Origin of the sequence: Nostoc sp. (genome assembly GCF_036917355.1) — a bacterium.
Taxonomy (GTDB): Bacteria; Cyanobacteriota; Cyanobacteriia; order Cyanobacteriales; family Nostocaceae; genus Nostoc.
Genome location: NZ_JBALDP010000034.1, coordinates 1 through 57,671 on the forward strand (window position 1 = coordinate 1; position 57,671 = coordinate 57,671).

At 41.4% G+C, this 57,671-nt stretch carries 50 protein-coding genes, 5 tRNA genes and 1 pseudogene (1 of these 56 running past the window's edge); 35 read left to right on the forward strand and 21 right to left on the reverse strand.

What is annotated here, in order from left to right:
- The 5 genes from V7K53_RS09565 to V7K53_RS09585 all read left to right on the forward strand — a co-directional run.
- The coding region (locus V7K53_RS09565) for a WD40 repeat domain-containing protein (protein ID WP_335197290.1) at positions 1-1,797 on the forward strand (1,797 nt) is incomplete at its 5' end.
- Positions 1,798-1,948: 151 nt separating this feature from the next.
- Entirely contained in the window at positions 1,949-2,563 is a 615-nt protein-coding gene (locus V7K53_RS09570) for a hypothetical protein (protein ID WP_335197291.1), read from the forward strand.
- 104 nt (positions 2,564-2,667) lie between these two features.
- A complete protein-coding gene (locus tag V7K53_RS09575; protein WP_335197292.1) occupies positions 2,668-3,411 on the forward strand; it encodes an alpha/beta fold hydrolase in 744 nt (247 codons plus the stop codon).
- A 159-nt stretch (positions 3,412-3,570) separates the two neighbouring features.
- Positions 3,571-3,816, forward strand: coding sequence for a DUF433 domain-containing protein (locus V7K53_RS09580; RefSeq protein WP_196509598.1), 246 nt, complete (start codon positions 3,571-3,573; stop codon positions 3,814-3,816).
- Positions 3,816-4,136 carry a DUF5615 family PIN-like protein gene (locus V7K53_RS09585; RefSeq protein WP_335197293.1) on the forward strand — a complete coding sequence of 107 codons (321 nt, stop codon included), beginning with the start codon at positions 3,816-3,818 and terminating at the stop codon, positions 4,134-4,136. Before V7K53_RS09580 ends, V7K53_RS09585 begins: the two co-directional genes overlap by 1 nt.
- A gap of 110 nt (positions 4,137-4,246) precedes the next feature.
- Here the strand turns inward: V7K53_RS09585 and V7K53_RS09590 are convergent.
- Positions 4,247-4,319: transfer RNA gene (locus V7K53_RS09590), tRNA-Val, on the reverse strand.
- A 143-nt stretch (positions 4,320-4,462) separates the two neighbouring features.
- On the opposite strand from V7K53_RS09590, the gene V7K53_RS09595 reads away from it, so the two are divergent.
- Complete coding sequence (locus V7K53_RS09595) at positions 4,463-5,050, forward strand: metal-binding protein (RefSeq protein ID WP_335197294.1); 588 nt, start codon at positions 4,463-4,465, stop codon at positions 5,048-5,050.
- 37 nt (positions 5,051-5,087) lie between these two features.
- On the forward strand, positions 5,088-5,912 hold the full coding sequence (gene mazG / locus V7K53_RS09600; protein ID WP_335197295.1) for a nucleoside triphosphate pyrophosphohydrolase: 825 nt from the start codon (positions 5,088-5,090) through the stop codon (positions 5,910-5,912).
- 83 nt (positions 5,913-5,995) lie between these two features.
- Here mazG and V7K53_RS09605 read toward each other — a convergent pair whose 3' ends face one another.
- A complete protein-coding gene (locus tag V7K53_RS09605; protein WP_335197296.1) occupies positions 5,996-7,186 on the reverse strand; it encodes a transporter substrate-binding domain-containing protein in 1,191 nt (396 codons plus the stop codon).
- Positions 7,187-7,222: 36 nt separating this feature from the next.
- A complete protein-coding gene (locus V7K53_RS09610; protein WP_335197297.1) occupies positions 7,223-7,438 on the reverse strand; it encodes a hypothetical protein in 216 nt (71 codons plus the stop codon).
- 224 nt (positions 7,439-7,662) lie between these two features.
- On the opposite strand from V7K53_RS09610, the gene V7K53_RS09615 reads away from it, so the two are divergent.
- Positions 7,663-9,957: a PAS domain-containing hybrid sensor histidine kinase/response regulator gene (locus V7K53_RS09615; protein ID WP_335197298.1), complete on the forward strand. Its 2,295-nt coding sequence runs from the start codon at positions 7,663-7,665 to the stop codon at positions 9,955-9,957.
- A gap of 25 nt (positions 9,958-9,982) precedes the next feature.
- Positions 9,983-10,168 carry a hypothetical protein gene (locus V7K53_RS09620; RefSeq protein WP_335197299.1) on the forward strand — a complete coding sequence of 62 codons (186 nt, stop codon included), beginning with the start codon at positions 9,983-9,985 and terminating at the stop codon, positions 10,166-10,168.
- Between the two features lie 55 nt (positions 10,169-10,223).
- Here V7K53_RS09620 and V7K53_RS09625 read toward each other — a convergent pair whose 3' ends face one another.
- Positions 10,224-12,212 carry a zinc metalloprotease HtpX gene (locus V7K53_RS09625; RefSeq protein ID WP_335197301.1) on the reverse strand — a complete coding sequence of 663 codons (1,989 nt, stop codon included), beginning with the start codon at positions 12,210-12,212 and terminating at the stop codon, positions 10,224-10,226.
- A gap of 408 nt (positions 12,213-12,620) precedes the next feature.
- On the opposite strand from V7K53_RS09625, the gene V7K53_RS09630 reads away from it, so the two are divergent.
- Positions 12,621-13,928 carry a glutamate-5-semialdehyde dehydrogenase gene (locus V7K53_RS09630; RefSeq protein WP_335197302.1) on the forward strand — a complete coding sequence of 436 codons (1,308 nt, stop codon included), beginning with the start codon at positions 12,621-12,623 and terminating at the stop codon, positions 13,926-13,928.
- Positions 13,929-13,991: 63 nt separating this feature from the next.
- On the opposite strand, the gene V7K53_RS09635 is transcribed toward V7K53_RS09630, so the two are convergent.
- The gene (locus V7K53_RS09635) at positions 13,992-14,501 is read right to left on the reverse strand and encodes a GNAT family N-acetyltransferase (RefSeq protein WP_335197303.1); all 510 of its coding nucleotides are present in this window, start codon (positions 14,499-14,501) and stop codon (positions 13,992-13,994) included.
- 384 nt (positions 14,502-14,885) lie between these two features.
- On the opposite strand from V7K53_RS09635, the gene V7K53_RS09640 reads away from it, so the two are divergent.
- On the forward strand, positions 14,886-15,836 hold the full coding sequence (locus tag V7K53_RS09640) for an L-lactate dehydrogenase (protein ID WP_335197304.1): 951 nt from the start codon (positions 14,886-14,888) through the stop codon (positions 15,834-15,836).
- A 43-nt stretch (positions 15,837-15,879) separates the two neighbouring features.
- On the opposite strand, the gene V7K53_RS09645 is transcribed toward V7K53_RS09640, so the two are convergent.
- Entirely contained in the window at positions 15,880-17,295 is a 1,416-nt protein-coding gene (locus tag V7K53_RS09645) for an isochorismate synthase (RefSeq protein WP_335197305.1), read from the reverse strand.
- Positions 17,296-17,605: 310 nt separating this feature from the next.
- Here V7K53_RS09645 and menA point away from each other — a divergent pair, with 310 nt between their 5' ends.
- The 3 genes from menA to V7K53_RS09660 are packed head-to-tail and all read left to right on the forward strand — an operon-like array spanning position 17,606 to position 20,869.
- Entirely contained in the window at positions 17,606-18,502 is an 897-nt protein-coding gene (gene menA, locus V7K53_RS09650; RefSeq protein ID WP_335197306.1) for a 2-carboxy-1,4-naphthoquinone phytyltransferase, read from the forward strand.
- Between the two features lie 13 nt (positions 18,503-18,515).
- Complete coding sequence (locus V7K53_RS09655; protein WP_335197307.1) at positions 18,516-19,499, forward strand: o-succinylbenzoate synthase; 984 nt, start codon at positions 18,516-18,518, stop codon at positions 19,497-19,499.
- Positions 19,484-20,869: a 2-succinylbenzoate--CoA ligase gene (locus V7K53_RS09660; RefSeq protein ID WP_335197308.1), complete on the forward strand. Its 1,386-nt coding sequence runs from the start codon at positions 19,484-19,486 to the stop codon at positions 20,867-20,869. The genes V7K53_RS09655 and V7K53_RS09660 overlap by 16 nt, the downstream gene beginning before the upstream one ends.
- On the opposite strand, the gene V7K53_RS09665 is transcribed toward V7K53_RS09660, so the two are convergent.
- From V7K53_RS09665 to V7K53_RS09675, 3 genes are all read right to left on the reverse strand, one after another.
- Positions 20,862-21,308, reverse strand: a complete 447-nt coding sequence (locus V7K53_RS09665) for an acyl-CoA thioesterase (RefSeq protein ID WP_335197309.1) — start codon at positions 21,306-21,308, stop codon at positions 20,862-20,864. The two genes, V7K53_RS09660 and V7K53_RS09665, sit on opposite strands and share 8 nt — an antisense overlap.
- A gap of 181 nt (positions 21,309-21,489) precedes the next feature.
- Positions 21,490-21,948 (reverse strand): type II toxin-antitoxin system VapC family toxin, encoded by a 459-nt coding sequence (locus V7K53_RS09670; protein ID WP_335197310.1) that lies wholly within the window; start codon positions 21,946-21,948, stop codon positions 21,490-21,492.
- Entirely contained in the window at positions 21,945-22,214 is a 270-nt protein-coding gene (locus tag V7K53_RS09675) for a hypothetical protein (RefSeq protein ID WP_181927931.1), read from the reverse strand. The genes V7K53_RS09670 and V7K53_RS09675 overlap by 4 nt, the downstream gene beginning before the upstream one ends.
- A 41-nt stretch (positions 22,215-22,255) precedes the next feature.
- On the opposite strand from V7K53_RS09675, the gene V7K53_RS09680 reads away from it, so the two are divergent.
- The 3 genes from V7K53_RS09680 to V7K53_RS09690 all read left to right on the forward strand — a co-directional run bounded on the left by V7K53_RS09680 (position 22,256) and on the right by V7K53_RS09690 (position 25,461).
- Complete coding sequence (locus V7K53_RS09680) at positions 22,256-22,444, forward strand: hypothetical protein (protein ID WP_335197311.1); 189 nt, start codon at positions 22,256-22,258, stop codon at positions 22,442-22,444.
- 632 nt (positions 22,445-23,076) lie between these two features.
- On the forward strand, positions 23,077-25,026 hold the full coding sequence (locus tag V7K53_RS09685) for an NACHT domain-containing protein (protein WP_335197312.1): 1,950 nt from the start codon (positions 23,077-23,079) through the stop codon (positions 25,024-25,026).
- 75 nt (positions 25,027-25,101) lie between these two features.
- Positions 25,102-25,461 carry a four helix bundle protein gene (locus V7K53_RS09690; RefSeq protein WP_335197313.1) on the forward strand — a complete coding sequence of 120 codons (360 nt, stop codon included), beginning with the start codon at positions 25,102-25,104 and terminating at the stop codon, positions 25,459-25,461.
- Between the two features lie 51 nt (positions 25,462-25,512).
- Here V7K53_RS09690 and V7K53_RS09695 read toward each other — a convergent pair.
- Positions 25,513-25,597: transfer RNA gene (locus V7K53_RS09695), tRNA-Ser, on the reverse strand.
- A 131-nt stretch (positions 25,598-25,728) separates the two neighbouring features.
- Positions 25,729-26,649 carry a TIGR04168 family protein gene (locus V7K53_RS09700; RefSeq protein WP_335197314.1) on the reverse strand — a complete coding sequence of 307 codons (921 nt, stop codon included), beginning with the start codon at positions 26,647-26,649 and terminating at the stop codon, positions 25,729-25,731.
- Here V7K53_RS09700 and V7K53_RS09705 point away from each other — a divergent pair.
- The 4 genes from V7K53_RS09705 (at position 26,629) to V7K53_RS09720 (ending at position 28,142) form a co-directional block, all read left to right on the forward strand.
- Entirely contained in the window at positions 26,629-26,784 is a 156-nt protein-coding gene (locus V7K53_RS09705; RefSeq protein ID WP_163937771.1) for a hypothetical protein, read from the forward strand. The genes V7K53_RS09700 and V7K53_RS09705 overlap by 21 nt on opposite strands.
- Positions 26,785-26,798: 14 nt before the next feature.
- On the forward strand, positions 26,799-27,773 hold the full coding sequence (nadA, locus tag V7K53_RS09710; protein WP_335197316.1) for a quinolinate synthase NadA: 975 nt from the start codon (positions 26,799-26,801) through the stop codon (positions 27,771-27,773).
- A gap of 124 nt (positions 27,774-27,897) precedes the next feature.
- Positions 27,898-27,983, forward strand: a tRNA-Tyr gene (locus tag V7K53_RS09715).
- Positions 27,984-28,070: 87 nt separating this feature from the next.
- Positions 28,071-28,142 (forward strand) — tRNA-Thr (locus V7K53_RS09720).
- Between the two features lie 329 nt (positions 28,143-28,471).
- Here V7K53_RS09720 and V7K53_RS09725 read toward each other — a convergent pair.
- Both V7K53_RS09725 and V7K53_RS09730 read right to left on the reverse strand, forming a co-directional pair.
- Entirely contained in the window at positions 28,472-29,176 is a 705-nt protein-coding gene (locus tag V7K53_RS09725) for a group I intron-associated PD-(D/E)XK endonuclease (protein WP_335197317.1), read from the reverse strand.
- A 72-nt stretch (positions 29,177-29,248) separates the two neighbouring features.
- Positions 29,249-29,321, reverse strand: a tRNA-Arg gene (locus V7K53_RS09730).
- Positions 29,322-29,678: 357 nt separating this feature from the next.
- Here V7K53_RS09730 and V7K53_RS09735 point away from each other — a divergent pair.
- The 4 genes and pseudogenes from V7K53_RS09735 (at position 29,679) to cutA (ending at position 32,693) form a co-directional block, all read left to right on the forward strand.
- Positions 29,679-30,338, forward strand: a complete 660-nt coding sequence (locus V7K53_RS09735; RefSeq protein WP_335197318.1) for an Npun_F0813 family protein — start codon at positions 29,679-29,681, stop codon at positions 30,336-30,338.
- A 139-nt stretch (positions 30,339-30,477) separates the two neighbouring features.
- Positions 30,478-31,329 carry a hypothetical protein gene (locus tag V7K53_RS09740; RefSeq protein ID WP_335197319.1) on the forward strand — a complete coding sequence of 284 codons (852 nt, stop codon included), beginning with the start codon at positions 30,478-30,480 and terminating at the stop codon, positions 31,327-31,329.
- Positions 31,330-31,350: 21 nt separating this feature from the next.
- The gene (locus V7K53_RS09745) at positions 31,351-32,358 is read left to right on the forward strand and encodes a transposase (RefSeq protein ID WP_335197320.1); all 1,008 of its coding nucleotides are present in this window, start codon (positions 31,351-31,353) and stop codon (positions 32,356-32,358) included.
- A 5-nt stretch (positions 32,359-32,363) separates the two neighbouring features.
- Positions 32,364-32,693: pseudogene (cutA, locus tag V7K53_RS09750) on the forward strand (divalent-cation tolerance protein CutA).
- A 45-nt stretch (positions 32,694-32,738) separates the two neighbouring features.
- On the opposite strand, the gene V7K53_RS09755 reads toward cutA, so the two are convergent.
- A complete protein-coding gene (locus V7K53_RS09755) occupies positions 32,739-33,680 on the reverse strand; it encodes an ADP-ribosylglycohydrolase family protein (RefSeq protein WP_335197321.1) in 942 nt (313 codons plus the stop codon).
- Positions 33,681-34,073: 393 nt separating this feature from the next.
- Here V7K53_RS09755 and V7K53_RS09760 point away from each other — a divergent pair, with 393 nt between their 5' ends.
- From V7K53_RS09760 to V7K53_RS09780, 5 genes are all read left to right on the forward strand, one after another.
- Positions 34,074-34,613 (forward strand): hypothetical protein, encoded by a 540-nt coding sequence (locus V7K53_RS09760; RefSeq protein ID WP_335197322.1) that lies wholly within the window; start codon positions 34,074-34,076, stop codon positions 34,611-34,613.
- A gap of 239 nt (positions 34,614-34,852) precedes the next feature.
- Positions 34,853-36,769 carry a sulfite reductase, ferredoxin dependent gene (sir, locus tag V7K53_RS09765; protein WP_335197323.1) on the forward strand — a complete coding sequence of 639 codons (1,917 nt, stop codon included), beginning with the start codon at positions 34,853-34,855 and terminating at the stop codon, positions 36,767-36,769.
- 87 nt (positions 36,770-36,856) lie between these two features.
- A complete protein-coding gene (locus tag V7K53_RS09770) occupies positions 36,857-37,564 on the forward strand; it encodes a 16S rRNA (uracil(1498)-N(3))-methyltransferase (RefSeq protein WP_335197324.1) in 708 nt (235 codons plus the stop codon).
- Between the two features lie 68 nt (positions 37,565-37,632).
- Positions 37,633-38,697, forward strand: coding sequence for a tetratricopeptide repeat protein (locus tag V7K53_RS09775; protein ID WP_335197325.1), 1,065 nt, complete (start codon positions 37,633-37,635; stop codon positions 38,695-38,697).
- Between the two features lie 72 nt (positions 38,698-38,769).
- On the forward strand, positions 38,770-41,067 hold the full coding sequence (locus V7K53_RS09780; protein ID WP_335197326.1) for a VIT domain-containing protein: 2,298 nt from the start codon (positions 38,770-38,772) through the stop codon (positions 41,065-41,067).
- 34 nt (positions 41,068-41,101) lie between these two features.
- On the opposite strand, the gene V7K53_RS09785 is transcribed toward V7K53_RS09780, so the two are convergent.
- Positions 41,102-41,674, reverse strand: a complete 573-nt coding sequence (locus tag V7K53_RS09785) for a hypothetical protein (RefSeq protein ID WP_335197327.1) — start codon at positions 41,672-41,674, stop codon at positions 41,102-41,104.
- Positions 41,675-42,197: 523 nt separating this feature from the next.
- Between V7K53_RS09785 and V7K53_RS09790 the strand changes: the two genes are divergently transcribed.
- The gene (locus tag V7K53_RS09790; RefSeq protein WP_335197328.1) at positions 42,198-42,830 is read left to right on the forward strand and encodes an esterase/lipase family protein; all 633 of its coding nucleotides are present in this window, start codon (positions 42,198-42,200) and stop codon (positions 42,828-42,830) included.
- Between the two features lie 52 nt (positions 42,831-42,882).
- Here V7K53_RS09790 and V7K53_RS09795 read toward each other — a convergent pair whose 3' ends face one another.
- Positions 42,883-43,314, reverse strand: coding sequence for a VOC family protein (locus tag V7K53_RS09795; RefSeq protein ID WP_335197329.1), 432 nt, complete (start codon positions 43,312-43,314; stop codon positions 42,883-42,885).
- 402 nt (positions 43,315-43,716) lie between these two features.
- On the opposite strand from V7K53_RS09795, the gene V7K53_RS09800 reads away from it, so the two are divergent.
- The 4 genes from V7K53_RS09800 to V7K53_RS09815 all read left to right on the forward strand — a co-directional run bounded on the left by V7K53_RS09800 (position 43,717) and on the right by V7K53_RS09815 (position 50,807).
- Complete coding sequence (locus V7K53_RS09800; RefSeq protein ID WP_335197330.1) at positions 43,717-44,538, forward strand: TIGR00297 family protein; 822 nt, start codon at positions 43,717-43,719, stop codon at positions 44,536-44,538.
- A 345-nt stretch (positions 44,539-44,883) separates the two neighbouring features.
- Positions 44,884-45,666, forward strand: coding sequence for a peptidylprolyl isomerase (locus V7K53_RS09805; RefSeq protein ID WP_099102542.1), 783 nt, complete (start codon positions 44,884-44,886; stop codon positions 45,664-45,666).
- On the forward strand, positions 45,615-48,317 hold the full coding sequence (locus tag V7K53_RS09810; RefSeq protein WP_335197331.1) for a type I secretion system permease/ATPase: 2,703 nt from the start codon (positions 45,615-45,617) through the stop codon (positions 48,315-48,317). Before V7K53_RS09805 ends, V7K53_RS09810 begins: the two co-directional genes overlap by 52 nt.
- A gap of 729 nt (positions 48,318-49,046) precedes the next feature.
- Positions 49,047-50,807, forward strand: coding sequence for a S8 family peptidase (locus V7K53_RS09815; protein ID WP_335197333.1), 1,761 nt, complete (start codon positions 49,047-49,049; stop codon positions 50,805-50,807).
- A 107-nt stretch (positions 50,808-50,914) separates the two neighbouring features.
- Here V7K53_RS09815 and V7K53_RS09820 read toward each other — a convergent pair whose 3' ends face one another.
- The 5 genes from V7K53_RS09820 to V7K53_RS09840 form a co-directional block, all read right to left on the reverse strand.
- Complete coding sequence (locus V7K53_RS09820; protein ID WP_335197334.1) at positions 50,915-52,423, reverse strand: HlyD family efflux transporter periplasmic adaptor subunit; 1,509 nt, start codon at positions 52,421-52,423, stop codon at positions 50,915-50,917.
- A 108-nt stretch (positions 52,424-52,531) separates the two neighbouring features.
- Positions 52,532-53,407 carry an SDR family oxidoreductase gene (locus V7K53_RS09825; RefSeq protein ID WP_335197335.1) on the reverse strand — a complete coding sequence of 292 codons (876 nt, stop codon included), beginning with the start codon at positions 53,405-53,407 and terminating at the stop codon, positions 52,532-52,534.
- A 958-nt stretch (positions 53,408-54,365) separates the two neighbouring features.
- Entirely contained in the window at positions 54,366-55,538 is a 1,173-nt protein-coding gene (locus tag V7K53_RS09830; RefSeq protein WP_335197336.1) for a fatty acid desaturase family protein, read from the reverse strand.
- 698 nt (positions 55,539-56,236) lie between these two features.
- Positions 56,237-57,139, reverse strand: coding sequence for a S1 RNA-binding domain-containing protein (locus V7K53_RS09835; RefSeq protein ID WP_335197337.1), 903 nt, complete (start codon positions 57,137-57,139; stop codon positions 56,237-56,239).
- Between the two features lie 127 nt (positions 57,140-57,266).
- On the reverse strand, positions 57,267-57,671 hold the 3' portion of the coding sequence (locus tag V7K53_RS09840; RefSeq protein WP_335197338.1) for a dienelactone hydrolase family protein. Its footprint extends 336 nt past the window's final position; the window shows 405 of its 741 coding nt (coding positions 337-741); its start codon lies beyond the right edge, outside the window; it ends in the stop codon at positions 57,267-57,269.

Genomic DNA, 57,671 nt, shown 5'->3' on the forward strand with positions numbered 1-57,671 from the left:
CAACTCCTCAAAACCCTAACTGGTCATAGTAGTCCAGTCAATAGCGTCGTCTACAGCCCCAATGGACAACAGTTAGCTTCTGCGAGTGCTGACAACACCATCAAAATCTGGGATGTCAGCAGCGGTCAACTCCTCAAAACCCTAACTGGTCATAGTAGTCCAGTCAATAGCGTCGTCTACAGCCCCAATGGACAACAGTTAGCTTCTGCGAGTGCTGACAAAACCATCAAAATCTGGAATGTCAACAGCGGTCAGCTTCTCAAAACCCTGACTGGTCATAGTAGTCCAGTTAATAGCGTCGCCTACAGCCCCAACGGAAAACAGTTAGCTTCTGTGAGTGCTGGCAACACCATCAAAATCTGGGATGTTAGCAGCGGTCAACTTTTCAAAACCCTACCTGGTCATAGTAGTCCAGTTAATAGCGTCGTCTACAGCCCCAATGGAAAACAGTTAGCTTCTGCGAGTGATAACAGAACCATTAGAATCTGGGATGTCAGCAGCGGTCAACTCCTCAAAACCCTGATTGGTCATAGCGGTGAGGTCTATAGCGTCACCTACAGCCCCAATGGACAACAGTTAGCTTCTGCGAGTGCTGAAAATACCATCAAAATCTGGGATGTTAGCAGCGGTCAAGCCCTCAAAACCTTGATTGGTCATAGCCGTTTGGTCAGTAGCGTCGCCTACAGCCCCAATGGAAAAGACTTAGCTTCTGCGAGTGCTGACAAAACCATCAAAATCTGGGATGTCAGCAGCGGTCAACTCCTCAACACCCTAACTGGTCATAGTAGTCCAGTCAATAGCGTCGCCTACAACCCCAATGGAAAAGACTTAGCTTCTGCAAGTGCTGACAACACCATCAAAATCTGGGATGTCAGCAGCGGTCAACTTCTCAAAACCCTAACTGGTCATAGTAGTCCAGTCAATAGAGTCGCCTACAGCCCCAACGGACAACAGTTAGCTTCTGCAAGTGCTGACAAAACCATCAAAATCTGGGATGTCAGCAGCGGTCAACTCCTCAACACCCTGACTGGTCATAGTAGTCCGGTTAATAGCGTCACCTACAGCCCCAATGGACAACAGTTAGCTTCTGCGAGTGCTGGCAAAACCATCAAAATCTGGGATGTCAGCAGCGGTCAACTCCTCAACACCCTTACTGGTCATAGTAGTCCAGTCAATAGCGTCACCTACAGCCCTAATGGACAACAGTTAGCTTCTGCAAGTGCTGACAACACCATCAAAATCTGGGATGTCAGCAGCGGTCAACTTCTCAAAACCCTTACTGGTCATAGTAGTCCAGTCAATAGCGTCACCTACAGCCCCAATGGACAACAGTTAGCTTCTGCTAGTTTTGACGACACCATCAAAATCTGGGATGTCAGCAGCGGTCAACTCCTCAAGACCCTTACCGGTCATAACACTTGGGTATATAGCGTCGCCTTTAGCCCCAATGGACAACAGTTAGCTTCTGCGAGTGCTGACAAAACAATAATTTTATGGGATTTAGATTTCGACAATTTATTACTTAGTGGTTGCAAGTTACTAAATAATTACCTCATTGCCCATCCTGAAGTGTTAGAAGAGTTGCAATCATGCCAAACGCGATCGCGTTTGGTTCAAGCTGCTACAGTATTAGTTATCCAAGGTGAGAAGTTAGCGCGAAATGATGATATTAATGGCGCTGTTGAAAAGTTTGGCAAAGCACAACAGTGGGATAATAATTTAAAGTTTGATTCCCAGACGAGAGCGAAAGAGTTGGCAAATCAAGATAAAGTTGAATCGCAGTCGAAGTCACGTTAAGAGATTTTCAAGAAATAAATTATGCAATCTTGTGGGGTGGGCGTCTCGCCCGCCCGTAACCAGAGGCGGACAATATATCCACCCCACAAGAAAAGTTGGATATTTTTTTATTTGGAAGTCTCTTAAAAATAAATAATCACAAGGTGGAAGGATGGCATACAGCGATTTTAGTCTCGCCAAGGTGAAAAAGAGTTTTAATTTAACACTCGATGAAACTCGGAATTTATTTGTTGATACAAAACCTGTTACACCATCAGAAACTCTCAGCACTATTTTAATAGATTACATTCCTTTAGCAACTGCGATTTCAACCGAAAAAGCAAGGTCAGAGTTTTTAATTGCACCAATCCTCGCAGAGGTCAGACGATTATTAAATAATAAAATTTCGCTGTTCTCTGGAAATGAATTTAATGTTGATGCGACTCAAGGCTTACAAGGTTTTTGCGATTATATAATCAGTAATTCCCAAGAGCAATTATTTATTTCTGCTCCGGTAATGTTTATTTTTGAAGCGAAAAAAGAAGATATTATCGGCGGTCTTGGTCAATGTGTAGCGGCAATGATTGCAGCGCAATTGTTCAATCAAAATCAAGGCAATGAAGTTGGGCGGATCTATGGCTCGGTTACTAGCGGAACTAACTGGAAGTTCTTATTTTTAGAAGCGACAACTGTTTATATAGATTCGACTGAATACTATATTAAAGAAGTTGATAAAATTTTGGGTATTTTATTGCAACCTTTTCAGCCTGTTTTAACTGCTGTTTGAATATATAGCAGGTGTTGATGTAACTTACCTGGTCAAGTTTTAAAACTTGCTAAAAAATAAGAAAAGTTAAAAAACTCGTCTACCATTACCACTATTCAATTGATATGAGTCTATATTGTCTAGTTCACGGTGCTTTCCAAGCCACTTGGTGTTGGGATTTGCTAATTCCCCACTTAGAATCACAGGGTCACAAAACCGTAGCAATGGATTTGCCAATTGAAAATGCATCTACTACTTTGTCCCAATTTGCAGATGTAGTAATTCAAGCGTTGCCAAAAACTGATGATGATATTGTCCTAGTCGGTCACTCAATGGCTGGTACTATAATTCCCTTGGTTGCAGAAGCGGTAAAAGTGCGTCAACTAGTGTTTGTGGCGGCGCTACTTCCATATCCTGGAGTTAGTACACTCGACCAATTTTCTCATCGTCTTGATTCTGATACGCTCAAATCATTCAATTACCAGCCAAAAGACCCAACTAAACTCGAACAGTTCTACGATGAGCCTGATATGTTTGAACCAGCTTCCGTAGGCAAAGATTATTCTGACGAAGCAGTATTAAGGGATTTTTTCTATCATGATTGTCAACCGGATGTAGCACAGTGGGCAATCTCGAAAAGTCGTTCGCAACAATCTATGGCATATATACTTGAAACGAATCCTTTAAAAGCTTTGCCGCATGTTGAGCGTAAATATATTGTTTGTGCCAATGACCGAATAATATCTCCTACATGGTCGCGTTACGCTGCACGCAAGCGCTTAGGAGTCGATGCCATTGAGCTAGTTTCTGGACATTGCCCACATCTGTCTCATCCTGACCTTCTTACCTCAATATTAACTAGTGATTAATTATTGGAGTTTGAGTCAATTGTTGCCATAGCAAACTTACTTTCCAACTACTGCATTTTTGACGAATCTGATAAAAATGCGGAATATCTTGTGGTGCGTTGGCGCAGCCCACCATAGGCATCGCTCATAATAAATGAAGCCCGATAAAGGTAAACTGGTATGGATTGGAGAACTTATATTCATTCAGACCCGAAAATTCTCCTTGGAAAGCCTGTCGTCAAAGGAACGCGGCTATCTGTGGAATTCATATTGGGGTTGTTTGCCGAAGGTTGGACAGAACAGCAAGTTACAGAAAGCTATCCAACTCTCAGTGCTCCTGCAATCCAAGCTGTGTTCGCGTTTGCCGCGGAGTGTCTCAAAGAGGATGTATTCTACACACCATTGCTGTCTACTGAGGCCAAGTAATGCGGTTTCTGGCGAATGAGAACTTTCCATTGCCCAGTGTGCGGCTGCTACGGCAAGCGGGCTATGATGTTGCTTCGGTGATAGAGAATTCTCCAGGTATTGAAGATACAGAGGTTTTGACTTGTGCCGCTAATGAGCAACGGGTGATTTTAACGTTTGATCGCGACTACGGCGAACTCATCTATCGCTTAAGATTACCATCACCAAGGGGTGTGATTTATTTGCGGTTTCGCCCCCATATTCCAGAGGAGCCAGCCATACTATTGTTAAATTTACTAGAGATAGAAGGATTGCAATTTGAGGAGGGGTTCACGGTATGAGAGCGCGATCAGATTCGCCAGCGTCCTCTGCCATAATTAAGGAATACCACAAATCAATCCAAAAAGGCTAGAAACTCTATCTAAGGTGTCTCTAGCCTTTATTTACTGAATGGGCAGTACCAGACTCGAACTGATGACATCCTGCTTGTAAGGCAGGCGCTCTACCAACTGAGCTAACCGCCCGTTTGACTAATCCTTAACTAATATAGCAAAAGATTTCGCATTGCGCTAGTAGTTTCAAGAAAATCTTTTTTTCTCTTATACTGACTCAGTATTCAGTTACTCAGCACTGGCTCAACGTCCCGCTATCACTAACAGGATTTAGGATGCCCTCTGGTCGGACGCACGATCGCATTACTATGTATGCTCTGCCATTGGTGGCGGGCGTTACTTTTTGGCAAACTCGCAGTAGCAGTGCGACTTTGTTGGTTGCAGGCGGGTTTCTCTTTGGTGGGCTGATGTTTGGCCCCGATTTGGATATTTACTCTGTGCAATTCCAACGCTGGGGTTTCTTGCGCTGGATTTGGCTACCTTATCAAAAAAGTCTCCGGCATCGTTCTTTTTTATCCCACGGGCCGATTATTGGTACGATTTTACGGGTGATTTATCTGGGGTGTTTGCTTGCTATTTTGGCAATGGTCGTTTTGGCGATCGCTCAAAGGTTATGGAATCTAAGTTTTAGTTGGCAGGATTTGGGACAAACTGTGGGGCGATCGCTCGTGCAATACGATACTGAATATATCGCTTTGTTTTTGGGGTTGGAACTCGGTGCGATGAGTCATTCTCTCAGCGATTGGGGGGGTTCGGCTTATAAGCGCGTGCGAAAACAGGGGGTTCGGGGGTTGCTTCCTAGTGGCAAAATTAAGAGGCGGAAAGTGAGGGGTGGTAGTCGTCGTCCGAGAGTGAAGAAATAATTTAAACGCAAAGGAACGCTAAGGGAAGCGCAGAGGTATGGAAAAGCAAGAAGAGATTTTGGGGGCGTTGCAGGAGTTGATTGAGGTGGTGGCGAAGTTGCGTGAGCCTGATGGTGGTTGTCCTTGGGATTTGGCTCAAACTGCGGAAACTTTGACGCCTTTTGTGATTGAGGAAGCTTATGAGGTGGTGGATGCAATTAAGAGTGGGGATAAGGGTGCGATCGCAGAGGAGTTAGGCGATTTATTATTACAGGTGGTATTACAAGCCCAAATCGCTAGCGAATCTGGGCAGTTTTCTCTTAAGGAAATAACTCAGGGGATTTCCCAAAAGTTGATTCGCCGTCATCCTCATGTGTTTGGTGATGTGTCGGTTGCCAGTGTGGATGAGGTGCGGCAAAATTGGGAACAAATCAAAGCTGCGGAAAAGGGCGAAGTATCTCCAGACGCCCAAAAATTTAGTGCTAAACTCGCTCGTTATGGACGTACTCTTCCCCCACTGACGGCGGCGATGAAGATTTCTCAAAAGGCTGCGGCGATCGGGTTTGAATGGGAAAATATTCAGGGCGTCTGGGATAAGTTTCATGAGGAGTTGGGAGAGTTCCAACAGGCTTTAGCTGAGGAAACACCCGAACGACAAGAAGCAGAATTAGGCGATTTACTATTTGCAGTTATTCAGCTAGCACGTTGGCATAATCTTGACCCTAGCACCGCTTTGCAAAGCACTAATCAGCGCTTTGTCCAGCGATTAGAAAAAATGGAGGCGGTTGTTGACCGTCCCCTTTCTGATTACAGTTTGAATGAGTTAGAAACTCTCTGGCAACAGGCAAAAGCTCAACTGGCGAAAGAAGGGAGTGGGGAGTAGGGAGTGGGGCATTGGGTATTGGGCGGAAGAGGCAGAGGGGCAGAGGGGAAAGACTTACTGCAACTTCTCCCCTGCTCCTTTCTTCAAGATTTTTCAGCATCAAACCACTTATCATATAGCGATTGATAAGTGCCATTTTCTTTGAGACTCAGCAAAGCCTGATTAATTGGTTTGCGGTAGGGACTGTTATTGGGCAGAATGATACCGTAGCTTTCTTCACGCAAAATACTGCCAACAATTTGTACCTTTCCTTTGCCTTCGTTGGCAGCATAGAAGAGGAGTACAGGCGCATCAAACACTACGGCATCAGCTTTTTTTATTTGCAGAGCATTGTAAGCTTGCTCAATCTTGGTAACTTCTAAAACTGAAATCTTATGTTCTCGCAGGTATGTGGCCGCTGTACTACCCGCAGTTGTGGCTACTACCTTGCCGGGTAAATCGTCTATACTCCTGATATCGCCCTGAAGCTGTTGCACTGTCAATGAGGTAGTCGCGCTGGCTGTAAAGTAGGCGGCAAAAAGTACTCCGATGAACATCCAGATAATACCTACTAGGCGTCCCATTACTCCCTTGGGCATTTCGTCAGCTTGGGTTGCTAAGGTGGCAGCTGCCCACCAACAGGCTTTGAAAATGCCAGGAAAGTATGATTTGGGAATCATGCCATCTTTGTGATGACGCTCAGATAACCAAATAATATGGGCTGCTACAACAATTAGCACTAGGGCAACGCCTATTACTTGCAAGAGGCTAGTAGAGAAAAACAATTGCAAAATATTTGGGAACGCACTGCTGTTGCTCTCTGCGTTTCTTACCATAATTTGCAGCCCCCCAGAAAAAATAGGTAATGAAAAATCAAAATTCTGCTCGCGTTCGGCTGTAATCGAGATGGCTGAAATCCCTAAGTTGGCTTTGCTGTCCTTAATAGCCGAAAGCAGTTGCGGCACTGTGGAATACTCTATAAATTTAGACTCTACACCTATTTGGTTAGCAATTTTGCGCCAGAGGTCGATACTGAATCCTGATAGCTCGCCTTTGTTTGATAGTACAAAAGGCGGTATAACTCGTGTAGCTACTAATAAAGGTTGTTGGGGTTGTGGTTTTTGGGCTATTCCTGGGGAGGCCATTAACAACAATGCCAGAATTCCACCTATTAATCCTATGCAGGTATACAGTACTAAAGAACGCTTGGTTTTGTTTTTCGGGTCATATCTGCCAATTAGGCTGTTTTTTTCAGCCATAAGTTGACGAAATCTAGTAGTGAGCGCATTGATCATCAGAATTCTCTTAGGGTTGTGTGCATAATCTATTTATCATGCCCACCCCATATCAAATATCACATTCATCATCCTCCTAAAATCGATTTTTTTCAGATTTAAGGGGATGAATAAACAGACAAGGGGACAAAGCGAGAAAATCCTCCCTTGGTCATAGCAATTTACCCACACAGTACCAGCCCAAAGATTGTTGGCGATCGCATGACCTTTATCGCATGAGCTTTCAGAAGGAAAACCAGCTTCAATAATCAACTCACCTAGTGATTTCTTTATGAATTCTTTATTTTAGGATCGGAATTAGAGGTTGAGACACAATATTAGGTGTCTAATTCACTTTGTATAAATTGTGTTGTCAAGACAAACTCTATCTTTTGAGCAATAGTTTTGAGATCGGCTTTTAGTGTAAGTTTAGATTTATGATTATTACCAAATATTTTATCTAACTTACGCTTCTTAGTCTTTGCAAAGTGAGCAATATGGATGTAGACGATTTCAGTCAACAAATAGAGACATTGCGCTCACGGGTAACGGGATTAGTGCAAAAGACTATAAGTGAGCCGTATTCACAGCAAGAGCTAACAGCAGAAGCTTTTGAAGAACTTCAAGTTACTTTAGAAGAACTAAAAATTGCCTCCGAGGAACTACAAACAACACGAATCGTAGTAGAGAAGGAGCGTCAGCGCTACCAAGAATTATTTGATTTTGCACCTGATGCTTACTTGGTAACTGATACATTTGGCACTATATTGGAAGCTAACCGCGCTGCTACCATACACCTCAATGTTTTACAGCGATTTTTGATTGGCAAACCGCTGCTTACTTTCATCGCCCAATCAGATCATCAGGCTTTTTTTAATTACCTAACTCAATTACAGCAGCTCGACCGGGGCGGGGAATGGGAGGTGTGTTTACAACCACGAGAAAAAATCTGTTTTGATGTTGCTTTGACAGTAGTTACCGTTCGTAATGAGTTAGGTAAACCAGTTGCTCTGCGCTGGCTAATGCGTGACATTAGTCACCGTCGGCGTTTAGAGTTGCAGCGCCAGCAGTTATTCTCCAATGAGCAAGCCGCCCGAATTGCAGCCCAAGCGGCAGAAAAACGCTCTAATTTTTTGGCTGAAGCAAGTAGTGTATTGGCATCTTCTTTGGATTATCGCACTACTCTAACCAGCGTCGCGCAATTAGCAGTGCCTACCCTTGCCGATTGGTGTATTGTGGATGTCATCGAAAATAATTTGCCCGTCTTCACTAACCCAGTCATCGTTGCATCTGAACCAGCGAAGGACACGCTGATCCGAGAACTCCAACAACGCTATCCAATTTCTGTTGATGCTGATTATGGCCCAGCGAAAGTTTTACAAACTGGTAAGCCAGAACTGGTTACAAACATTCTTGAGTCTTCATTACAGAAAAAGTCCTCGAACGAGGAACACTTTAGTCTGCTGCGTCAACTCCAAGTTAAGTCTCAGATGGTAGTGCCACTGTTAGTACGCGAACGCAAGCTGGGGACAATTCTATTTGCGTCTGCACAACCAGGACGCCATTACACGACTGTAGACCTAGAAATGGCTGAAGAACTTGCTCAACGGGCAGCATTCGCCATTGAAAATGCCCAACTTTATCAGCAAGCCCAAGAAGCTAACCGCATCAAGGAAGAGTTTTTAGCGATCGTTTCCCACGAACTTCGTACACCTCTCAATTCTATGCTGGGTTGGGTTCAAGTAATACGTATTCGCAAATGGGATCAAGCAATAACCTCTAAGGCATTGGAGACAATCGAGCGGAATGCCAAACTTCAAAGAAAACTGATTGAAGATATCTTGGATATCTCACGCATTGTACAAGGAAAAATTCGCCTAAATATTTGTAAAGTTGACCTTGTGCCGATAATTCAGGCGGCAATTGAAATTGTACATCCCACATCTGAAATTAAGGATATTCAAGTTGAATTTAATCTTGACTCTTCAGTTGGTCAAATTATGGGTGATGCCGAACGCCTGCAACAAGTTGTCTGGAATTTGCTCTCTAATGCCGTCAAGTTCACACCTAGCGGAGGGCGAGTTGAAGTACATCTCGAACAGGTAAACTCAAATGTCCAGATAACTGTCTCTGACACAGGTAAGGGAATTAGTACTGACTTTCTACCTTATATCTTTGAGCGCTTCCGTCAAGCTGATAGCACAACTACTAGAGTAGACAATGGTTTAGGGCTGGGGCTAGCAATTGTACACCATTTAGTAGAAATGCACTCAGGCACAGTCTACGCAGTTAGCGAAGGGGAAGGAAAGGGAGCAAAATTTACAGTGTTGTTGCCTCTTGTAGAACCGCAACCAGAGCAGTTAATTAAAAAGAGTAAAGTAAAAGTAGATAACCTCTCAATACTCAACGGTTTGCAAATACTTGTTGTAGATGACAATGCCGATACGCGGGAGTTAATTGCCTTCATTCTTGAACAGTCTGGAGGGCAGGTGAGGGCAGTTAGCTCAGTAGGTGAAGCTCTAGAAGCACTAGAACGATTAAAACCAGATGTGCTAGTCAGTGATATTGGAATGCCAGATGAGGATGGTTATTCTCTGATTCGGAAAGTGCGGGCGCAGGAAGCAGAACAAGAGGAGAAGATTCTAGCTGTAGCACTAACGGCATTTGCTAGAGATGAAGAACGCAGGCTCGCTCTGCAAGCTGGATTCCAAGTTCATGTATCCAAGCCAATCGAGCCAGAAGAGTTGGTGACAGTGGTGGCGAACCTGGTAAAAGGCAGCAAACAAGTTTAACGCATAAGTAAGCTTTTAGTAACAAATGCGAACGCCGAATCAACAAATGCGAACGCCAAATCAACAAATGCGAACTCCAAATCAACAAATGCGAATGCCAAATCAACAAATGCGATCGCCGTATTGCCCTGCCTCCTGTTTGGTTGTTGAGCGTAGTCGAAACACTGCCCCCTTCCATAAAAAACGGAGGCAGTTACTAACCACCTCCTGACAAATTAAAGCTTGGATGGACTGAGAAATGCTTCGACAGCAGCCTAGAAACTTTGCTAGCTGCGGCTCAAAAACATAATCAAGACCACTCCCAGGATAATCGATCCACCGCCCAGGATGAATGACCAGAAGCGATGATAACTGTTGACAATAGTGCCATTTTTACTTTGGAGTTGAATCAAATCCATCCAAGGCGCAACACCTCGACGGAACCAACCCACAGCCCCAACTTGTTCGCCAATCAAGCTTTGGACTCGCTTCATCCCAAACAGAAAATTGCCGATGGGGCCAAAGCGTGAGGCATAATGCAAATAAAGCATCCCGCTACGATCTTGAATTTTTAAATCGGAACCAAATTTATAACCAGCGTCGCCACGACCAATAAGTTGACCTTCAAGTTTTGCGGGTTGTCCACGCAACGGACTGGCATAAGGGTCTGACATCAAAGTGAGAATATCGGTTTCCGATGCTTGCTTGTAGTCGGGGAACATCACCAAGGCTTTGATGAGAATTCCAATCCCTAGGCCAATTAGTGGCGCACCCAATACTAAACCTGTGTTTTGCGAACTTGACAACAAAATCACACCTATTACCAAGCCAGCGAAGAAACCAATAGTTTCAGCGCCGTAGAGTACAACATCTAAAAAGAAGTTGCCGTAAAGCCTACTTTTATTAAGAGTTTTTCCTTCTCCAATAACTCGCCCCATATCAAACTCAGTCGGTAAACCCAATTGTTCAGCATAGTTGCTTAATGCACGAACTCGCTTACCTGTCAATGGGTGAGTGGAATTTAACTCCATCCACCAGCCCCAAGGGTTAAACATATCCCACAGAAAGACGCGACCGATTTTTTGGGTATCGGATGCAATGCGGTAGGCAGTTCCTGTGGAAGCGGCGGCTTTATGGTCATAGATACCCAAGGCGCGAGTTCCTTCAATTAAACGGCTGGGTTCTTGTGCCCGCGAACCTTCTTCTAAAATTCCGTAGGCAATCTTCACTAAAGCGCGGGACAATCCATTGGGATTACCCGTACTTTCGGCTGCAAAGTGGTCAGCAAAATATTCCCGTGTGCGAGAGAGGTAAAGCACTAGATAAGTACCGACGACATAAAACACGTAGGCAACTAAGGCAGCAGTTTGCATCGCATCTTTGATTTTGCTATCACCACCACCACGCCCAAATCTTCTGGCTGTGCTGTAAATCAGGTAACAAATTTGCACTAAGGTAGAAGCTACTGTCATCACTGCAAAGTCCCAGTGGACGATATGCCCCAATTCGTGGGCGTAGACGGTAGCAATTTCGTCGTCATCGAGGTATGTGAAAAGTCCCTGACTGACGACTAAACGGGCGCTGTTCGGTAATGAGCCATAAGTAAAAGCCGTGGGGTTTTGGTCGTCAATAATTCCCAAACGCGGCGTTTTCAGCTTTTTCTGCTCGCAGACTTGGCGAATAACTTTAGCTGTCTCTGGACTGAGGGTTTCAACTTCTGCCAACTCTACCCAGCGAGTTTGGTAAAGCCAGCCTTGGGTTAAGTCCATGATGAATGGAGATATGAAAAAGGCGGCGATATTAAAAACTAGGGTAATACCAATAGCGATCGCTAATCCTTGGAGTGGATTATCGTTACCCAAAATAAATACTATGCTCAAACCTAAAGCCAAAACCATGCCAAACAGCAAGGTCATGGTGACACCAGAAGCTAACGCCAAACTACCACCCACTCCCCCCATTGCTAATTTCATCCCAGTGGTAACGGCACGACCAGCTTTTTGGCTAGCTTTAGGTGGCGTTTGGCGAAAGGATTGACTGGCTTGTTCTGCCCAACTGCGAGCCTGGGGATTTTCACTCATGATTAACTTTTGACACAAGGCCTTGGCTTTTTCGGTTTCGCCTGTGGCTTGATAGGCTTTCATCAACCACATCTGTGCTGAAAGATAATCTGAGGAATTGTGTTCAGCGCAATCGCGGCAGAATTGTTCGAGTAATTCAACCGCTTCTTGATAACGTTTTTGGTTTAATGCATCTAATGCAGATTGCAATGACATAGGATCTCCCTACTAAAAGAGTGGTATTTGATCTATCAATACTCAATAGATCCAGCGATCGTCACTGCAATTTCGTAAAAATTTAATTAATGACAGTATAAAATATCTACTTAAGTAAAAGACTAGAGAAACATATATTACTATGTCTCTCTAGCCTGGGGAACGCATAAATCATATTTAAGACTTTCAAATAAGAACTGTAATAATACTTAGAATATTCTTGCTACAGTAAACTTAGTACCTCTTTGTCCGTGTTTGATATTTAGAGAATAAATGTTTTCAACCCAGTCTTGCTTCACCCGATTAGAGTAATTATTGATTACCCAAATGGTTCACCCGATTGGAGGAAGACGAATGATGAACATAACCTGAGATTGATAAGATGAGGAAAAAGTAAAGATTTGTACTATGACTATTTTTGATATAGCTTCTCCCCTAATTGCGATCGCTGGACAAACCCGCCAAGCTGCAAGTAAGCTAGCGATTCTCTCCACTGAGGCAAAAAATCAGGCGATTGAAGCGATCGCTCAAGCTTTAGAATCAGCTAGAGATGAAATTTTACAAGCAAATGTTGCTGATTGTAAAGCTGCTACCGCCGAAGGAATACCTCAACCACTTTATAAACGCTTGCAGCTGGATGAACATAAATTAAGAGATGCGATCGTTGGGGTACGAGATGTTGGTAAGCTAGCCGATCCAATTGGTAAAGTCCAGATTCACCGCGAACTTGACACTGGTTTAATTCTCAAACGAATTACTTGTCCTTTAGGCGTTTTGGGAATTATTTTTGAAGCCCGTCCAGAAGCGGCGATTCAAATTGTTTCTTTAGCAATCAAATCGGGAAATGGTGTAATCCTCAAATGTGGAAAGGAAGCTGTACGTTCTTGCGAAGCGATAGTTAAGGCAATTAAACAAGGATTATCGCAAACTGCTGTTAATCCAGACGCGGTACAGTTGCTCACAACTAGAGAAGAAACTCTAGAACTTTTGAAGTTAGATAAGTATGTAGATTTAATTATTCCTAGAGGTTCTAATTCCTTTGTCAGATTTGTGCAGGAAAATACTCGTATTCCGGTACTAGGTCACGCTGACGGAATTTGTCATCTTTATATAGATAAAGCCGCCGATATTTCTAAAGCAGTTCCGATTACTGTCGATGCAAAAGCGCAATATCCTGCTGTTTGTAATGCAATTGAAACTTTGCTAGTTCACTCTTCTATTGCTACAGAATTTTTACCAAAAGTTGCTGAGGCTTTGCAAGAACGCCATGTGGAATTAAGAGGCGATCGACGCACCTTGAAAATTTTACCTAACATTGTACCTGCAACAGAGATAGACTGGGAAACAGAATATAGCGATTTTATTTTGTCCATAAAGATTGTAGACTCTATAGAAGATGCGATCGCTCATATTAACGAATATGGTTCTCGTCATACTGACGCGATTATCTCTGAAGATTCAGCATCTGTTGAAACTTTCTTTGGACTAGTAAATTCAGCTAATATATTCCACAATTGTTCTACCCGATTTGCTGATGGTTTCCGTTATGGTTTCGGCGCAGAAGTAGGAATTAGTACGCAACAAATGCCTCCTCGCGGTCCCGTTGGTTTGGAAGGATTAGTTACATACAAATATCAAATGACTGGCGACGGACATATTGTAGCTACTTACACCGGGGCGAATGCTAAAGCTTTTACTCATCAGGATTTAGCCTAAAACATCATTAAAAGTATATGCTCTAGTAACGCTAGAAATACACCGATTTATCCGGTGTATTTTTTATGTTAATAGTTTATTTGAGTTATCAAAAGTTTTAATTGGGCCATGCCATCGATGATCATTTAAGAAAACATCGTTAAAAGCTCCATTAGTGTATTGACTAATTACCTTGCTCCAAAAAGCTTGTGCGCCTAAGTTTAAAGCAGTCTGCCGTACTTCCCAACTGCCAGGAAACTGGTTGAAAATGTGAGTAGCTACCTGTTCACCAATACCTTGATTTCGATACTTCTTGAGAATAAAGAACTCGGCAATAGACATAGCATGGTTATCTTGATGAAGGTAGGTGTGCTGATTAACAAGTACAAATCCTGCCAGTTTTTCATCAACTTTAATCAGAAATGGGTGTCGCTCAGGTTCTGTCCAATAGTAATCAAGATATCGATAACCAAACAAGCCGCAGGTATCTACATCTTTAGCTTCTATTTCACTCAGGTCATACTGGTATAATTCCATTAAATTACACAGTACTGACTTCTGTTGTTGAGTAGCTTTTACCACTTCGATTTTCATAAAGCATCTACGATACTGAAACTAAAACATAATGAGCACCAACGATTTAAACAATATCTCACATCCTAATTGGGAAACATTGGAATCGATGTCAGATAACGACGTTGATTATTCTAAATATTCCATTATTAAACGATGAGTTTTTCGAGAAGACAATGTTGAGATTGCCAGGAACTCAACCACAGAAATTAATTCAGCTTGATCCAGAATCATAGCTTGGTTTCAATTCCAGGGTGTTGAACACGAAACACTCATTAATTCTCTCTTGTGTCAACATATTAAATCTTTGAAATGAAGCGATCACTTCAAGAATCTTGACTCGAAAGGGTTAATTTTGGAGTTAACATTAACCTATTGGGCTAGTTACAAAAAAGTAGATTTCACATGAGTAGCAAAATATCCAAGGTCGGTATTATTGGTGCGGGTAATGTGGGTGCAGACGTAGCAAATGCTTTAGTGCTACTCGGTAAATGTGTAACAGTCGTCCTTTTTGACCGAACTTTATCAAAAGCTGAGGGGCAAGCATGGGATATTGAAGATACCATTCCCCTGCTTAAAGACATGGAGATTGTACCATCAAATCAGTATGAAGATTTAGCGGATTCTGATATTATTGTCGTGACTGTTGGGGTGCAGCAAAAAGAAGGACAAAGCCGATTAGATACGTTGAGCGACAATGCACAGATCGTGCGTTCAACAATAAAAGAATTGGATCGAGTTGCACCGAATTCAATCATACTTATCGTTAGCAATCCAGTGGATGTACTAACACGGATTGCGATCGCTAGTTCCACTAGACCAGAAAAGCTAATTTTCGGCTCAGGAACCGTTCTTGATACTGCTAGACTGAGATATCAACTTGGTAAGCGACTGAACGTTAGTAAAAAAGACGTTCATGTTTATGTGATTGGAGAGCATGGAGACAGTGAATTTGTCGTTTGGTCTAATGCATTTATTGGGGGAATTCCGTTAACTAAATTTTCCATACCACAAGGAGCAACTCTGGAAGAAATTCAGGAAGAGTACGCAGAGTTAACCCGTAAGCGAGGCTATAACATTTTTGAACGTAAAGGAAATACTAGCTATGGCATATCAATAGTAGTTTGTCAGTTAGTTGATAGCATTCTGCGAGATGACAAGCAGATATTTCCAGTATCGGCCAGAGCAGATTCTAACTATGGAGTTGGCAGTGAAGTTGTTCTTGGACTTCCATGTATCATTAGCTCCCAAGGTATTGAGCGCCAACTGGTGTTACCAAGAAATCCTCATGAACAACGCTTATTAGAAGAGTCAGCCACCAAACTGAATGAAGCCTACAATTCTTTGGATAATTAAAATTAACTCAAATAGTCTGTTTAAAAACGTCCTTTTTTGAATTTTAAACTAACGCTTTCAGTAAAGCTTGAAGTTTCAGCTGTACCTCAGCAAATTCCCTATCAGGATCGGAGCCAGCAACGATCCCAGCACCAGCATACAATCTCGCGCGATCGCCATCAATCAATGCTGAACGAATTCCCACAATAAACTCGCAGTTACCCTGAGAATCTATCCAACCTAGAGGCGCAGCATATAAACCCCTCTCAAAGCTTTCATAACGACGAATTTCGGCACAAGCAACATCTCGTGCTGCACCCGCAACGGCTGGCGTAGGATGCAATTGTCCGACAATTTTTAATGGATGGATGTTAGTAGGAACTATCGCACTTATAGGTGTCCATAAATGCTGGATATTCGATAATTGTCGTAGGCGGGGTGCTAATATTTGAGGTGATAAACCTAGCTGAGATAGACGTTGAGTTATAAAATTAAGTACTAAGGAATGTTCATGCTTTTCTTTTTCACTATTTAGTAAGCGATTGGCATTAGCTGCATCTTCAGCAGGGGTTTTACCTCGTGGCGCAGAACCAGCTAAAGCATCAGTAATTAATTGTTGATTATTAATACTAATTAATCTTTCTGGACTTGCACCAATAAAATTTTGTCCTTTGCCATTACTTGTAGAAAAAATATAACAATTAGGATGATTGTGTCTAAGATTATTTAAGGATTTAACTAAGCTAAAGCGGTTGCTTGATTTTACATCTAAAATATCTGCTAAGACAATCTTACTTAAATGAGTAGACTGAATTTTTTCCAAAACAGATACTACTGAACGTTTAAATTGGGCAGAGTTTGTGACAGATTTTTTATATAAGTTTGTAGGAAAATAATCAATATTAGTAGAGTAATTTTCTAAAGTTTGGATAAATTCAATTTTATTTTGGATTTTCTCCAACAATCTTTCAATATTTACATTTGGATTGATAATTATATTTGTTACTAATATGCAACGCTGATTTTTTACGGCTACTTGCCAACGTGGAAGAAAAATGGTAGCAGATGGAAATGGATAATCTACTTGGGCGTTTTTATCAAAAAAGCTGAAATAACAAAAAAAGTGAGGCCCAGAAAAAGGTTGGTTTCCGTTACCAAAATTAATTATATTCTTTAGACAAGATTTGATAAAATATTCTGCTTGATTAAAACGGTCAGAGCCATCAATCTGTAATTTTGCTACAGCATCAATTGCCGCGATCGCTTCTCCTTTACCTCTGTCCTCAAAGTAAAAATTTATTTCATTTGCTTGTGTAAGTTTATCTAATACAAGTAAAGGGTCAACTAAATCAATTTCTTGGGAGACACTGACAATTTGTCTGCAATTATTTTTGACGCACTTTTCTTGCACTGCTACCAGAAATTGATATAAATCTTTGTGCTTTACAAAGAAGTTGCTACGACATGGTGAAACTGTCATGGATTTAACGATAGTAAATTTTTTTTAAGTTAACTTCCTAAAGTGTAATTAATCGTGGTCGTATTTTTACAGGTAACATATTAAGTTGCTATTTCACCAGCGTAGGGTTTGCCTTATTTATGGTGTTCTCAGACTATGATAAGACAGTTTCAGCCTGAGACTGCAACGTGAGGGTGAGTGTTAACAACACAAGGTTAAGAAGCCATAGTAAAAGTGACAGTTGTTTATATATCACCCATCTCTAACGTCTCTTGAAATCATAAAATCTCAAGTGTGAGTAATATTCCGGTAATTTAATTAATCACAACTGATGACTACCAAGCAAATTTTATATCCCAACACTAAGTTATGGATGGCAGCGATTAAACCGCCAATGTATAGCGTTGCCATTATGCCCATTTGGGTGGGAACAGCAGTAGCATTTGCCGAAACTAAAATTTTCAATGGTGTAGTATTTTCTACTTTTGTAGCTGCGGCAATCTTAATTCTTGCCTGGGAAAATATCAGTAATGATGTGTTTGATTCTGAAACAGGTATCGATCAAAATAAGCACCATTCTCTGGTGAACTTAACAGGCAATAAGCCATTAATATTTTGGATAGGAAATTTGTGTTTAGGTTTGGGATTGCTGGGCATACTAGCGATCGCCTTTTGGCAACATGACCTAACTGTTATCGGCATCATTCTACTATGCTGCGGTTTAGGTTATACGTACCAAGGGCCTCCCTTTCGCTTAGGATATCAGGGTTTAGGTGAGATTATTTGCTTTTTTGCCTTTGGCCCCTTAGCAGTGGAGGCAGCATATTACAGCCAAACGCGAACTTGGTCAATGACAAGTTTAGCAGCCTCAGTCATTGTTGGGATTGCCACAACCTTAATTTTGTTTTGCTCGCACTTTCACCAAGTCAAGGATGACATAGCCGCAGGCAAGCGATCGCCTATCGTCCGTTTAGGAACAGCAAAAGGTGCTCAACTTCTAGTTTGGTTCACTGCTAGCATTTATCCCCTCACCTTGCTGTTTGTGCTATTGGGAATTTCTACAGCTTGGACATTACTGAGTTGGGTGAGTTTACCCTTTGCTGTCAAATTATGCCGCCACGTCCAAGAAAATCACAACCAGCCGGACAAAGTTAGTAACTGTAAATTCATCGCCGTAGCCGTGCATTTCTGGGCTTGCTTGCTGTTCGGGCTGGGATTTATGCTTTAGCAATTACTAATTGATGCGTTATCAATTTAAATTTCGTCCATATCAGCGAAGATTTTTGCGATCGCTTACCACCAATCATGGTAAGTGGGATATTCGTGAAGGTATTATTCTTCGCCTTACCAATGAATCAGGTAAACTCGGCTGGGGAGAAATCGCCCCCATTAGCTGGTTTGGTTCCGAAACCCTAGAACAAGCCTTAGATTTTTGTCGCCAACTCCCAGTGGAAATCACAGACGAGATAATTTTCTCCATCCCAGATGAGTTACCCGCTTGTCAATTCGGCTTTGAGTCAGCGTGTGGGAGTGAATTCTTTTCAATGCCCAATGCCCCATACCCAATGCCCCATGCCCAATCTTTCAGTGGTTTATTACCATCTGGGAAAGCGGCTTTAAATCAATGGAAAACTCTATGGCAGAAGGGATATCGCACGTTTAAGTGGAAAATTGGTGTGAATGCGATCGCTGATGAACTAGAAATTTTTGAATCATTGATACACACCTTACCAGCCTCTACCAAACTGCGATTAGATGCCAACGGTGGACTCACTTATGAAGAAGCTAACTTATGGCTGCGGACTTGCGACAATCTCAAGGCAAATCCAGAACTACCTCTAGAAATTGAATTTATCGAACAACCGCTACCCGTTGAGCAATTTCAGCAGATGTTGGAATTGAGTACGAGTTATGAAACTGCGATCGCTTTAGATGAATCTGTCGCCACACTTGGGCAACTCGCCGCCTGTTATCAACAAGGTTGGCGAGGGATTTTTGTCATCAAGCCTGGGATCGTTGGATCGCCATCTCGTTTGAGAAAGTTTTGCCACCAGTATCAAATTGATACTGTATTTTCGTCAGTATTTGAAACTGCGATCGCAAGACAAGCAGCACTCCAGCTAGCAGCCGAATTATCCCAAAACAACAGGGCAGTTGGTTTTGGCATCGACCATTTTTTTGAACAAGAAGAAACGTGGTTTCAAAGTTTATGGAACGACCTTTAGACTGTCTTAATAACCTGGCTCAAAATGATTGGTTTATCGGTTATAACAGCCGTGAATTTAATCAAATAGCTCAAGAATTATATTTAGAACTAACACAATTATCAGCGTGTGGAACACTACCAAAAATAATCTTAGCTGAACGCGAACCAGTACGATTTTTAGCAAGTTTTATTGCTGCTTGTGCAGCGAATTGTCCAGTTTTTCTTTGTAACCCCGATTGGGGAACACAAGAATGGCAACAAGTCTTTGATTTAGTACAGCCAGATATTATTTGGGGAATAGGGAATAGGGAATGGAGAATAGGGAATGGGCATCATAATAGCCAATGCCCTATTCCCAATAGCATTATGATTCCCACAGGTGGTTCATCAGGAAAAATTAAATTTGCCATTCACACTTGGGAAACTCTCATCTCATCGGTACAAGGATTTACAGAATACTTTCAAATCAAACAAGTTAATTCATTTTGCATGTTACCGCTATATCACGTTAGCGGTTTAATGCAATTTATGCGCTCTTTTACCACCGCAGGTAAACTAGCTATTCAACCATTTAAAGCCGTAGAAACCAGTCAAATATTAAATATTAAACAATCAAAATTTTTCATATCTTTAGTACCAACACAGTTACAACGCCTCCTGCAAAATCCCGAATTAACTCAATGGTTATCTCAATTTAATACAGTACTTTTGGGAGGTGCGCCAGCATGGAACGAACTACTAGAAAAAGCCAGATTTCACCACATCCGGTTAGCACCTACCTATGGCATGACAGAAACCGCCTCTCAAATTGCTACCCTCAAACCAGATGATTTTCTCGGCGGTAAAATTAGCAGTGGTCAAATTCTTGCCCATGCAAAAGTAACTATTCGCAATCAGCAAGGCGAAATTTTAAATTTCAATCAAATCGGAAATATCACTATTCATGCTCAATCTTTAGCCCTTGGTTACTATCCGATAACCAGAGAAAAACAAACTGATTTCCAAGTAGATGATTTAGGCTTTTTAGACGAACAAGGACATTTAAATATTGTTGGACGTAACAGCGACAAAATTATTACAGGTGGAGAAAATATTTACCCAACAGAGATTGAATCAGCTATACAAGCCACTCAAATGGTTGCCGATATTTGTGTCATTGGCATTCCAGATAAACACTGGGGGCAAGCCTTAACAGCGATTTACATTCCCAAAAAATCAGATATCTCTGCCTTAAAAATCCAAACCCTACTCAAAGACAAACTCAGTAAATTTAAAATCCCTAAATATTGGATTCCCCAGCAAAACTTACCTCGTAACTCCCAAGGTAAGATTAACCGCCAAAAGTTACAACAAATAGCCACAGAATTCCTGCAAAATTCCATCACATAATCTCTCTCGACCTTCTTCTCTCTGCGTCCTCTGCGTCTCTGCGGTTCGTCTCCAACCACTGAATAATCTCATCAGGTAATTCCTGTTTACTTCTACTACTCACATCAATACAAACATGGCGAGTAATAGCCTTAGCAACTACCACCTCAGCCACAGTAATTTCATAAGTAATTTCAAACTTCTCAACACCTATTTTTTGGGGAATTAAGCTAATCAGCAATTTGTCCCCACCAAACATAGGGCGCAAAAAATCGACACTAGCATGAACAATGGGGAAAGCTACAGAAGGATTAGTAAAAAAATCTTTGAGATTAATACTTGATGCTTCTAAAGATTCTTCATAAGCTTCATGGCAAATACCCAAAACATTAGCAAAATAAACTACTCCAGCAGCATCAGTATCTTGAAAGCGAACAGTGCGGTTATAAGTAAAAGGCATTTTTGACAATTGAATATTAAAAAACAGCAGGTTTATACCCTGCTTTACAAACTAATTTTATTGCAACTAAGATAAGTCGGCGATCAAAATTTAATTTCCCCAATTCTGAGTTATGTATCGATTTGTTTAGCCTCATTCAATGCTTTGGGGTTGAATATATGCTGAGGAAAGGCGATCGCTTCTACATTGACTCCAACGCTGGAACCTCGAAGTCATTAAACGAGGAAACATTGTAAGACGAAGCGGCTAAAGCCTTTACCAGCTTACCGTCGAGAGTCAGCAAAGTAGCACCTACCTGCTGTGAAAGTGCAACATAAGAAGCATCGTAGGCAGAAGTTCCATAATTCAAGCTTATAGTAACTGCATCCGCCATCAAATCAGCTGTTGAAACAACACGCAACGGAAAAGCTTTCAGAGTAGCTAAATCTGTCTGAACCTCAGCAGCAGTGTACATCCTTGCACGAACATATTTCCAGAACGTGTTAGCACACTCAATGTAAAAAAAGTCTGGAACAAAAATTTCTGTCTGTGGATTGGCGAGATGACCGAAGAGTTGATTAACTTTGGCAGTTAGTGGGTCAGCAATAAAATACTTGATGCACACACTGGTATCTACCACGCATCTAAGAGGATTGCTCATCTATCGCGGTCTTCTCGAATTAGTTCAGTACTATCAGGTAATCCAAAGTCTGCTGGATTCAAGCGGCGGCGACGGCGACTAATTTCCTCTAGGAGTTTTGGGACATTTTTTCGCCTTTCCTCTTCCGTTGGCTGTGTTTTTGCCTGCAAAGCGTTCTGCAAGATTGTAATAACTTGAGCATCAATTGAGTTATTTTCAGCTTTAGCTAAGTGTTGTAGTTGTTCGTATAATTCATCAGGTATATTGAGCGCATGAATGGTAGCCATAGATTGACCTCCCAAAAGAATTTATTGGTAATGGTAGCACGATGGCAGTAGGGGGAGAGGTTAGGGAGCGATCGCCTTTGGTTTGTGGGTGCGATCGCTTTATTATTTCTACTACCCACCTGTTTCTTAATCCTTCTCCTCTAATTTCTCTGACAGAGATTTTAGTGATGTTTTTCGTAAAACCCAATCAAGATAAAGTACAAGAATCTGCATTTGCAGAAAGTTGTTAGCACTTTTGATATTTGCATCACTCAGCACCCATTTACAAAACTTTTCCAGCAGTATTCCAACAACAACTTCAACAGACTTATTTACAACCAAAGGGATTAGTGTTTCTAGCATTGCGATCGCCTCAGTAGCTTGACTGAGTTCAATGTCGCAATTTTCTTTTGTAGTTATTTATCTGACTTACCTTGACTTAGCCTGACTTACACTGATTTAACTCCACATTTTGATAAAAACTTTGGCTACACTGGCTTATAAGTAATTGTGGGAGTGGTCAATGTCTATACCAGAGGACTTTCTTAAGCAACTGGAGCAATACAGTGAATTGTCGCACCGAGAGAAAGAAGTCTTTGTGGAAATATTCGGTCTTAGTAAAAGTCGAGTACAGGTAACTCAAGAATTAAACATTTCTGAAAGTAACGTCAGTACTTGCCTTACAGGTATTTACAAAAAATTTTCTATCCCTGGTAATGGCCCTGTTAAAGAAAGTCGCTTACGGGAGTATCTGAGCAAAAGATACTCACAGCAAAAACCCCCTGGCGATTTAACTAGAGATGACGTAGATGATTCTATTGATACTTTAGTGCAAGAAATCCGCAAACAAATCAAACCCTACATCAAAGAAAAGTGCGGAACCATGAAGGTATTAGATATGCCTAAGCCAATTGAGTTAACAGGAAAACAAGGTATTTACACAAATGTCAATATTCTGGAGGAAATAACAGGACGAACACGACTAAAAGTTGCAGAACTAATGCAAAGCTGTGACTATGATAACTTTGAGCGGATTGGACTTAGCCGGGTAAAACAGAAACGAGTCTCAGGGCTAGAGGTTGTACAGCGTCATAGTAAGCTGATGGTTTTAGGCAAACCAGGAGCAGGAAAAACCACTTTTTTACAATATCTAGCAATGCAGTGTATTGAAGGGAGATTTCAAGCAAGCAGAGTTCCCCTGTTTATCACATTAAAAGATTTTGCAGAAGCACCTAAAAAACCAGATATTTTTAAATTTATTGTTCAACTATTATCAACCTATGGGGTAACTCATACCAGTGCGGCAGTAGAGAAACTTTTAAAACAGGGTAAGGCGTTGGTATTGCTGGATGGGTTAGATGAGGTACGAGAGGAAGATACCAAGCGTGTTTTACGACAAATTCGGGAATTTTCCGACCTGTTTCATACCAATCAGTTTGTAATTACCTGTCGTATTGCTGCCAAAGAATACACCTATCAAAGTTTCACAGAAGTAGAAATGGCAGATTTTGACGAAAAACAAATAGCTATTTTTGCTCAAAATTGGTTTCAGTTGACTGATCCAGTTAAAAGTCAAAGATTCATTGAAAAACTAAAGGAGAATAAACCAATCCAAGAACTAGCAAGTAGTCCTTTACTTCTGACATTATTGTGTTTGGTGTTTGGAGATAGTGGAGATTTCCCAGCAAACCGTTCTGAACTTTATCAAGAAGGATTAGATGTATTGCTGAAAAAATGGGATGCCAAACGCAATATTGAGAGAGAACAGGCCTATAAAAATTTGTCTTTGCAGCGTAAGGAAGACTTGCTGAGTCAAATAGGCTTAACTACGTTTGAGCAGAAAGACTATTTCTTTAAACAAAAAACGACCGAAGTATACATTGCTGATTTTATCCGTAACTTACGTGATGCTGATACAGATCCAGAAGTCTTGAAACTCGATAGTGAAGCCGTTTTAAAATCTATTGAAGCACAGCATGGACTACTAATAGAACGAGCAAAAGGCATCTATTCCTTTTCTCACCTGACGTTTCATGAATATTTTGCCGCAAGAGAAGTAGTTGCCAACTCTGCCTGGCAAAATTTGGTAGAGCGTATTACAGAGAAACGCTGGCGAGAAGTTTTCTTACTCACAGCAGGGATGATGAGGAAGGCTGATGATTTGGTGTGGATGATGAAGATACAAATTGATAAAGTCTTAGCACAAGATAAGAAAATACAGCAATTTTTAGTATGGGTAAATGAGAAGACAAGTTCGGTTAAAACTACTTATAAACTAGCAGCAGTTCGAGCTTCATACTTTATATTTACAAATGAAATTATGTATGACTTTACTCTTTATGGGTTTAAAGATATGAGTCGCAAAATTTACTCTAAGTTAGCTGTACAAATAGATCAAAGATTAATTCAAAATTTTGAAGCTAATGAAATTAATATTGATGGTCTAATGTTATTCTTAATTAGTCGTTCATTGGATATAAATTTCTATCATGAAAATTTGTATCAACTTCTTGGTGAAATATCAAACTTAGATTTTCGGCAACAGATTAGAGAGATTCAGAATGAACTACCTACTCTAAGTCAAGATAAAGAAGTTCTTTCAGAGTGGATAGTTACCGATAAAGATATTTGGGTTGAAAAATTTCGCTCTGTAATAATAAAAAATCGTAATATTGGGCATGACTGGCAATTCAGCAACATACAGAAGAAACTGTTAAAACAGTATTATGATGCAAATCAACTCTTGGTGGATTGTTTAAATAGTGATTGTTATATTAGCCGAGAAGTCAGGCAGGAAATTGAAGATACCTTATTTTTACCAATTAAAAGTTAAGAATTTAGTAGAAGCTGAGACAATACCAAACACAAAGGAGAAAAACGGTAAAGTAATTTATTTTAATTTTTAATATTGACTAATGAAAAAAGATATTTGCGATCGCAAATATCTTTTTCAGTTCGCATAGTCAAATTGTGCCAGTTTTTAGATGACAAACCAGGAGTAGCGCGAACCCTTGCTCAACAGTTATTAAGGTCAGGAACATCGATTGGAGCTAATGTAGAAGAAGCACAAGCTGCTCAAAGCAAAGCAGATTTTATCAGCAAGCTGATGATTGCACTAAAAGAATCCCGTGAAACCCAGTATTGGTTAAGATTGCTTATTGCTTCCGAAATAGTACCTCAAGAAAAAATTAGTCAACTCCAATCCGAAGCCGAAGAACTAACAAAAATTCTTGGTGCCATAATTATCTCCACCAAAAACCCCATCTAACCTCATCCTCTTCAATTTTTAATTTTTAATTTTCAATTTTTAATTCCTCAACGGAGAGGGGGAGATTCGAACTCCCGGAGGTTTTAGCCTCATCCGATTTCAAGTCGGACGCAATCGACCACTCTGCCACCTCTCCAGTAAATCTGTCAAACTTGTGCTTATCCTAATTTCAGACGCTATTCAGGCGCTTTTGTGGGTTAGCACTAAACTTGACAGATAATACTATACCCTATTATTTACGCAGATTGCACTACTGGATGCGAATATCTACGACACAATACGCGATCGCTCGTACAAAATTTCCCCCTTAGCCACCTGAAAGTCATTCCCCACCCAAACTAGGGAAACTTGCGAAACCACACCTGCCTCTAGGGTGACAATGGAAAAATTACGCAACTTTTCGCCATCATTTTCCACAATCCTGGGGACACTAGCCGCATTTAAGTAAATTGTCCCCTCTGGACTTCTAAAGATGGGTTTGCGCTGCACCTTCTTGGTATGGCGTAAATCTCGGTGCATGTGACCAAATGTCACCAGAGGAATGGTTTTACCAGCAGTCAAGGCTTGAGAAATCGCCTCGCCCAAATCTGGATCGCCAAAGTCGCCGCCAATTGGATGCCAGTCTTTGCCGCAAGGATCTTCGGGGCGATCGCCTAATCCACTCGGCCCATTGTGACCCAAAAATATAATTGTCTCGTAAGCGGCACTTTTGATCGCTTTCACGATGCGATCGGCGGATTCTTCCAAACTCGTCACACCGTAACGTTCTTTACAGATTTCCGCGAATTTCCACTCTGGGCCACCCCAGGTAAAGGGACGACCCCCCACTACAGTTAAATTCCAAGTGGGAAAATCCAACTTACCGTAACCGACATGGGACGGGCCTAATAAATCGAGTTGTTCCTGTACCCAGTCTTCCTTAGAGCGGTCATAAGGAGCCTTTTTACGTCCCCATTCGGTGGCTGTGTACCAGGCATCGTGGTTGCCCATCACGGCTGCTTTGGGAATATCGAGAGAAGCGATCGCTCTGACCACTTCCACCGACTCGTTGCCAAAATCCCCGACAAACAGCACTAAGTCAACACCCAAATGCTTGAGTGCAACGCCATCTTCCACTTCCCATTGGTCGTGAATATCTCCAACTACAGCAATTTTGAGGTTTATCGATTGAGTTTTCTGACTGGTCATGCCACTTTCCTTGCCGTCTATCTCCAGGATATGAAACTCAGCCCGATTTGGACACAACCCCAAAATATCAACCGTCCACTATTTTTGGTAAAAACTACTATAATTGAATCCACAGGACATACATTTGCAACATAAAGCACCCCTAAACTGTGTTTACCACTGCACTAGCTCAACGAGAAAACACCCAACTGGGTGAACTACCATTAGATTTGTTTGCCGCGATTCAGAGTCTCAAAAAAGAACTCAACGCCGTTATCCTGGCGCATTATTATCAAGAGCCAGATATTCAGGATATTGCCGACTTTATTGGGGATTCATTACAACTAGCAAGAGCCGCCGAAAAAACCAATGCGGATGTAATTGTCTTTGCTGGCGTTCACTTCATGGCAGAAACAGCAAAGATACTTAATCCCGATAAATTAGTACTTTTACCAGATTTGGATGCTGGTTGTTCTTTAGCCGATAGTTGTCCACCAGACGAATTCGCAGCTTTTAAAGCAGCGCATCCAGATCATTTGGTGGTGTCTTACATCAACTGCTCTGCTGATATCAAGGCGATGAGCGATATTATTTGTACTAGCTCCAACGCTGTGAAAATTGTGCAGCAGATACCAAAGGAACAGCCGATTATTTTTGCCCCAGATCGGAATTTGGGGCGGTATGTGATGGAACAGACTGGAAGAGATTTGGTGCTATGGCAAGGTAGCTGTGTTGTCCATGAAACCTTTTCGGAAAAGAAAATTGTCCAGTTAAAAATTGCCCATCCTGAAGCAGAGGCGATCGCACATCCAGAATGTGAAAGTAGTGTATTGCGCCACGCCAGTTTTATTGGCTCTACAGCCGCCTTACTCAAGTATTGTCAAAGCAGCCCCACCAAAGAATTTATCGTTGCTACGGAGCCGGGAATCATTCACCAAATGCAAAAATTAGCTCCTGACAAGCATTTTATTCCTGCACCGCCGATGAATAACTGCGCTTGTAACGAATGTCCGTTTATGCGGTTAAATACCCTAGAAAAGCTTTACTGGGCAATGAAAAATCGCACTCCCGAAATTACCATGTCAGAGGATATTCGCCTTGCTGCACTGCGACCAATGCAACGAATGCTGGAAATGAGCGTGTAACCAGTATTTTTTATACAGATGGTAGAGACGCAGTTTTTTTGCGATCTCTACCCGCAAGTTATTTTTTCTAATCACTTGCAATTTCTAAAACATGGTGCTAAGATTTTAAATCGTGAGACAAATCGGGTCGGTGTCCGAGTGGTTAATGGAGACGGACTGTAAATCCGTTGGCTAGCGCCTACGCTGGTTCAAATCCAGCCCGGCCCACCACTTACGAAGTTATAAGTTATAATGACTGGGTTAAGAGCAAAGCTCCCAGCATTGTAACTTACAACTAAAAAACCAAAGTTATATTTCGCCCGTGTGGCTCAGTGGTAGAGCACACCCTTGGTAAGGGTGAGGTCACGAGTTCAATCCTCGTCACGGGCTTTTTAAATTAACGAAATAATCGACGTAAAGTTAAGGGTTTCAGGCTTTTTAAGGAATCTGAATGTTGAAAAGCTAACTCTATTACTTGCATTTTTGACTATGATTTGGCTATGCAGGACAGAATTTTGGCTATGATTTGACATAGAAAACAACCACTGTAACTTCAGTACTATCTATATACCGCTATAGAGGAAATATAAATAATTATCCCTTCCACGATCTCAGCTTAATTTTCAGATATAATAGTACGCTGCTAGCTGCTAAAATACAACCTGTAAAAACTGTAAAAAATTCAATGACTTAAGTCTATTGCGCTCTAAATTTGATCGCTAAGAAGCATTAATTATTGATGATTTAATATTTTCTCCAGTTTCTGTTAACTGTAGTTCCACTTTTCCATAAGCCTTTTTCACCCAATACCCTCTAGGTGGCTTTTCAACCCCATAAGCCTTACACCACTTCTCTACAGCTTTATCAGACACGCCAAAATCTCTCCCAATTTGTGCGGTTGGCTTTTCCCAAACTAGTTTTTCTAGTTGTTCTTTTGATGGTCTTTCTACTTTTCTAGTATGAATTCTAGAATCTGGGTTAACCTTTCTAGTTGTTAAATCAACGCCAAACTCCTTGTAGGTTCGCTTAAGTGCTACTTCAGTAAAGTCTGCAAAATCCTCCCACCAGTAAAAAGGATTGGGTGATTTAGGTGGCGTTGTCCTGATACCGCAACCACCAAACGTGATTGATGGATACACTACTTTGTTTATATCTGGCAAATAAAGGCCATAGAAATCAAAGTCATCAGATTTGTACTTTTTCTCATGACAACCATTCTTATCTGCCCAATTGCTTTTGTTTTTCAGTGTGCCATCACAACTGTATTTAGCTTGAATTCTGTAGCATTTGCTATCTTTGTAGGCAATCAAATCAAAAGGTGCATGTTCAGTTACTACTGGTATAAAAACCGAATATTCTTTCTCGACTAAATCTGCTATCACTTTAGCAGCTGCTAGATCACCCTTATCTTTTGTGTGGTGCATTTATATGAACTCTCAAGCCTATTTAGTAAATTACCATGAAAAGGCTTCTTTAGGGTTCGTATTAAGTTAAAACGAGCGCGGCAGGGTTCGAACCTGCGACCAACGGATTAGAAATCCGTGGCTCTATCCACTGAGCTACGCGCCCAACATAAATTAATGGCTCCTGAAGGAGTCACCTAAACTATTATATAGTCTTCGCCTACCAAGAAGCAATCAAAAATTGCAGATTTACCACTAGCAAGGCTAAGATGCTAGTCGCTAGCTAGTCAATTTACACTAAAAACGAAACAGATGGAGTATTGGTTTAGATATATTGTGTTGTCAAGGGGTTATTTGCCCGTTAGCGCTAACGTTCTCTGGGCGGCTACCTTCGGGAAGAATCTGGCGATCGCTAGGCTTATTTCCACACTATGCTAGGTAATTTCAGCCTTGGCGATGCTGCCAAATGCCATTATATATTCCATATTAAGAGTGCCCCTGTGAGGAGTTATTTGCTAGTGCCATGTTTATTCTCAAACGGCAGGATGTTGAAATATCAAGCATTCAGCACCCAAAAAAGGATCAGCAGGTGCCGATCCTCAGTTATCAAGGGCAGACTTTCCGCTTGATTAGTGTTTTCAAAGCTAGTCAAGAAGAAGAAGCTAGAGGCTTATGGAGAGAATTAACGGATAACCGGGGTAAAGCCTGTGTTTTGCTGGAAGAACCCGAACGCTTTAGTGTTTGGGGTAAAATCCGTTTAGAGCAACTAGATAGTGACACAGGTGGTCATGGCAAAACGGCGATTTTAATCCAAGCCGGTATTTTGCTGTTGCAGGGTGTTTCTATCGACATTGAAGAGTTTTTAGGTGCTAGGCAAGCTGCATTATTTGAAAAAGATATTGCGGAGGTGTTCAAGCAGAAACAATTTCCCCAAGCATCATCCCTAGAAGCGGTTAAATATTTGGTATCTACTAATCCTTTGCCGACAGCTAAAATACCTGATTGGCAAGAAAATCATGTAGTTATCCTGTTACAAGAACTGCATCGATTAGGAAAAGCCTATTTTGGCAATGCTAATTTTACCAAACAAGTGATTTATAAGCTAGAAGATATGCCAGAAGCCGAGCGATCGCTGTTTATCACTTGGCTAAATCAATCGCCACTAGGTAAACTATGGCAGTAGCATGGAAATTTTTCACAAAATTCCTGCCACTGGCACTTGCTTTTGGTGTCCGATTGTGTATTACCTGGCAGACACACTGCTAGATATACAGTCCTTTAAATCAAAATACTGCCAGAGTGCATCTACATAGTCAAGTCTTATGAATAACTCTTACGAGAATTCGTTCCTTTCTAAATCAATTTTCACCACTCAGAACATTGTCTTAGCTAATATTGGCTGGGCCGTACTGGCACTGCTATACTTTTTGTTGTTTAGTGCCAAAGTTCCCGGAGCAGATGGCATCGAAAGCCGAGCCGAATGGTATGTGATTGGCACAAATATTTTTGAAGCTTTAGCTTATTTGGGTGCCAGTATCTTATGCTTGAGGAACTGGCTGAGTCCGCAAATCGTCAGTGGCCGGAATGTTTGGCTCTTAATTGGGCTAGGTATGCTTTCCTATTTCGTTGGGGGGATAATTTTCGGCTATACCGAAATAATTTTAAAAGATGAACCGGATGTGTCTGTGGGCGATATATTTTTTGTACTGACTTATCTATTACTTGGCGCAGGCATGATTTTAGCTGTGGCTTCCAGGCGAATCAATCTGGAAAAATGGCAGTGGCTAATTGTGTTAGCAATTGCAGTGTTCGGTAGTTTGTTGGCATGGTGGATTTCTATGCAACAGGAAACACCCTCAGAACTGCTAGTCGCTATTTTGAATTGGTTTTACGTAGTTAGCGATGTAGTTTTGTTAATTATTGCTACCACTCTGCTACTAGCCTTTTGGGGGGGAAGAGTTTCCCAGTCTTGGCGAATGATTGCAGCCGCGGCCTTTTCGCTCTACATTGCAGATATGTGGTTTAAATACGCCCAAGGCCCCAATTATCAAAGTGGGGAGATATTAGAAGTGTTTTGGGTGTTTAGTGGAGTGTTATTTGGCATGGGCGCTGTCTTAGAATATGACGCATCACTAAGACGAACGCGGCGTACCAGTGGACGAAAACGAGCTTAGTAAGGATTTTTGGTATCTACCGTGAGAAAATTAACAGACTCTGACAAGCAAGAAATTCTGAAGTTATATCGAGAGACTGCCGAAACAACCTCAACTTTGGCAGACCGCTATGGTGTGAGTAACTCGACAATTAGTCGTCTGCTCAAAAGCACTTTGCCAGAAGATGAGTATGAATACTTAGTCTCTTTAAAGCGGGCTGCGAGAACTCCTGAAGGAAGGGCACAGGTAAGCTACGAGCAGTTACCGCTGCTGAGTCAACCAGAACCAGAGCCGGAAATAGAAGTTCCACCCAGCGAAAGCCAACCCTTGGAAGTGCTAAAGGTTGAGCCACTACCACGTAAGATAATTCGTGTAGAGCAGGAACTTTACTCAGAGGAAACGGCGGAGTCACTCGCTGCTAATAGACGAGTGCGGCGACGCCCGTCGGCGACGGAAAAACCAAAGCTCCGAGTCACAGAGAAATTAGAAACTCCAGAGCCAAAGCCGCCGGAAATAGTCAGCATCCCCATCCCACCGCTAAAGAACGAGCATCCAGGAGCGGCTGTCATCGCCCAGATGCTAGGCGAAGATTTGCTCGACGAATCAGAGGATTTGGATGATTTAGATGATGATGATTTAGAGGATGATGATTTTGAGGAAGAAGACTTTGATGACGATGACCTGGATGAGCAAAGACCTTTAGTTACAAGAAGAAGACCAGGTGAAGCATCAGTTGAAGTTTTACCACTGTCGATAGCCAATTTGCCCAAAACTTGCTATTTGGTAATTGACCGTTCCTCAGAATTAATTACGCGACCTCTGAAGGACTTTGGTGACTTGGGACAAATTCCCAGCCTGGAAACCCAGCAAAGAACTCTGCCGGTGTTTGATAACCATCGCGTCGCCAAGCGCTTTTCTACGAAGCGCGATCGCGTGATTAAAGTTCCTGATAGTAAAATGCTCCATAAGGCTCGGACTCATTTGCAAGCTAAGGGCATCACACGGCTGCTGATTGATGGTCAGGTCTATTCTTTGTCTACGACGGTTTAGAGGTCATGGAGACACCTGCTGGCTATGGTGTGGTATTGGTGACAGCTGGCAACATCCAGGAGGCAGAAACAATTGCAAATGTCCTTGTGAAAGCTAAACTCGCTGCTTGTGTGAGTCTGTTACCAATCCACTCAATTTACACCTGACAAGGGGAACTGCATAAAGAGCAAGAATGGCAATTACTGATTAAAACTGATTTGGCGCAATTTCCGGCAATGGAGGCCAAAATTAAAGAACTTCATTTTTATGAAGTGCCAGAAATTATTGCTTTACCAATTGTTGCCAGTTCTCAAGCCTACTTACAGTGGATTTCTCAGCAAGTAAAAAGTAAATAGTGAGGATTGTTATAACTTCTCACTCTTTACTCTCAACCAGTAACTCTAAGCGTAAACAGCCCTTGCAAAACGCTCTGCTAAGTAAATAATGTCCTGTCTACGAGCAATTTGGTTCATCCATTGTTTAGGAATATTTTCCACGCCGTAGTAAATTCCCGCTAATCCACCAGTAACGGCAGCGGTAGTATCTGTATCTCCGCCTAAGTTGACAGCTTTCAGCACCGCCTCAGAATAAGACGAGCTATTTAATAAACACCATAAGGATGACTCCAAGGTATCAATCACATAGCCGCCAGAATTAATCTCTTCTACTGGTATCTTGGCAATCTCACCACTGAAAACTCTGCCAAAATGCGGCTTCTCTAATAGAAATTCCCGCACAGAATAAATTGTTTGAATATCTTGCAATCCTTGTAAATAAGCTGTTTGCAGGTCAGCCCCTTCCAAGAGCGCCACTGCAATACTAATATAAATGCCACAGGCCATTTGCGATCGCGCATGAGCATGGGTAATCGCAGAAACATCATGTACCCGCGCTAGCAACTCGCCTAAAGTTAAGTTTCGGTGACAATAAGCCATCGGCAAGATTCTCATCAAAGAACCATTGCCATTACTATTTTCAACCTTACCGCCCGCCTGATGGGGAACAACTCCCTGCTTCAAGCGCATAATTGCTGTGTGGGTAGTTTGACCAATATCAAAGACATCGCCACGGGGAGTCCAGTAAGCCTCCTTATACCAGCGCCAGAAGGAATTGGCTATCGCATCTAAGGAATACCCTCTACAAAGGCATTCTGCCAAGCAAAAGCTTAAGGAGCTGTCATCTGACCAAGTTCCTGGTGGTTGATTCCATGTGCCATAACCTAACATCGTTGTCACTGGAGATTTTACTCGTTCAGCACGGCTAGTAAACTCCACTGGTACGCCCAACGCATCACCGACACATAAACCCATCAAACCAGACAACGTTTTTGCAGCGGTTAGCATTATTCAATCTCCACGAGAATTGCTCAAAATTAACTTTATAGATTCCCTCTATAGCTTATTGCAACAGATGTTACAGCCTACTTTTTCATCATCTGTGAAAAGCTCGGCAAAAATTATTAATTGGGTATTTTATTTACCATATCCCGACTTAGTTTTAGTTCCAAATATTGTGACAGTTTTAAAAGCGTCTATTGGGGAACAAACAGATAGAATGGGAAGACATTGAGATGTAATTATAACAACTTATTTATCAATTTAAGGGATAGCTATCCTGTAAGCGTTATACATTAACAACAACAGGTTTTTAATAAAATTTAGGAATCATTTGGAACATTATCACTTTATTTTCGACCTGGAATATACAAGTAAAAAATACAAAGTTTGGTAAAAATTATGAAACGCTTACTCAAGTCTTTCGTGACAATTTCTGCATTGTCTTCCTTAATAGTTACTCCTTTTGTTCTATCAGCTGGCCAAGCTTCTGCTGAAACTAAAAAGGGTACTGATGCTAGTTATGTTGGTGCTGGTGTTGCAGCTGGCGTTACCAGTGGCGGACAAGGCATCAACGATGATGCCACATTTGGTGGTAATGTCACAGGTCGCGTGAAATTAGGAACTACGCCGTTTTCTGCACGCGGTAATGTCCTCTGGAGTGATAAAACAAGTGCCATAATTCCAGAACTTTCTGTGGATGTGCCTATCGCTAATAAAACTAATGCCTATTTAACTGGTGGTTATTCTTTTGTTGAGAAAGATGGCTCACCAACTCCTATAGGTAACAAAGATTCAGTAGTGGTAGGTGCTGGTGTTGAATCGGAAGTTGCTAATAACTTCCTCGTCTACACTAATGCCAAAGTAGGACTTGGTGCTTACCAAAATAGCGATGCTTCTGCTGTTAGCATCAATGGTGGTATTGGTTATCGTTTCAAATAAAAGATTATTGAGTCCTCAGTCAGTTTATACTTTACTTAGTACTCAGGACTCAGCACTTCTTCACTCACTACTCCAAAAAGCTGGTTTTGTTAAGTATTACATCACTGACAAAGCCAGCTTTTGCCGTGATAAAATTAAAATATTCCTCATTATTCCGGCCGGATTACCGGGGATCAAATAGCCGAAGGGTGCTGATTCGGCGTCTACTAATGCTTTATTGAGAATACTATACAAGTCTAATGGTTAAATCTGCTCCTTCCCCCATCGCAACCCGTAAGCCTTCCAAAGTAGAAGGAATCAAGGAAAATAGTAATTTTTTGCGTGAACCTGTAGCAACTGAGATTCTTCAAGACACTACGCATTTTACCGAAAATGCGGTGCAGCTTTTGAAGTTTCACGGTTCTTATCAGCAGGATAACCGCGACAACCGCACCAAGGGACAGGAAAAAGATTACCAGTTTATGCTGCGGACAAAAAATCCCGGTGGTTTAGTACCGCCGCAGCTGTATCTAGCTTTAGATAAAATAGCTGATGAGTATGGCAACCACACGTTACGAGCAACTACCCGTCAAGGTTTCCAACTACACGGTATTTTAAAGAAAAATCTTAAATCAGCAATTGCCACGATTGTCAAGAACCTGGGTTCGACTTTGGGAGCTTGCGGCGACATCAACCGCAATGTGATGGCACCACCAGCCCCTTTTAAGAATCGTCCAGAGTATCAGTATGCTTGGGAATATGCCCAGAATATTGCTGACTTACTCTCAGCGCAAACAGGCGCTTATTACGAAATTTGGCTAGATGGGGAAAAAGCAATTAGTGCTGAAGAAGACCCAGAGGTGAAGGCAGCACGACAGCGCAACGGGAATGGCACAATTATCCATGACAACGAAGAACCAATTTATGGCACGCACTATATGCCCCGCAAGTTCAAAATTTGCGTGACGGTGCCAGGGGATAATTCGATTGATTTATATTCCCAAGACCTAACGTTGGTAGTAATTACTAATAAAAAGAAACAGCTAGAAGGATTTAATATTTTTGCTGGTGGTGGTTTAGGTAGAACCCACGGTAAAGAAGAAACTTTCGCTAGGTTAGCAGACCCCATTGGTTATGTGGCGAAAGATGACGTTTACGACATAGTGAAAGCGATTGTTGCTACCCAGAGAGATTATGGCGATCGCACCGACCGTCGTCACGCCAGATTAAAATATCTAATCAACGACTGGGGCGTAGATAAATTCCGCACCCAAGTTGAAGAATATTTCGGCAAACCAGTCGAAGCCTTCAAACCACTGCCAGACTTTAAATTTCACGACTTCCTCGGCTGGAACGAACAAGGTGATGGCAAGCTATTCTTAGGAATTTCCATTGACAATGGTCGAGTCAAGGATGAAGGTTCGTTTCAACTGAAAACCGCCTTGCGGGAAATTGTCGAGCAGTTCAACTTACCCATCCGTCTGACACCCAACCATAACCTGATTTTTTACGATATCGAACCAGATAGCAAGGAAGCTATTCAAGACATTCTCAGCCGTCACGGTGTCGGAGACGACCCTAGTAAAATCGAACCTTTAGTGCGGTATGCAATGGCTTGTCCGGCTTTACCCACTTGTGGCTTGGCAATCACGGAATCAGAACGCGCAATACCAAGTATTTTGGAGCGGATTCGCGCTCTATTAGATAAATTAGGTTTACAAAAAGAACATTTTGTGGTAAGGATGACAGGATGCCCCAATGGTTGCGCTCGTCCTTACTTGGCAGAATTGGCTTTTGTCGGTAGCGCTCCAGAATCTTACCAACTATGGTTAGGGGGTTCGCCAAATCAGACTCGACTGGCACAACCTTACATAGAAAAGCTGCACCATAATGACTTGGAAACCTTTTTAGAACCGATTTTTGTTTACTTTAAGAAATCTCGGAAATCAAAGGAAAGCTTTGGTGATTTTTGCGATCGCGTTGGTTTTGATAGCATCCGCGAATTTGCTGCTAGCTACGAACCCCAAACAGCTAATAGTGCAAACAAATCGCGCCATCGGGTGAATTTGAAAGAAGAGGTTTATAGCAAGTTGAAGGAAGTAGCAGAAAGTCAAGGTAAGCCAATGACTCAGTTAGTGACTGAAGCGCTAGAGGCTTACTTCCAGAATCTTTCGTAAGCCGAATAAATAATTAAACCATGATGGACACAGATGGATTTATCTGTGTCCATCTTTGATTTGATATTCTTAAAATTCCAAAATCCCATGTCTCAACTGCAAAGAATAGCGATCGCACCCTCCCAATTTCAACAAGGGCAAATTTTGCTCACCAAAGAACAACAGCATTATTTAGGGCGTGTGTTGCGCTTGCGTGAAGACGATCGCTTTATTGCAATGGATGGTAAGGGAAAATGGTGGTTAGCGCAGTTAGCAGGGGAACAAGCAGAGGTTTTAGAACCGCTTTTAGTAGAAACTGAATTACCTGTATCGATTACGCTGATGGTGGCGTTGCCCAAAGGTAATGGATTTGATGAAGTAGTGCGGTGTTGTACAGAGTTGGGAGTAGCTTGTATTGCACCAGTATTGAGCGATCGCACTTTGCTTCATCCTAGTCCTCAAAAGCTTGAACGCTGGCGGCGCATCGCTGCAGAAGCCGCTGAACAGTCAGAGCGCTCTTTTGTGCCGACAATTTTAGAACCTGTTGCTTTTAATACTGGCGTCACCGCGAATCAGACAAGTCACCGTTACATTTGTGAGGCTCGTGGAGAGTATCCCCATTTAAGCAAAGTGCTGAGTAGCATCTCCAAGGAGATTGTCATTGCTACTGGGCCAGAAGGGGGATGGACAACAGAAGAAATTGAGAATGCGATCGCATTTGGATTTCAACCTGTTTCTCTTGGTCGCCGCATCCTGAGAGCAGTTACAGCCCCAGTAGTAGCATTATCCTTGATTACCGCAGCTTGTGAAGTATAAATGATTTATAGCTCACGCAAAATTACTTTTGCGCGAGACATCACTCCAGCGTCTATTTAAAGTAAGTGATGATTGAGCAAGTTGCGATCGCCTTTGAGCATAAAGACTATCAAACAGCAGCTAAATTACTCAAACAGCTGCAAAAAGAATCACCCGAAAATCCTTGGGTACAATATTATCTCGGTCGGCTACATGAAGTATCTCAAAAGCACCAAGATGCAGAAAAAATTTATCGGCAACTGCTGCGAGATACAAGGAACGCCAAAATAGTAACGCTCGCACGCCAAGGTTTGCGACGGCTACAAGAAATTGAACTAGAAGAAAGACAAAGAGCTATTTCCCAAGCAAAATCTGAACCAAATAACACCGAACTTGGCGTACTAGTTTTAGAACCACTCAGTACCGAGATGAAAACAGAAGCATCTCGAAAATTTGCTCAGATTATGCAGCTAGACCCTTATACTGCACGATTAATACTGCCAAGTCGTGGCTGGAGATTGTACCGCACTGGCCAAGTAGGAGAACTAAAATTTTATGGCAAACAGCTACAGCAGGCTGGTATTCCTTGCTTTTGGGCAACAATAGCGCAAATTCAGCAAATTCAAGTTTATCAAGTCAAACATTTCCAAGCATCTACTCCACAAGCTACCGTTGTTTGTCGTAACGAAGTCAATCAACTTGGTTCTCTCACCTTTGACTGGTCAGAAGTCACAGCAAGAGTAATAGGACTTTTGCCTATTTTTGAAAAAGTTGTAGATGTTGATGCCCGACATCAATTGGAATGGAAAACTCAAACACAAGACTATGCTCAGTTTTGTGATTTACACATACCTGGTAGACGTTCCATTCTCCGATTTTATGATAACGGCTATGAATTTCAGCAAGGTTTAGAAATCATTCCTCAAGCTAGCCAAAATACAATCAGAATTAATTGGAATAGTTTATCAAGTTGGATTGACCAGCAACTACCTCAAGTGAAAATCTGGTCAGATTTCGCGTCTTTTGCAGATACAACATTAGATCAAACAGAAATATTGAGTCACATCAAGTCTCACATCGAGCTGTTTCGTAGGGAACAGACCAATTGGGATTCAGCTTTTCATTTGTATAGTGGACTGGTGTTTGTTAAATAATTCGTAATTCGTAATTAAGTTACTTCTTACCTACTTTAAGAAGTAAGTTTACAAATCAAATAGGAGTGTTCTATGAATACAGTAAGTGCTAAAAACCTAAAGTTAGGAGGCTTGTACGTCCAATCTCCTCAAGGAGAGCAAGTAATTTTTCCGCTCAAGCACACAGAAGTTCTAGCAAAAATTGCAGGTAATCTGTCACGAGTTGAGGTCATCCAAAGTTTTGAAAATCATTTCACGCAGCCTTTAGAAGCAGTCTATATCTTTCCGTTACCTGATGAGGCTGCGGTGGATGATATGGAAATAAAAATAGGCGATCGCATCATCAAAGGTAATATTAAAAAACGTGAAGAAGCTGTAGCCATCTACGAAAAGGCAAAACAAGAAGGACGCACCGCCGGACTTCTAGAACAGGAACGAGACAACATTTTCACCCAATCTCTGGCTAACATCAAACCTGGCGAACAAATTGATGTCACAATTCGTTACACCGAAAGTTTAAAATTTGAGGCAGGAAACTACGAATTTATTTTCCCGATGGTTGTAGGACCAAGATATATTCCGGGAACGCCGATAGATGGTAGCGGTGATACAGACCAAGTTCCTGATGCTTCGCGCATTACACCACCTGTAGTCTTAGAAGGAACGCGCTCGCGTCACAATATTAATGTCACAGTAGAAATTGATGCAGGTTTACCAATTTCGGAAGTGCGTTCTCCTTCCCATCAATTAAAAATTGAACACTCAGGTCAAATTGTGCGGATTCAGTTAGCTGGAGAAGATACAATTCCCAATAAAGATTTAATTCTCCGCTATCAAGTTTCTGGTCAAGAAACTCAATCTACAGTATTAACCCAAGCCGACGATCGCGGCGGACATTTCGCCATATATCTGATTCCGGCTTTGGAATATTCCACTGATGAGATTGTCCCCAAAGATGTCGTATTTTTGGTGGATACTTCTGGTTCCCAATCTGGCGATCCGTTGCAAAAGTGCCAAGAATTGATACGGCGATTTATTAATGGGTTGAATCCCAACGATACTTTCACAATTATCGATTTTTCCGATAGAGTCAGACAGTTATCGCCAACACCTCTGCCAAATACACCAGAAAATCGTGCCCAAGCGATCGCTTACATTAACAATTTACAAGCTGATGGCAGCACAGAAATGCTCAGTGGCATTCGTACAGCCATAAATTTCCCTACACCAGTCGGAAGATTACGCAGCGTTGTACTCTTAACCGATGGCTACATCGGTAACGAAAATGAGATTTTGGCAGAGGTACAACAGCATCTAGAACCAGGAAATCGCCTTTACAGTTTTGGTGCTGGTAGTTCAGTTAACCGTTTTTTACTGAATCGCATTGCCGAAATTGGCCGAGGAATATCCACAATTATTCGTCATGATGAACCCACGAGAGAAGTTGCCGAAAAGTTTTACAGGCAAATTAACAATCCTGTACTCACAAATATTCAAATTTCTTGGCAAGGTGACACAGAATCGCCTGTGATTTACCCAAAGGTAGCGCCTGATTTATTTTGCGAACAACCATTAGTTTTGTTTGGTCGCAAACAAGATAGAGTTGGAGGTAATCTACAAATCTCCGGCATTGCTGCGGGCGGTAAGCACTATGAAAAAATGTTTAACCTGATATTTGAGGAAACAGGAAATCTTGCTGTGGCGCAGTTGTGGGGACGCGCTCGCATCAAATACTTGATGAATCAAATGGTGAGTTTTGAAACTAAAGCTGGTGTAGAAGCAGTTACAAAAACAGCCTTAACTTATCAACTTCTTTCTCAATACACCGCTTTTGTGGCTGTCAGCGATGACGTGCAGGTTGAACCAGGAAGCGAATATCTGTCTATGCAAGTGCCAGTGGAAATGCCCGAAGCAGTTAGGTTTGGTAAAGCTTCGGCTGCACATAAAATATCACTCTCAATGCCATCAGCGCCAGCTTCAGAAGAAGCTCCAGATTTTCTTCGGCAAAAGCGATCGCCACAATCTCCAGTACCCAAAGAAGTCGAGATATCTTTGAGCTTTGATTTAGAGGAGATGGTACAAGATGAAATATTAGACGCAGCCATAAACCATCAGTTAGAGGTCATCAGCGTCACTGGCTTGGATAATACAGAAATTGCTGACCTAACTAGACACCTTCAGCAATTAAACTTTCCTTCAGGCTTTAGTGGTGAAATCGTCTTTGAGTTCACCGTCAATAAAGGTCGGGTAGAACGGGTAGTTTTGAATGAGGAAACCTCTACCCTAAAAGATCCAGTTGTAGTGGAGAAAATTAAGCGATCGCTATTACTTTGGAGAGTTACCCCATCTACAACTGGCAAAGTTATCTTAACCTTGCATCTTCATCTTTAATCTATAGAGACCGTAAATTTACGGTCTCTATGAATTATTTAGGTGTTTTAATCTGACGTGCCATGTCTAGATAAGCACTCATATTCGCTCCTGGACGACGACGACCATTAGAGCTAGTAGTCGAAGGAGCAAGATATTTTGGTGCAAAGGTTGTTTCAGTAGGCTGTTCTTTGAGTACTTTAGCTGCTGCGGCTTTTGCTTTTTTGCCCGGTTCAACTTTAAGACCTTCAGCAGTCTGGACTAGTTGAACGTCGGCTGGTTTGGGATTTTTAGCTGATTTTTCCTTAGCTGGTTTTTCCTTAGCCTTAGCTGCGGAGGTTTTTGTTCCATTCAATGAATCTGGTTTAGATGGAGTTGGTGCTTCTGATGAAATTGTCTCTGCTACTTTCTTAGCATTCGATGCAACTGTGGATGTAACTGTCTCTGCTACTTTCTTTGCATTCGATGCTACCTCTTTAGCAGCATCTTTGGCAGCATCTTTGGCTTCGTCCAATTCTAAGAAGTAGCCGTTGCTTTTTTTCTTCCCTGGTAACAATCCGGTAATGAAACCCAAAATACCGCCAAGAAAACCCTGAATACCCGAAATTAACTTTTTGATAAAATCCATTACAATTACTCCTGCCTTTTACCTTTTATATTTGTAACTCGAACGTAATTGTTAAAAATTACGACAAAATGTTACAGTATCTACTTAGTGTCACCTCGCTCTGGTGACAACCCTTATAGGCTTGTGCTTAATTAACATTGTAGTAAAACCACAGGGCAAAATGTTCTATTGCAAGCATTTGCAACCTGCATACACCGAGAACTAATTATTAAATTTTACTGTAGCTAAGAGCAAGATTCTGAAAGCAAGCTTTACAAGAATTAACATTTCTTTGTTTGGTAAATACCCAATTGAAGTTAAACAAGCAGTTTGCTCTCATCCAGTGGGAAGAGTGTCATAGCCGAATAGCAAATGGCAAGATTAATTCGTTAAATTTTATACAAACTATTTTTTAAAGCATTTCAGTTTTGTTTGCAACAATATCTTTATAAAGAAAGAATCCGAAAAGCAATAGCTTCAGTTTGTAGAGCAGTATGTACCTACAAAAGTGAAATACACCCTTTAATTCAGTTAGATTTTGTAAATGAACATTGAAAATCAACAACGCAATCCCGTTTTGTTAATACACGGCATTGACGATACGAGGGCAGTTTTCCAGAAAATGGCGGTTCACTTAGTATTACAGGGTTGGTCTGTACATTCTCTGAATCTGGTTCCTAATAATGGTGTAGTGGGTCTTGATGAATTGGCAAAACAAGTAGCAGATTATGTTACAGCGACCTTTGCACCAGAACAACGCCTAGATTTAATCGGCTTCAGTATGGGAGGAATTGTCAGCCGTTACTATGTTCAGCGATTGGGAGGAATTAACCGCGTGCAGCGGTTTATTACCATCTCTTCGCCCCATCATGGAACTGTGGTTGCTTATGGTTCTGGGCGTCCTGGTTGCCTACAAATGCGTCCCGACAGCATTTTTCTCAAGGATTTAAATTCTGATGCTGTAATGTTGGGGCAGCTAGATTTTACGTCTATCTGGACACCTTATGATTTAATGATTGTCCCAGCAAATAGTTCACAAATGTCCGTAGGAAGCCAAGTAATAGTACCAGTTACTCTACACCCTTGGATGCTAACAGACTCCAGGAGTTTAGCGGCAGTCACAGCAGCTTTAGCAAAGCCTATTAAGCTACCCTTGCTGAATAAAAAATCCAGTTAGTAACCAGGATGCTTGTTACGCTTGCATCACTTGATTTTTAATTTTTAATTTTTTAAGTTCTATCCCCAATTTGCGTATGTTCGTAACTCCCAAAAATCGCCTCTGGGTGACGATAATACTTGAACTCCATGAGATTATAAAAGGGATCTTCTAAAAAGAAAGTGCGATGCTCAAGAGGAGAACCGACAAAGCGATTTTTGGTTTCTTCACGAAAAAGTAGCTGTTGTTGTTGTGCCCTTTGTAGTAAGTCTTGCCAGTCACATTCTTGGGTAAAAATTAGCCCAAAGTGTCTGGGATAGATAGTTTTTTGCGGTATCAAAGGTTCTTTGGTGACATGAGCCACTAATTGATGACCGTAGAGATTGAGTATCAGGGCATGGTGGTTTTCACGACCAGGAATGCAGCCCAAACCATCTACATAATATGCTTTTGTTTGGGCAATGTCAGTTACAGGAAAAGCTAGATGGAATAAAGTTTGGCTCATAGCTTATGTGAAAAATACTAGTAATTTATGCTATCTACAATTTATGCTATTAAGTTTTGATTGTGGTTAACTTGGACACAGTTTTTATTGACATTAACTTATATTCTTTATCCTTATTACTAAGATTGGGGACTGAGTAATACTTCCGCCACTGTACTCTGCGGCTACGGAGAAGAGTCTACCTAACTCAAAAGAAGTTTTGCATTTTGTTTAATCATTACAGCGTATATCTAAGACATCATCGATGGTTTGACACTCAGCTTTCAGAGCGATGCCTACGCAATTTACTTAATAATACAAACATATTACTTTACTTAGAGAGGTTTCAAAAATAAAGCACTAAACATCATAAATTCGTTATTCTGTTGATATTCAGACAAAATTACTCATAATTAATTGCTGATGTCATCCTCAATAGATTCTGTAAATCCCTGGTTAGTAGCAGTAGTATTAAACACAATTTTATTGGGTTTAGCTTGGATTGCTCCGAAAAAGCTACTTACCCCTGCTGGATTATTCCACGCCTGGTTTTTGGCCATCTTAATTTGGGTAACTCTAGGCTGGCAAGGATATGCAGTAGTAATGTTCTATTTTTTGGTTGGTTCTGGCGTTACCCGCATCGGGATGGCGCAGAAGGAGGCAGAAGGAATTGCCGAAAAGCGTTCTGGGGCAAGAGGCCCAGAAAATGTCTGGGGTTCGGCTTTGACTGGGGCACTGTGTGCCTTGGGAGTAGGAATAATAAATTCGGGATTCCTCGTACCTAATCCCCAGTCGCTAATCCTCAATACTTCGGCTTCGCTCAGTACAAGTCTTCAGTCTCTATTATTACTAGCCTATGTAGCAAGTTTCAGTACGAAACTAGCTGACACTACTGCCAGCGAAGTCGGTAAAGCTTATGGTAAAAGTACCTTTTTGATTACCACACTCCAACCAGTACCTCGCGGCACAGAAGGAGCGGTAAGCTTGGAGGGAACTTTAGCCGGGATCGTGGCTTCTGTAGCGATCGCATTTGTGGGTTGGGGAGTTGGCTTAATCGATCTATTGGGAGTAGTTTGGTGTGTACTGGCAGCATTTATTGCCACTAACCTAGAAAGTGTGATTGGGGCAACACTGCAATCTAAGTATACCTGGCTGACCAATGAAGTAGTAAATATTTTTAATACATTAATTGGTGCGATCGCATCTGTGCTACTTGCTTGGACATGGATAACTTTCATTAACTAGACTGACGAGAATAAATAATTACAATTACTCGTTTAAGTGGGGCATTTAGGCCGTTACCAGTTCCAGATTCCCCACTCAGCACTCTTGAAAGGCATTGGTAAAAAATAACTATTTGCCTTACTACTGCGCCACCACTAATATTTTCAATCCTGATTTTGTCCCCACTATACTGTAAAAGTGATCGTGGCAAATTATTTTATTTACTAGCTATATAATTTTTTGACCATTTAGATGTAATTAGTTCATTGAATCTTTATCGTATTTATCCATGAATGACCAGATGATTTCTATATGATTTAATTTAAAAGTTCTATAAGTGTTTAACCATTTTCACATAATTAGTTCATGGAATCTTTATCATTTTTGACAATTAATGACCAAATAATTTCTATAGAGCAAGCAGTAAAGTACCTGCAAGCCTCTGGAAAATTGGGACAGTTCATTGGAGATATTCTCCGGCAGTACGTAATTGAGGAAGAAATCAGAACACGAGATGATATTGAAATTGGCACCGCAATAACTGAACAGTCAATTATTGACTTTAGGCTGAAAAATCAACTCACTGACCCCCAAAGTTTTCAAGAATGGTTAAAGACAAATAACACAGATTACGCTACTTTTCACACATCGGTTGCTTTTGGTTACAAGTTAGAAAAGCTGAAAGCTGTAGTCACACAAACAAAACTCCCAGAATATTTTATCGAACGCAAGATTTTCTTGGATCGGGTAGTACTTTCCCGGATTGTTGTTGATAATCGAGAATTGGCAGACGAACTCCAAACCCAAATAGAAGAAGGAGGTAGTTTTGAGCAACTAGCCAAAGAGTATTCTCTTTCAGATGACCGAATTGTGAATGGCATGATGGGAATCGTCAGCCGAGGTAGTATGCCGGATATATTACGGGCAGCTATTGATGTAGCCAGTCCTGGACAATTGATAGGTCCAATAGAAATCGTTGGCAAAGACTCTCCCCAAGGAGAAGGGCCTTATGGTTTGTTTCGAGTAGAACAATTTCTACCAGCGTCTTTAGAAGATACTCAACTACAGCAAGCACTACAAAATGAGTTGTTTGAAAAATGGCTAGCAGAGAAAATTCAAAAACTGACAGTCAAGTTACAAGTGAGTTAAAAACTCTGGATAATGAATCTTTACGATTAAAAGTGCTAGCTTCTTTGCCTTGGAATCAGCCACCGCTATCCTGGCTGACTCCCGAACAACAATCCCGATTGGAAAATGAGTGCCAAACCCGCCAGTATCGTCTTGGAGAAAAAATCTGGTCAAACGATGTCGGTGGCTATCAATTTTTAATTGTGGCTGGGAAAGTCCGCTTGCGAGAAGAGGGCGTTGGCAAACCAATAGCCGCCCTAGATGCAGGAGATTGGTTTGGCGATTTCCAAAAGCTGTCTGCGGATTTTAAAGCTGTAGCTGCTAGTAAAGAAGTGGTAGTAGTTTGTTGGGAAACTGCGTTGTGGGCAGAATTTTCTCACCCACAAATTCAGGAATTTTGGCAAGCATTACCAGTAGAGATGGAAGGACAAAGGGAGACATTTTCCTTCTCTAGCACTCCTTCGGTAACATCAGCCTCAGACGGGACTTCCAGCCCCCACAGCCTCCAACCCCAAAAAGGACTCCCAGCCGCCAATTTAATCGCTGCAATTTATCCGTTTGTTGCCAGTTGGAATACCGCTGCTGCCTGTTTAACAATGGTGGCGCAACAACTAGAAAATTCTGTGCAACTGGAATGGGTGCAGCGTCAACTCAGAGGACAACGCCCAAAACAGGTTGTGGAAGCAGCAGAAAAGTTAGGGTTAGTGTTGCGGCGCTTACAAGTGAGTTGGAGTGAGTTGCGACAGTTGTCATTTCCAGCTTTATTGCTGTGGAATTCTGACTCACCCCAGAGTCCATCCTGGGTGGTGGCTTATGGAGTTAAAGGCGATCGCTTAATTATCGCTAACCCTCTAAATCCCGAACGGACTTGTGAAAGCTTGCCGCAGTCGATAGTTGAGGCATCTTGGGATGGACAATTGTGGCAAGTAGAACTCATATCCCAGCAAGAAAAATTTAACCTCAGTTGGTTTACCCCAGCAGTTTGGAAGTATAAGGGATTGCTCACGGAAGTATTGTTAGCATCTTTTACCTTGCAGCTTTTGGGGTTAACAACACCGCTAATTACCCAAGTCGTCATTGATAAAGTGATGGTGCAGGGGAGTTTGCCGACTCTCGATGTGATGGCGCTGGCACTTTTATGCGTAGCCATATTTGAATCCATACTGGGTATTCTCCGCCTATTCATCTTTACCCATACAGCTCGTCGTCTGGATTTAAGTTTATCAGCGCAGCTATTTCGCCATCTGATGCGTCTGCCTTTGGCTTATTTTGAGTCGCGGCGCGTTGGAGACACAGTAGCAAGAGTCCAGGAACTCGAACAAATTCGTCAGTTTCTCACAGGTACAGCATTAACTGTGATTCTGGATAGCATCTTTGCTGTGGTTTATCTGGCATTGATGTTTTACTATAACGTCCCACTCACCTTTGTGGCTTTAGCAGTACTGCCACTATTTGCCACACTAACGATAGTTGCAACACCAATTCTGCGTAACTGGCTCAACGAAACCTTTAACCGGAGTGCCGATAGTCAATCGTTTCTAGTAGAGACAATCACCGGAATTCACTCTGTTAAAGCTCACGCAGCCGAACCAGTAGCCCGCGATCGCTGGGAAGGCTTATTTGCCCGCTTCATTCGCACAGGTTTTAAAGCTTCAACCACCTCCAATATCAGCAGCAACATTGGTGACTTTCTCACTAATTTGTCGACCATGCTGATTCTCTGGTTTGGAGCCAAGTTAGTCATCGAACAAAAGCTCACAATTGGACAGCTTGTTGCATTTCAAATGTTGTCTGGTAGAGTCACAGGCCCGCTTTTGCGCTTAGTACAGTTGTGGCAAAACCTTCAACAAGTGCTACTTTCTGTAGATCGCATTGGTGATATTCTCAACGTCTCCCCAGAAGCTGAACTGGGAACTGGCTTAGTTTTGCCACCCCTGAAAGGACAAATCACCTTCGAGCAAGTATTTTTCCGCTACCGGCCCAACTTTGAAGCAATTCTGCGAGGAATCTCTTTCAGTGCCGAACCAGGGCAGTTTGTTGGTATTGTCGGACGTAGCGGTTCTGGGAAAAGTACCCTATCTAAGCTATTGCAACGCCTCTATCAAATTGAATCAGGACGCATCCTGATTGATGGTTTTGATATAAAAAGTGCCGATTTAGCCTCACTGCGGCAACAAGTTAGTGTAGTTCTCCAAGAAGACTTTTTATTTAACGGTTCTATTTTGGAAAATATCACTCTCGGTAGTCCCGACATTACCGCAGAGCAAGTTGTAGAGGCGGCAAGATTAGCCGTGGCACACGACTTCATTAGTCAATTACCCTACGGTTACGAAACCAATGTTGGCGAACGCGGTACAGCTTTATCTGGTGGACAGAGACAACGGATTGCTCTGGCAAGGTTATTTCTTTCCCAAGCGCCGATTTTAGTTTTGGATGAAGCTACTAGTGCCTTGGATAGTGAAACTGAACAACAAGTGCTGCAAAACCTGCAAAAAATTTCCGCCAACCGTACCGTGTTCCTGATTGCTCACCGCTTTGCTCCCCTTAAACGTGCCGACTTGATTTTGGTATTAGAGCAAGGCGTGATTGCCGAACGTGGTACTCACTCACAATTGTTGCAACAAAAGGGTTTGTATTGGTCACTATATCAACGGCAGCAAGCAAACATTTAATAGATTTAACTAACTCAAAGCTTGTGGCTACATAAAAGATAAACCTTTGCAAAGCGACTTAAGCATAGCCTTTGGCGAATGGAGCATAACTTCATTCGCCATTTTAATTTTGCTGATTTCAATAGACCTCTTGCAAAAGTGCTTTTTGCAAGAGGGGGAAAAGGGTAAAGGTTAAAGGGAAAGGGGACAATACAGAACCTTTCCCCTTTCCCCCTTTCTCTTTTCCCGATAAATGCCAAGAAGTCTAATAATTACCCTTGCTCAGTCTGGGTGGTGTAAATACTTTTATAGCCCTCTACAGTTCAGTTAGCCCTAAAAACCTTAAACTGCGTAGGTTGGGTTGAGGAACGAAACCCAACATTTTTAGTGCTTTGTTGGGTATTACTTCGTTCAACCCAACCTACGATTATCCTTAACTGAACTGTATTTTTTATAGTCGGCGATCGCAGCAGTTATGAGAGTAATAAAAGGAGCCATGACATCCTAGTATCATTTTTGCATTAGTCTCCATTAATACACCTCAAATATTTAATATTTACTCGATAAAGTTACTCTTAATAAAAACCATAATTATCATAATTTTTTTGGTAATAAAATTAGCATTTTGTTATTAGATTCCATAGTAATTATTGAGAATGAAGTTTGAATCACCCATTGAAATCTTTTTATTGTAAAGGTTTCAAGACTTCAAACTGTCAAAAAACGGTTGCTATCTTTGAGAAAAATTTTATGCACATTGATGATGTTAATAACAATATATTGTCAAAGAAACAGCTAAATGCCACTTCAATCTCCTCATTAGATAGCTTTAATACAAAAGATAACTACAGCCTCAACTTCAGCAGACGTAGTAGCTATAACTCAGCAAATGCTGATGTGCGGTTACTAAATAGCGATGAATCTGAAAATAGCAATAACGCTACTACTAATACTTTTAGCACTCAAAATTATAACTCCACTAATGGCTATGGCTTGATTAATGGAGCAGCAGCAGTGGCTAGAGCTATTGGTCAGAATACCTTTGCTGATGTTCCCGATCTGGGTGGCAATAATTGGGGAGCAGACATGGTTAAAGCACCGGAAGTTTGGGCACAAGGATATACAGGTAAAGGCGTTATTGTCGCTGTTGTAGATACTGGAGTTGATTACAACCACGAAGATTTAAAAAATAATATTTGGACGAATACTAAGGAAATTGCGGGTAACGGTATAGATGATGATGGAAATGGCTATATTGATGATAATTACGGCTGGAACTTTGCCGATAAAAACAACAACACCCTAGATGACAACGGTCATGGTACTCATGTTTCCGGCACGATCGCCGGAGAAAATAATAACTACGGTGTCACTGGTATTGCCTACGATGCCAAGATTATGCCTGTCAAAGCTTTAGATAGCTCCGGTTCTGGTTCCTATAGTTCCATATCTAAAGGTATTCGCTACGCTGTAGATAATGGAGCTAATGTGATTAACCTCAGCTTAGGAGGCGCATCTTCTAATCGCACTTTAGAGTCAGCCATTAACTATGCCAGCAGTAAAGGAGTAATTGTCGTTATGGCAGCAGGTAATGATGGTGACTCATCACCAGACTATCCCGCTCGCTATGCATCCAAGTCGGGAATTGCCGTTGGGGCAGTAGATAAAAATAATAATTTGGCCGACTTTTCTAACCGCTCTGGAACAAATCCAATCGCTTACGTCACAGCTCCAGGAGTCAAGGTTTATTCATCAGTTCCGAATAATCAGTATGCAACTTATAGCGGCACATCTATGGCTGCTCCTCACGTTGCTGGTATCGTTGCCCTGATGCTTAGTGCTAACTCCACCCTGACTGATGCCCAAGTACGTCAGATTGTCACAGAAACCGCAGGAAATAGTACACAAACTACAAGCTCTAGTTTGAAGATTTCTAATGTCAGTTCTCTAGCGAGTCAAGTGATTGCACAAACCGCAGGAAATAACACACAAACTACAAGCTCTAGTTTTAAAATTTCTAATGTCAGCTCTCTAGCGAGTCAGGTGATTGCACAAACCGCAGGAAATAGTACACAAATTACAAGCTCTAGTTTTAATAGTTCCAATTTTGGCTCTCTAATCGGTCAGGGAATTACAGAATCCACAAGATATCTAACCCCAGAAAAGATTGCTAGTTTTAATAATTCCAATTTCGACTCTCTAATCGGTCAGGGAATTATAGAATCTGCAAGATATCTAACACCAGAGACGACCGCTAGTTGGAATAATTCTGATTTTAGCCCTGTGATTGGTCAGGCAATTACAGAAATCACAAAATATTTGATATCAGGCGAAGGTAATAACATATCAACAAATCCAGAATTATGGTCGCAATTTCAAAACTATGAGAAGATTCTGGGCAGTATCAATGTGAATAGCAATCAAGATGAAAATAATCCAGATTTTGCCAAACTACTAGAGGGAATGCAAAAACAAATAGATCAGTATAGAAAATTTTTGGGTATAGCTTGAAAATTATAGCGATTTGCAGTTAAGTTCAATACTGCTCGTCTGTCGTGGATAAATGTAGGGGTTTAACAATGCTAAACCCTTACTTGTGGCTAATCTAACAGACTGTTCTATCTAACAGAAAATGCTTCATTGAAACGCCGTGTCACAGGCTCAGTGATGAATGTCAAAATTGATTTTTTACGAGTGACAATTTCACCTGTAGCAGCCATCCCTGGTGTAAATTCTACTTCTTGACCCCGAACATTGACTGCGTGTTTATTTAGCTTAATTCTCGTTGGAAAAACTAAACCCAATTCTTTATCAGCAATTGCATTTGGACTGACTTGCATAACTTCGCCATCCACAATGCCAAATTCTTGGAAGGGAAAAGTCGCCATTTTCACTTTTGCCTTCATTCCCTGACGAATAAACCCAATATCGCGGTTGAGAACTTTCACCTCTAGAAGCATTTCTTCGCCTTCCGGCAAAATTGACAGCAATTCTTCACCCGATTGTACTGGCCCCTTGGTGGCTTTGACTTTATAAATTGTACCGGCTACGGGAGCCTCAATCGTTTCTAAAGCTTGTTGCTTCCTCGCCTGCTCTAATTGACCTTGAACAGTTGTCAGTTCTTCTTTACGCTTATTAAACTGCGTCAAAATTTCGCTTTGGCGTTCTGATGCTACACGCTGGGCCTGACTGCGTGCAGCGTTGTAAGCTTGTTCTGCTTGGCGAATTTCTTGGACTTGAGCCGCAATATCTTTTTCTAATGATGTGACTTTATCTTGAGCTTCTGTGATTCTATTCTGGGCGTTGATGACTTCATCTTGCGCTCTAGTGATTTCTGTCTTTGCACGAGTTAATCTTTCTTGGGCATCCAGGTAATCAACACGAGGCACAGCGCCAGGAGTAATTAGAGTACGTAGGCTTTTTTCCCTTTCTTGAGCCAGGGCTAAATTACTTTCAATTTTAATTCGGATGCTATCTGCATTGACAAGGTTGGTTTGAGCATTCGCAAAGCTGCTTTTAGCATTAACTAAGTTATCTTGCAATCGACTCAAGCGGACTTTAGCTTGATCGATGAGTGCTATTTGGCGATTTGCTTCTGCTTCTGCTGCTGCTTGACGCGCTTGGTAGTCTTGCAGGCGGGAGCTTAAAAGTTCATCTTGCAGTTTCGTCCCAGTAGTTTTGCCTCCAACACGTTCTGCATCCAAACGCTGTAAATCGTCTTGAATCAATCTAGTAGATTTAGCTAGGCGGGAAACGTCGGTTATTTGCAAGTCTGGATCTTTTTGAATCAGAATTTGACCTTTAGTAACGCGATCGCCTTCTTGTACTTTAACAGCGACAATTGACCCTCCACCCAAAGATGTCACCGGTCTTACCTGTGTAGAAGCAATTAATTCCCCTGGTGCTGTTGCTACTTCATCTATTTGCGAGAAGTACGCCCAAGCGATCGTCCCAAATACGATGGCGCTCATCGTTCCCGCTAATAATCTAGTGTACAGGGGTGGCAATTCCTGTACCGCCTTCCCCAACTCATAAGTAAGTTGTTCTTCCGGTTTAGCGAATCGCTCTTTTGTTTGACGTGCTTGAGCAGCATTTACCATATATTTTTGTCCTTTGTCATTTGTCATTTGTCATTTGTCATTTGTCCTTGATTATTCACGAATGACCAATACTTCGGCTTCTCTACGAGACGCTACGCGAACGCTCAGTACAATTGACTAATGACTAATGACTATTCAAACTGCTAAATAGCGCCGCAAAAAACTGTCTAATGTCTCTAATTGGAAGTTAAAAATTGTCTCTAAATTGGCAATTTCATCTTTTGTGCAGAAAAATTCATTTGCTAGCAATGTACGATAAGTGCCCAAAGCTTTTTGGGTTTGGGGATTAAATAAACCCAATGCACTCTGTAACCCATCAATGAGAAATAGGGGTGAGTTAATTATTACTGGTTCTTTGGCGAAAATCCGACCAAAAATCCGGGGAATATCTTCTCGCAATAAAATCTCTGGCCCTCCGACGGGTAAAATCTGGTTGCGAGCGCCTTCAACTGTCACAGAATCCACAACTATCCTTGCCAAATCATCAGTACTGACAATTGAGGTACGGTTTTTGCGATCGCCAACCAGCAGATACAATCCCGTTTCCCGAAATCGTTCTACTAGTGGCAGCAAGTTAGATGCTAATCCAGATGGGCGCAAAATAGTGTAATTTAAGCCACTAGCTGCTAAATATCGCTCTACTGCTCGTTTAGCTTTGAAAACAGGAGCATCTTCATAACCGCGATCGGCTCCCAGTACGGAAATGAAAACAAAATGCTCTACGCCATTGGCTTTTGCCTGGTCGATGAGTTCAATATTGGCGCGGTAATCTAAAGATAGAGCATCGCTATCAGAACCGTGGGCGCTGATAATATACCGCACATCCTGACTCGCTTTCTGGATATCTTTTTCTTCTAGCAAGTCACCAATGAAGATTTCTGCACCCCGATGTTCTAACTCGCTATAGCGCGAAGTAAGGCGGACAAATGCCCGCACAGACTGTTCTCGTTGTCGTAGGAGTCGCACAACTCTGCGACCAATTCCTCCCGTTGCTCCAGTTACCAGAAACATATAAATACCTAAATTGAATAGTTACAGCGTTTATAGTTGTCAAACTGCTCGATATATGCTCATATGCTCAAAATCCATTGAGTAATACTTAAAAAGAGATATGAGCATATTTTTATACTTTGTTACCATACTCAAGATAGTCTCACGCCAATAAGTCACACCTTATTCATTTTAATACTTTGAAAATGATCCCCCATATTTTTGTAAATGTCAGGGATAGATTAATAGGAGGATGCAACACGAAAAAGGGGGATGTCGGGGATGCAGAGGAGACAAAACAATGAATAAAGAAGCAATTAAAGAAAGATTATAAGGGTTTTGCCTCGTGCAATCCAAGAAGCATTAGATAAAGATAGAGAAAAGTAATCGTAAAGAAATAGTTGTCATAACTGTGAGAATTACTGGTATGAGTAAGCAATCAAGCATATTGCTTTCTTGATATGCTTGATTACTTGCGGAAAACACCAAAATGAGAAAGCAAACTGGGGTTTGAATAAGTCAAAGGTCATTTTACTTGCGGAAAACACTAAAATGAGAAAGCAAACTGGAGTTTGAATAAGTCAAAGGTCATTTTGCTTGCGGAAAACACCAAAATGAGAAAGCAAACTGGGGTTTGAATAAGTCAAAGGTCATTTTACTTGCGGAAAACACTGAAATGAGAAAGCAAACACAGCTTTTGAATAAACAAACTGGGGTTTGAGTAAGTCAAATGCCATTTTGCTTATTAAATTCGACTTTATATATTGTTTCGATAAATTAACTAGTACAACACGGCGTAAATAAACCACCCATTCCAAATCAATGAAATGCTTATGTTAGATTCATTTTTAATTCCGTTTTACAGTACTAGTTATTGTCCATCGTGACTTTTTCGGCTTATTCCCTGGCTTGAACTATGGTCAATATTTATTGCAAAATCCTCAGTATTTAGCAGCGTATTCATTTACAAGAGTCTTTTTTAACTGTCGCTTGTAGGACAAGGAACAGACTTTTCGCCTGACCAATCTGTAAGAGTATTTTCATCTCTATAATGCCGGGGAGTTTTCAGCAGCAAATACCAAGCTTCTCCAGCATCCAATAAATTAAAGTTTTTAGAATAGTGAGTTTCTAACAAATCCCTAACTATAACATAATAATCCGAGTTCATTCCTGGGAAAATATGATGTTCAGTGTGATGAGAGAAATTTAAATGCAACAAGTCAAATATTTTGTAAACCCGCAAAGACATACTATTAATTAGTGGATCGTTTACACTAGTCATGCGACAAAGTAAATGATTTGTATAAATATAAAAAATTACTCCAGCATAACCAATTGCAATCGGTAAAAAGTAACCAAGTATGAGCTTTATGGGGTCAAATTGGAGATAGATGAGGATACTCAGATGAATGACGATCATCATCAATAATTCCCCTGCGATCGCTCGACGATCTTTAGGACTGACTGTAAATGCAGCAGGAACATAATCGACGGATTTATGATTGAAAAATAGCACAGATGTCACATTACGAAAAGTATGTACTCCCCAAGCAGAAGTCATTCCCACTATGAACCATATAGGATTGACTTCAGTTGAAGGTACAAATAAATCCTGAATCCATTTTCCCCAGGTTGAAGATTGTTCATATAAGTAATTACGATCTGGGTCGTCTAAATCGTTAGTGTGATTATGATGTACTCTATTATGAACTGCTTTCCATAATGTTGGCGGCATCCACAACATTGTTAGTCCTAGAAAGCTAATTATATAGATTAACCGCGGGTTTTTAATTACGCTACCATGCATCAAATCGTGGGTGCTAAATAGTAAGACAACCACGCTATTGCCCATAATTATGCTTAAAGGTACATAAAGCCATAAAAGGTATGGCGACCAAGAATCTAACCGCGCCGCTATCATCCAACCTAGAATCAAAATCGCCAGACTAATGAACAAGATAATTAACTTACTTGGATCGGGAATAAATGCTTCAGGTGGCATCAGTGAACGTAATTCTTTCGCATATATTTTCTGGTGAATAAGTGTCCGATCTGTACTAACATTCATAAATAATTTTTCAGTTATATAATTTAACTGGGTAAAGTTTTGCGGTAAATCGTAGCGTTTTTCAACTGGAATAATTAAATTCACAAGTAGGTAAGTATTTAAATCGTAACACAAAATATTTATGCGGTAGACCTCTTGCAGAATTTTGCCATTGCCTACACGTCTTCCTCAGAAAAATTTATGTGCTTCAAAGTGAAAGTTATCTGAAGCTAACTAAAATTATTGTTTTACCTACATTACTAGCTAGAAGCTATTATGATGTCAAGTTTATCTTAATAGTTAATAATTTTTTTTAGTAATAGCTTTAGTCTTTATTTTCTAATCACTAAAGTGTTTACTAAAAACCCTCGATGCTAGCTTGAAAAAGTACTAAGAAAGGTGAGTTCGTTAAAAGTCAATACGCTTGGGTTAGCGCCAAAAACCTTACAGCAATTTTCATCTATTTGAACCACATCTATCGTAAGGGCACAGCAATGCTGTGCCCCTACCGCGTGGTCTATTTACCTGAAAATAGCTGTAAGCTTTGTTGGGTTGCGCTTTGCTTCACACAACCTACAATTTTGTTAACTGAACCGTATTGCGTTAAAAGTTTTCCTAATTTTCAATCCCCCTACATCTTTAAAGATGCAGGGGGAGTGATAAAATAACCCACAACTTGGATTTTTGATCGATTTTTGAGCAGTATTCACCGATTAATCCTACATACAGCAGGTGTGATGTCTACGACGAGCTACCTACGCCTACGCACTATTTATACTTTGTGCAAGCAGCCCACCTCAAAACTATTCAGGCGCTTTGTTATTAGCTCTATTAGCACGCGCCTCTGCTGAAGCCATTACCTCATCAAAATTCTCTAGCACTTCGCCAGGAAAGTTTTCCAAAACTCTGGTAGAAAGAGCAACCCGTCCTTTACCTTCATCCAAGTCAATAATTACAGCTTTAATTGGCTGACCAACTTGAAAGACTTTTTCTAAAGAATCAATAAATTTCTGGCTTACCTGCTTGATATGAAGTAGGGCACTCATCCCACTTAAATCGACAAATACACCAAAAGGTTTGATGCCAGTAACTTTACCTTCCACCAGTTGACCTAGTTCTAATAAGCTGAAGTTGCTAGAACGAGTTGCTAAACGCTGAGAAAGGATAAGTTTGTTGGTGTTTTTATTAATTTCCAAAAAACCCACAGTCAGATTTTGACCTTTGAGTGCTTCTAAGTTATCACGCTCTGCCAGGTGCGATCGCGGAATAAATCCCCGCAAAGAAAGAATATCGACGGTGACACCACCTTTATTCACACCCATAACTCGTACTTGCACAGTTTGAGCATTTTCCTGCATTTCGGTCAGTCGTTCCCAGATGTGCTGGATTTCCAACTGCTTTCGAGAAAGGGTAACTTGCCCTTCTGCATCTTGATCTCGGATAATCAAAAACTGCATTTCCTCTTGCAATGGCAGCACTTCCGATAAATCGGTAACTGCTCTCAAAGAAGCCTCATCGCGCGGCAGAAAAGCTGACGACTTGCCACCAATATCCACATAAGCTCCATCATGGTCAAGTTGGAACACTTTGCCATGTACAAGCTGTCCCTTTTGAAATTGGTAGTCGTGTTTTTCTAGTGCTTTGGCAAAATCGTCCATTGTAAAGGGCGAATTGGCTGTTTGAGAAAGTTTCGATTCGGAATTCATGACTTTTGAAGATTAGTTGTTATTTGATATGGTGCAACTGAAGTTTAGATTGTCATTTGTCATTTGTCATTTGTCCTTTGTATTCACCAATGACCAATGACCAATGACGAACTTGGCTGCGTATGCTTCAGTTTAGTTGACCAAAGAGTTGTTTTACTTGCTCCCATGCATCGGCCGCAGCTTTAGGATTATAACTGGCACGGTGGTTACAGAAAAATCCGTGATCAGCTCCATCGTAGCGAAACACGCGATGAGGAATTTTATATTTTTCTAACTCTGTTGCAATCTCATCTACTTGTTCGGCTGGGATGCTAGCATCTTCTGTGCCAAAGAAGGCATAGAGAGTGCCTGGAATTTCTCTGGTGCGGGTAACAGTAGGAGCGCCACCTCCTGGTGTGCGAGTGGTAATTCCAGCACCGTAGAAGGAAGCTGTAGCTTTAATATCTGGCAAGGTGGCTGCAAGATATGCGACATGACCGCCAAAGCAGAAGCCAATACAGCCAAAACCATCTTTTTTCACTTGAGGCAGATT

What these genes read in the sequence shown, in the direction of transcription:
- V7K53_RS09570 (WP_335197291.1), top strand. Translation starts at nt 1,949, where the DNA reads ATGGCATACAGCGATTTTAGTCTCGCCAAGGTGAAAAAGAGTTTTAAT.
- V7K53_RS09575 (WP_335197292.1), top strand. Translation starts at nt 2,668, where the DNA reads ATGAGTCTATATTGTCTAGTTCACGGTGCTTTCCAAGCCACTTGGTGT.
- V7K53_RS09580 (WP_196509598.1), top strand. Translation starts at nt 3,571, where the DNA reads ATGGATTGGAGAACTTATATTCATTCAGACCCGAAAATTCTCCTTGGA.
- V7K53_RS09585 (WP_335197293.1), top strand. Translation starts at nt 3,816, where the DNA reads ATGCGGTTTCTGGCGAATGAGAACTTTCCATTGCCCAGTGTGCGGCTG.
- V7K53_RS09595 (WP_335197294.1), top strand. Translation starts at nt 4,463, where the DNA reads ATGCCCTCTGGTCGGACGCACGATCGCATTACTATGTATGCTCTGCCA.
- mazG (WP_335197295.1), top strand. Translation starts at nt 5,088, where the DNA reads ATGGAAAAGCAAGAAGAGATTTTGGGGGCGTTGCAGGAGTTGATTGAG.
- V7K53_RS09605 (WP_335197296.1), bottom strand. Translation starts at nt 7,186, where the DNA reads ATGATCAATGCGCTCACTACTAGATTTCGTCAACTTATGGCTGAAAAA.
- V7K53_RS09615 (WP_335197298.1), top strand. Translation starts at nt 7,663, where the DNA reads ATGGATGTAGACGATTTCAGTCAACAAATAGAGACATTGCGCTCACGG.
- V7K53_RS09620 (WP_335197299.1), top strand. Translation starts at nt 9,983, where the DNA reads ATGCGAACGCCGAATCAACAAATGCGAACGCCAAATCAACAAATGCGA.
- V7K53_RS09625 (WP_335197301.1), bottom strand. Translation starts at nt 12,212, where the DNA reads ATGTCATTGCAATCTGCATTAGATGCATTAAACCAAAAACGTTATCAA.
- V7K53_RS09630 (WP_335197302.1), top strand. Translation starts at nt 12,621, where the DNA reads ATGACTATTTTTGATATAGCTTCTCCCCTAATTGCGATCGCTGGACAA.
- V7K53_RS09635 (WP_335197303.1), bottom strand. Translation starts at nt 14,501, where the DNA reads ATGAAAATCGAAGTGGTAAAAGCTACTCAACAACAGAAGTCAGTACTG.
- V7K53_RS09640 (WP_335197304.1), top strand. Translation starts at nt 14,886, where the DNA reads ATGAGTAGCAAAATATCCAAGGTCGGTATTATTGGTGCGGGTAATGTG.
- V7K53_RS09645 (WP_335197305.1), bottom strand. Translation starts at nt 17,295, where the DNA reads ATGACAGTTTCACCATGTCGTAGCAACTTCTTTGTAAAGCACAAAGAT.
- menA (WP_335197306.1), top strand. Translation starts at nt 17,606, where the DNA reads ATGACTACCAAGCAAATTTTATATCCCAACACTAAGTTATGGATGGCA.
- V7K53_RS09655 (WP_335197307.1), top strand. Translation starts at nt 18,516, where the DNA reads ATGCGTTATCAATTTAAATTTCGTCCATATCAGCGAAGATTTTTGCGA.
- V7K53_RS09660 (WP_335197308.1), top strand. Translation starts at nt 19,484, where the DNA reads ATGGAACGACCTTTAGACTGTCTTAATAACCTGGCTCAAAATGATTGG.
- V7K53_RS09665 (WP_335197309.1), bottom strand. Translation starts at nt 21,308, where the DNA reads ATGCCTTTTACTTATAACCGCACTGTTCGCTTTCAAGATACTGATGCT.
- V7K53_RS09670 (WP_335197310.1), bottom strand. Translation starts at nt 21,948, where the DNA reads ATGAGCAATCCTCTTAGATGCGTGGTAGATACCAGTGTGTGCATCAAG.
- V7K53_RS09675 (WP_181927931.1), bottom strand. Translation starts at nt 22,214, where the DNA reads ATGGCTACCATTCATGCGCTCAATATACCTGATGAATTATACGAACAA.
- V7K53_RS09680 (WP_335197311.1), top strand. Translation starts at nt 22,256, where the DNA reads ATGGCAGTAGGGGGAGAGGTTAGGGAGCGATCGCCTTTGGTTTGTGGG.
- V7K53_RS09685 (WP_335197312.1), top strand. Translation starts at nt 23,077, where the DNA reads ATGAAGGTATTAGATATGCCTAAGCCAATTGAGTTAACAGGAAAACAA.
- V7K53_RS09700 (WP_335197314.1), bottom strand. Translation starts at nt 26,649, where the DNA reads ATGACCAGTCAGAAAACTCAATCGATAAACCTCAAAATTGCTGTAGTT.
- V7K53_RS09725 (WP_335197317.1), bottom strand. Translation starts at nt 29,176, where the DNA reads ATGCACCACACAAAAGATAAGGGTGATCTAGCAGCTGCTAAAGTGATA.
- V7K53_RS09735 (WP_335197318.1), top strand. Translation starts at nt 29,679, where the DNA reads ATGTTTATTCTCAAACGGCAGGATGTTGAAATATCAAGCATTCAGCAC.
- V7K53_RS09740 (WP_335197319.1), top strand. Translation starts at nt 30,478, where the DNA reads ATGAATAACTCTTACGAGAATTCGTTCCTTTCTAAATCAATTTTCACC.
- V7K53_RS09755 (WP_335197321.1), bottom strand. Translation starts at nt 33,680, where the DNA reads ATGCTAACCGCTGCAAAAACGTTGTCTGGTTTGATGGGTTTATGTGTC.
- V7K53_RS09760 (WP_335197322.1), top strand. Translation starts at nt 34,074, where the DNA reads ATGAAACGCTTACTCAAGTCTTTCGTGACAATTTCTGCATTGTCTTCC.
- sir (WP_335197323.1), top strand. Translation starts at nt 34,853, where the DNA reads ATGGTTAAATCTGCTCCTTCCCCCATCGCAACCCGTAAGCCTTCCAAA.
- V7K53_RS09770 (WP_335197324.1), top strand. Translation starts at nt 36,857, where the DNA reads ATGTCTCAACTGCAAAGAATAGCGATCGCACCCTCCCAATTTCAACAA.
- V7K53_RS09775 (WP_335197325.1), top strand. Translation starts at nt 37,633, where the DNA reads ATGATTGAGCAAGTTGCGATCGCCTTTGAGCATAAAGACTATCAAACA.
- V7K53_RS09780 (WP_335197326.1), top strand. Translation starts at nt 38,770, where the DNA reads ATGAATACAGTAAGTGCTAAAAACCTAAAGTTAGGAGGCTTGTACGTC.
- V7K53_RS09785 (WP_335197327.1), bottom strand. Translation starts at nt 41,674, where the DNA reads ATGGATTTTATCAAAAAGTTAATTTCGGGTATTCAGGGTTTTCTTGGC.
- V7K53_RS09790 (WP_335197328.1), top strand. Translation starts at nt 42,198, where the DNA reads ATGAACATTGAAAATCAACAACGCAATCCCGTTTTGTTAATACACGGC.
- V7K53_RS09795 (WP_335197329.1), bottom strand. Translation starts at nt 43,314, where the DNA reads ATGAGCCAAACTTTATTCCATCTAGCTTTTCCTGTAACTGACATTGCC.
- V7K53_RS09800 (WP_335197330.1), top strand. Translation starts at nt 43,717, where the DNA reads ATGTCATCCTCAATAGATTCTGTAAATCCCTGGTTAGTAGCAGTAGTA.
- V7K53_RS09805 (WP_099102542.1), top strand. Translation starts at nt 44,884, where the DNA reads ATGGAATCTTTATCATTTTTGACAATTAATGACCAAATAATTTCTATA.
- V7K53_RS09810 (WP_335197331.1), top strand. Translation starts at nt 45,615, where the DNA reads ATGGCTAGCAGAGAAAATTCAAAAACTGACAGTCAAGTTACAAGTGAG.
- V7K53_RS09815 (WP_335197333.1), top strand. Translation starts at nt 49,047, where the DNA reads ATGCACATTGATGATGTTAATAACAATATATTGTCAAAGAAACAGCTA.
- V7K53_RS09820 (WP_335197334.1), bottom strand. Translation starts at nt 52,423, where the DNA reads ATGACAAATGACAAAGGACAAAAATATATGGTAAATGCTGCTCAAGCA.
- V7K53_RS09825 (WP_335197335.1), bottom strand. Translation starts at nt 53,407, where the DNA reads ATGTTTCTGGTAACTGGAGCAACGGGAGGAATTGGTCGCAGAGTTGTG.
- V7K53_RS09835 (WP_335197337.1), bottom strand. Translation starts at nt 57,139, where the DNA reads ATGAATTCCGAATCGAAACTTTCTCAAACAGCCAATTCGCCCTTTACA.